Genomic DNA, 57,671 nt, shown 5'->3' on the forward strand with positions numbered 1-57,671 from the left:
GAACAATTATTTCTTCATTTACTTCGTGAACAACTTCGCTCAGAAGCAACTCTATTAATATATCATTTCGTTAACTTCGCGTCAACACTTTTTTAAATAAAGTTTTTAACACCTGCGTGTTGTTAACTCGTCATTAACGACTGCTAAAATATAATAACACCATTAGCAATCGACGTCAACAGTATATTGAAATTAATTTCACTTTACGTATTCAGCTTCTATATATAGAAGAAAGCCGACTCTGATACTCAGAGCCGGCTTCACCTTATTTCGTGATTTTAATAATTCCTGTTTGTTTCAGATCAACTTGACCTGGCTTTTCAATCACTACCTTTTCACCTTCAGCTAAGTTAGTGAAGACAACTGGCGTAATGATTGATGTAGCATGTTCTTTAATGAAATCCAAATCAACTTTTAGTAATGGCTGACCTTGGTCAACAATATCATTTTCAGATACTAAGGTTTCAAATCCTTGACCCTTTAAGTTCACCGTATCAATTCCAACATGGATTAGGATTTCGCGGCCTGTATCAGATAGGATTCCAATTGCATGTTTAGTTGGGAATAGGTTAACTATTTTCCCGCTTACAGGTGATACAATTGTACCTTCTACTGGGACAATCGCAAAGCCATCTCCCATCATTTTACCCGCAAACACTTGGTCAGGCACTTCTGTAATTGGTTTTAATTCGCCTTTTAAAGGAGCCATAAATCCTTCATCTTCATTACTACGCGCAGTTTGTAGTGCTTCTGGATTAATTTCCTCGATTTGCTGTTCTACACCTTTTTCAGGTGCTTTTACTGTTGTGCGAGGTTTTTTACCATCCATTATATCTTTCATTTGTCCCTTAATGGTTTCGGAGCGCGGTCCAAAGATTGCTTGAATATTGTTACCTACCTCTAGAACACCAGCTGCACCAAGTCTTTTTAATTGGTCCTTATCAACATCTTTAATGTCATTAACCGATACACGGAGACGGGTAATACATGCATCTAAATGAGCTATGTTTCCTTTACCGCCCATTGCATCCAAAATGTTAGAAGCCAAGTCCCCAGAACCTGCTTTACCAGTTGGCGCTTGATTTTCTTCTTCCTCTAACTCACGTCCAGGAGTCTTCAAATTAAAAGTACGGATCGCAAATCTGAAACCAAAGTAATATATAACTGCAAACACAAGACCTACCGGTATAACAATCCAGGCATTTGTTTGCGGGTTAATTAATCCAAACAAGATGTAGTCAATTAAACCACCGGAGAAAGTCATCCCGATTTTTACATCTAACATGTGCATAACCATAAATGATAAACCAGCAAAGACTGCGTGAATACCAAACAATATCGGTGCTACAAATAAAAACGAGAATTCAATTGGTTCTGTAATACCTGTTAAGAATGAAGTAAGGGCCGCAGATGCCATTAACCCTCCGACAAAAACTTTCTTTTCAGGCTTCGCTTCATGATAAATCGCTAATGCTGCTGCTGGAAGACCAAACATCATGAATGGGAATTTCCCTGTCATAAATGTTCCAGCTGTTAAATTTTTAACATTGTCTGTAATTTGTGCCATGAAGATACGTTGATCTCCACGAACCACTTCTCCTGCTTTCGTTGTATATTCTCCGAATTCATACCAAAATGGTGAATAGAAAATATGGTGTAAACCAAACGGAATTAATGATCGTTCAATTACTCCGAAAATAAAAGCAGAAATTGTTAAGTTTGCATGTACCATGTTTTGTGAGAATGCATTTAGTCCATTTTGAATTGGCGGCCAAATGAAAATCATCAATAAACCCAAGACAAGAGCAGACGCTGCTGTAATAATAGGTACAAAACGTTTCCCTGCAAAGAATCCTAAATAAGATGGTAATTCGATTTCATAAAACTTATTGTACATTGCAGAAGCTAGTATACCGACGATTATCCCACCAAACACTCCTGTTTGCAGTGTCGGAATTCCTAAAACATTTGCGTAGTTTAGACCATTTACATCTTCCGCTGTAATCCCAAGGATTGTACCCATCGTTACATTCATGATTAGGTAACCAATAATTGCCGCTAGGCCGGCTGTACCCTCTCCCCCAGCTAAACCAACTGCCACACCAACCGCAAATAGGAGCGGAAGGTTACCAAAGATGATATCCCCGGCTTTTTGCATAACAGCAGCAATCATATCAACTGTGCTATTGTCTAGGAAAGGAGCTAACTCTATAAGTGCTGGGTTTCTAAGTGCAGCCCCCAAAGCAAGTAAAATACCTGCAGCAGGTAATAGCGCAACAGGGAGCATTAGTGCTTTACCGACTTTTTGCAAGACACCAAAAGCTTGTTTAAACATAATATATACCTCCAATTTTTTATAAGCTCATTAAGCGTTTTCATTTACCGTGAAAACACAAAAAAAGGCATGAGTAAAAGTTCAATTGAAATGAGGCTACGGGTATAGATTACCCAAAAACCATGGTTTCAATCAATACTTTTCACTCATGCCTGATCGAATCAGTAACACGTAAAAAATATAACTATTTAAATTTTTTCTGTATTCTTTGCAAATGCATCGTTAAGTACACTGCTTCTGCATCGAATACTTTCATTTTTAATGTTTGTTGCATCACTTTAATGAGCTTCCATGAGAGATTATAGCACACAGGATATTCTTGTTTCAATAGGGAATTTATTTTTTCTGGTTCCTCTACTTTTTCCCCTTTCACTACCCTCTCAATGGTGAATCTCAGGTGACGCACCAACCTCATATAATCAATACTCTCTTTATCAATATCAATTTCAAATTGCTCTTCCACCATTTTTACCAGCCTGCTGACCAGCTGTGAATGTTGATTAACTTCAGATAAGTTTCTATTTGTCATGGCACTGTGAATATGGATAGCAATAAAACCTATCTCCCCTACAGGCAGAGAAATCCCTGCTTTTTCTTTGATAAATTCAACAACCTCCGCAGCAATTTCATATTCATGCCGATAGAGCGTTTTCGTTTCTACCAGGAACGGATTACTCATTTCCATACCTTTAGATACTCTATTGATTGCAAACATTAAGTGATCAGTTAATGCAACATGGATATGCTCATCTAACTGTGTATGGGTCCTTTGTTTGATTAGTCCAATAGCAGATATAATTACTTCTAGTAGATCATTATCAATAAAAGGAAGCAATTTAATATAATTTTGTTGTTCTTTTTCATTTTTAAGAACAAATAATTTTTCTACTGAATCTGTTTCAATAAAATCTCCCTGTTTCCGATTAAAGCCTATTCCTTTACCGATTAAGACAACTTCTTCATAGGAAGGATGTTCGGCAATCAAAACATTATTATTTAATACTTTATCAATTAATAGCTTTGGCATTGCCTTCCTCCCCATTTTTTCCGAATTACCTTAGTATTCTCATGTTATAAGAGTCAAATCAAGAAGTCAACGACAATATTCGACACAATTACTTATACGTGATTCCTCTTATCGCTATTAAAAAGAAACCAGCAGTAAATCCAAGCAAAGCAAGTGTGTCCTTTATTAGTGTACTGGTATGAAGGCTGCCACTGATGATTTCTTTAAATCCTGACATTGCCCAGCTTTGAGGAACGACTAAAGAAATTTTTCGCATAAATTCTGGAACTAGATCAATAGACCAATAAACACCCCCAAGCATACACGTGCTTACGATTAACACAGCGCCAATTGCACCTGCTTGTTGTTTTGTTTTTACAATTCCAGCAATCATAAGGCCAAAACCAACCACACATAAAATCACCAATGAAGCAAAAGGAATCAAATAGGCTAAGTTCCCCCAATTTGCGTCAAACATAATGTTCATTGCAGCCATTAATACAGCGAATTGAATCCAGCCCATTAAGAAGTAAGCAATTAGATAACCTAAACTTATCTGCAGCCTATGTGCCGGAGCTACCATTAGCCGTGACCATGTTCCCCCAGTTCGTTCATCCAAAATAGTAGACGCTGCACCAGATAGCCCAAACATCATAAACATGATCGAAAAACCTACAAACATTAAATTTATTTCCACTGCGTTGTTATTGTCCTTTTGTATCGTTTGTTTTTCAATGATAACACCTTTACCCCGTGCGACTGCTTCCAGTAAATCTGGCAGCGTGGATGAATCTGTTGTCTCCGCAATATTAAGGACGCGAATAATTAAATTCGCTGTCCCTTCCAAATGGGGCTCTAAAGCAAGATAATCTTCTGTTCTACTGCGCAAAAGGATATCAAACAACGATTGTTTATTTATGATTCTTTCTTGGATGTTTGAAGGGATGATAACCGCTGCTACTGTATCCTGCTCTTCTACATTTTCTTTTGCTTGCTTAGCTGTTGCTATGTTCCACTTAAAATGTTCATTCTTCTTCAATAGGTTGAATATTTCAGTGCTGTGTTCTTCTTTATTCAAAACAACATCTACAATTGGTTTTGTTTGCTCCGACTTGATGGCGATCCCACCAAAGATCCAGCTAAATAACCCAGGTAAAATAAACATCATAACTAAAGCACCCGGTGATTTAAAAAGCTCTTTTAAATGCAGCCAAGTTATTGCCCAAATCTTACGCATACTTCCTCCTCCTTTCGATTGAAAGGCGAAATAAGCCAATCGCAAAAAATAGTATACCTAAGCCAATCGAGCTCAGTACAGCAGGAATTACTTCAAAAAACGTGGCACCAGACATTAAATCCAGATAGGTTTGGAGCGCAAGTCCATTCGGCAATATTTTTGAAACGGAAACGAACCAATCTGGAAAAATATATAACGGGGCCATGCTTCCGCCTAAAGCAGCGAATATCTGCGTTCCTAACATTCCAGCAGCATTAAAAGCCTTCTCCGTTTTGATAAAGGAGCCGGCTAGCACACCCAAACCACAAGCACTAATGACATATGCAAAGGTCATCATCACTACTCCTGAAACTGAATCCCCCCAGTTAACGCCAAAAAGAAGCCTTGTACCAATGATAATGACAAAAGCCTGCGTGAAGGAAATGACAATTAAACCAATCATTTTTCCAGTTAAGTAGTTTATGTAGGTTAAATTGGATATCAACAAACGTTTAAAGACCTCTTGTTCTTTTTCGAGAATCATTGTTGAAACACCCTGAACAACGGTCATCAGTAAGAACATCACACCCATTGCCGCAGCATAGTACTGAAACGAACTCACTGGAGTTGTGTCCGCATCACTAGATGTTACATTGAGGAGATCTTGACTAGGCTCATCTAGTGACACATCACTTTTAACAGGCAGTGCCACATTTGCTGCCATTGCTTCGATTGGTATTGTTTGAGCAAATTGTTCAATTACACTTGATACGATTGTTGCCTTAATACCGGGATCAGGAACTGTAATTAGTTTTGTACTCGCCTGTACTCCTGTCATCAACGAAGCTGTAAAATCCTCATCGATAACGATTCCTACATCAAGTTTATGGTTCTTAATTTTTTCATACATTTCATCTTCTTGATAAAATTCAACATCAATCTGATCAGCTAATTCCTGCTTAAAGACCTTTTCTGACAAAACTCCACCTAACTGCCCTTGATCTAAATTAGCAATTCCCAATGTGAATTTCTTAATCGTTACATCTTTATCCCCATCCATCATATCGCCAAATGCCGCCCCTAAAATGGCAATTAGAAGAAGAGGCATCGCTATTAACGTTAATAACGCCTGCTTATCACGAACGACCAGCAGTAAATCTTTCCAAGCCAGCCACCAGGAAGTCATCATCTTCACCCCTAATCTCTCAGACTTCTTCCAGTCAAATGCAAAAAGACACTTTCCAGGTTGGGTTCAACAATTTCTACCGATGTAATCTTCGTCCCGGTTTTAGTTACCAACTGGATCAAATCACTTAAAACCAAATGTGGTTCTTTATGAAAAACGGTAAGCAAATTGTCTTTTATCAGGACATCCTTTTTCAAAACTAGATTTTTTATTAAACTGCCAATCTCAATATCCTTTGAAAATCCTTTATCCATAGAGATAATTATTCTTGACCGATCACCGATGGTCTCCCTCAACTCGCGAAGGGTGCCGCAGGCAATTAACTCCCCGTGATCCATAATCCCAATTCGTTCACAAAGGTATTCCACTTCTTCCATGTAATGACTTGTGTAGATAATCGTCATTCCATTTTGATTTAAGGATTTTACCGTATTTAGAATATGATTTCTTGACTGTGGATCAATTCCTACTGTTGGTTCATCCATGATCAATACTTCTGGTTTATGTAAAATTGCAGCACCAATATTTACTCTTCGCTTCATTCCACCTGAAAAGGTATTAATTTTGTCTTTTGCCCGATCTGTCAGCCCAATGATTTCAAGGACTTCATCAACAGCTTTATCAAGTGCTTTTCCAGATAAATCATACATCCTTCCCCAAAACTTTAAATTCTCTCTGGCTGATAAAGCACCATAGAGAGCAATTTCCTGAGGCACCACCCCAATCGATTTCTGTGCAAGTTTTGGATTATTGATGACATCTACACCTGTTACTTGAATACTTCCTGAAGTCGGAGGATATAACCCGGTAAGCATATTAATTGTTGTGGATTTTCCTGCACCATTTGGACCAAGCAAACTAAAGGACTCACCTTTCTCTACCGAAAAGGACACTCCCTTCACGGCATCAAACTTTCCAAAGCTTTTTCGCAGCTCCTGAACGTTTAGTATGTTCACCTTCAACACTTCCTTTCCATTCATTTCCTTACACCCTTAATCATACAGAAGTAAAATGGAAATTTTTATCTTTTTTTTGCAAAAAATAAAAATATTTTGTGAATTCATTCACAGTATTAAAAAAAAGAGCCTGTGATCATCACAGACTCTTCGACTCAGGTTATAAAAATATGAAGTATAGAATGAAAATAACAAAGAACAAGTACATGATTGGATGAATTTCTTTCGTACGCCCTTTAACAATCATTGTAATTGGGTAAAAAATAAACCCAATGGCAATACCTGTAGCAATGCTATATGTCAGAGGCATGGCAATCATCGTTAGGAAGGCTGGTACAGCCACTTCAAATTTCGTCCATTCAATTTTCCCTAATGAACCAACCATTAAGGCGCCAACAATAATTAATGCTGGTGCTGTAACTGCTGCTGTAACTACTGATAATAACGGGAAAAAGAACAATGATAAAATAAACAATGCTGCTGTAACGAGTGAAGCAAAACCTGTTCTTGCACCCGCTGCAACTCCAGCAGATGATTCAATATAAGATGTTGTCGTTGAAGTACCAAGTACCGCACCGACAGTTGTTGCTACTGAGTCAGCAAGTAACGCTCTTCCTGCACGAGGTAATTTATTGTCTTTGATCATTCCGGCTTGATTTGCCACCGCAACCAGTGTTCCAGCATTATCAAAGAAATCAACAAACAGTAAAGTCAGGATAATTCCAAGCATTCCCATTGTGTAAAATGAACTATCACCAAAAGAAGAAAATGCAGCTCCAAATGTAGGTGCTAAACTTGGAACAGTATCGACGATTTTATCGGGTGTATCAATTAAGTTAAAGATCATTCCTACGATAACAGTAATAATCATTCCGAAAAATACTGCTCCGTTAATTCCTCTAGTCATCAGAATTACCGTTACAACAATCCCGAAAATAGCTAGTAATGTTGGTCCGGCTGTTAAATCACCTAATCCAACCAGTGTTGCATCATTATTTACTACAATACCTGCACTCTGTAATCCAATAAACGTAATATATAAACCAATACCTGCACCAACGGCATGCTTTAACTCTATCGGAATCGCATTGATTAGTTTCTCACGTAAACCAGTTAGCGTTAATAAAAAGAAAAATACACCGGAAATGAATACTGCACCTAATGCATGCTGCCATGGAACGCCGCTTCCTAATACAACTGTATAAGCAAAGAATGCATTCAATCCCATACCAGGCGCTAATGCCAGTGGATACTTACCGAGTAATCCCATCACAATGGATCCGATTGCTGCAGCTAAGGCCGTTGCTACAAATACCGCTCCATAATCCATTCGAAGTGCATCTGGAAAGTCCGGTACACTTGATAGTGTCAATGTTAGCGGGTTAACCACTAATATATAGGCCATTGCCAAAAAGGTTGTTATGCCGCCTATAATCTCACGACGATAATTCGTCCCTAATTCTTTAAACATAAAATATTTTTGCATTTACTCTTCCCCCTATCAATATTCTTTTAAAAAAACAAAAACGCTCCGATATCTACCGGAACGCTTGACTTGGGGCAAGTGTAAATAACAGAGGAAAAACCTCGTTTTAAACACTGCCTCGTAGTCAAGCCATTTACGGTGGCTCGGTAGAAACTTTTGGGCCATATTCCCAATATTATACGAGTTAAATCGACAAATTATTTACTTCCCCATTATATTACCAAGGATCTTCCTACTTGTAAATATAAAAAGCGAACGTTTTTAAAAATATATTTAAAAACGTTCGCTTTTAGAAGTATTATTTTAAATTTATTCCCACTCAATGGTTGCAGGCGGCTTGCTGGTAATGTCATAGACCACTCTGTTAACATGTGCTACTTCATTAACAATCCGAGTCGAAATAACTTCGAGCACATCCCATGGAATACGTGCCCAATCAGACGTCATTCCGTCAATAGACGTAACAGCGCGGATACCAATTGTATAATCGTATGTGCGGGCATCTCCCATAACTCCTACACTACGAATGTCTGGAAGTACCGTAAAGTATTGCCATATTTCACGATCAAGTCCCGCCTTCTTAATTTCTTCACGGAGGATCCAGTCAGATTCACGGACAATTTCAAGTTTATCTTCAGAAATCGCTCCCAGGACACGAATTCCAAGACCTGGTCCAGGGAATGGCTGCCTCCAAACAATATCATCCGGAATTCCAAGCTCAGTACCAAGCGCACGGACCTCATCTTTAAAAAGGGTATTCAATGGTTCAATTAATTTAAATTGCATATCTTCAGGTAATCCGCCAACATTATGATGAGATTTAATTGTTTGAGCAGTAGCAGTTCCACTTTCGATAATATCAGTATATAGTGTTCCTTGAGCTAAAAACTCAATTCCTTCAAGCTTAGTTGCTTCATCATCGAAAACATAAATGAACTCGTTGCCAATAATTTTCCGCTTCTTCTCCGGATCTGATACACCTTCTAATTTAGATAAGAAACGTTCTTTCGCATCCACTTTAATAACATTCATATGGAAGCCTTCAGCAAAGGTCTTCATAACACTTTCTGCTTCATTCTTGCGAAGTAAACCATGATCAACAAAAATACAAGTTAGTTGATCACCAATCGCTTTATGAATAAGTACAGCAACTACAGAGGAATCTACTCCGCCGCTGAGTGCGCAAAGTACTTTCTTATCGCCAACCAGCTCACGGATTTTCGCCATTTCCACTTCAATGAAATTACCCATTGACCAATCGCCTTTACACTCACACACATTAAAAACAAAATTCTTAAGCAGCTCATTGCCATAAACGGAATGACGAACTTCCGGGTGGAATTGAACAGCGTATAATTTTCGGTCCTCATTACTCATCGCCGAAATTGGGCAAGATGGGTTTGTTCCGTCAACTGTAAATCCAGCTGGTGCTTCAACAACTAAATCTCCATGGCTCATCCAAACCACTTGCTCCTGTGGCATATCATTGAATAGCTTCGTTTGATTTTGAAGGTTCATCACTGCCTTCCCGTATTCACGGTTCTTCGCTTTTTCAACTTTCCCTTCAAAATGAACAGTCATTAATTGCATTCCATAACAAATCCCTAAGATAGGCAGACCCATTTCAAAAATTTCTTCATCACAGCGGAATGAGTTCTCATCATAAACACTATTCGGTCCGCCTGAAAAAATGATTCCCTTAGGATTCATTTTTCTAATTTCCTCAGCAGTAATGGTATGCGGATGTAGTTCACTATATACACCGAACTCACGAATCCTGCGTGTAATTAACTGGTTATACTGGCTTCCAAAGTCTAAAACCACAATCATATCTGTATTTGTCAACACGGCCACCTCTTCCAAAATAATAAGGTTAGTATTTACTTTAATAACAAAAAAAAACTAAAATTCCCCCTCCAAATAAACCAGGAAGGCAGAACTCTAGTTTTCTCACATTAGCTATAACCGAATTTTCTGCCTTCATAGTCAGGCCATTTACGGTGACCCGGTAGAAACTTTCGAACCCTATTTTCGAGGATATATGAAGGAAAAACAAACCTATTTAATTAAAAGTCAGAATTCATTGTAACAATAGGTTGTTTTATCGGTCAAGCAATTGTCTTTTTAATTAAATTTTCCCATAATTCCCGTGTATCCTTCCAGCTCCCCTCAGGAAGTTTTTGATGGTATAGATATTGCTCATACCTATCCGTCAGCTTTGACATCTCTCTAGACGCAAAGAAGGTATCAATGTACCGGGCGTAATTTCTCAATGTTTGATTCTCACTACGTTTTAAGCCGAAACGCTCTAATTGATCTAGAAGGATTAGATAGGCTTTACCTATATTTTCATCCTTTTTTCTTAATCGGAACTGAAGCAAATATAAACGCGGCAGCCACTTTCCTCGTAACCTATAGATTAGACCAACTGCACCAACAACTATCGCAGCTAAAATGAAAATCCATTTCCAATTTTTATTGAAGAATATGTTAATGCTAAGCCAGAGACCATTAAATGAAAAAGTTTGTTCAGTCTTCTCGGAACTGCCGCTATCTTCCTCCAGGTCCTGCTGCTGATTTGGTGCTGCCGGAGCAGTTGTTTCGACAGCAGGAGTTGTTCCATCATCATTTGTAAAATCGATCGAAACACTATTCGTGAAGCCCTTTGTTGGCTCAAACGGTACCCATCCTTGGTTAGGAAAATAAACTTCAACCCAGGAATGGGCATTATTATTGGTGATTTCATAAATTTGTTTCGAAGATTCGACTTCACTGTATTCTAGAAACTCCCCGCCAGTATAACCTTTAACCCACCGTGTAGGAATTCCTAGTGACCTAAGTAAAACCGCCATTGAGGTCGAAAAATTATCACAATACCCTATTTTTGTTTCAAATAAAAATTGATCGACGTAATCATCATTTTCTCCTGGAACAGCTACATCACTCTGACTATAAGTGAACCCAGACCCGCCGAAATGACGCTCCACAGCTTTTGCTTTATCAAACCAATTTGTTTCTTTTTCCGTAATACTCACAGCTAGCTCCCTAACTCTATCAGGCAAATTATCAGGCAATTGCGTATAGCGTGCGAGAAATTCTGCCTCTATCTGTTCAGGGTCTGCCCCAGTTGTTTCTCTTAGCTCAGTTGCTTGATATTTCGGAACTTTATACTCTATTGAATAAGAATCCGGCGCGATAGGGGTCGAGTTAATTCTGTTTAAGATTGAGATTTTTTCCTTTGTTGAATCGATTTCTAAAAGATAATTGCGTTGAAATTGCACCCTTTGGATACCAGCCGGATAAATGAGGTGGTCATAGTCCATGAACATAAATAAGGAGGCATTCTCATCCCGTGTTTCTACATCAGAAGGAATAGGGAAAACAGGAATTAAATCATCCCCGCTAATTGTCAAAGGAGTTGATTCAGATGGAATCCAGCCTTTTCCTGTGTAATGGTCCTTTGTTTCTACCTTCCAGTAATTCTTTTCGACTGCTTCTGTGCGGAACACGATACTGTCATCCCCAATAAAAGGACCACCTAAACGGGAATCATCTGTGCCGTAACCTACTTTAGCAATCCCTTTACCAACTCCATCCTCACCGCCTTTATTGCCGGCAGCCTTAAGATATGGAACAGGGTCTGGCCATATGGGTGCGAATTTTGGAGATATAATTCCAATTATAACGCTAAAAGCAATCATTATAATTAACGGTCTCAACCATTTTCGTGCCGCAACCGAATCACCATATACATTTTCCCTAGCAAGAATTCGGTAATAGGTTAACATTCCCATAACAGCAAAACCAACTACGACGGTTCGGACAATGGCTGTTGTTGCACTATAAAGTGTGAATGTATCTAATACAGTAATATAAATGAGCGTCATAAAGAAGAAAATAAAAATTCTTTTCCGATTCAAAAGCCAGTAGTGAACTAAGTACACCATTAACCAAAGAAGAATAAACAACAAAAATGTCCTGAATTCATTGGTCAACCCTAACCAATTGCGAGCAATAATCCTACTGAAATTTGTGGTCAAATCATCAGTAAAAAATGTAAACCAGCTGAATTGAAAGAACCCTTCATCATAATGAAACATATTTACTGAGAAGAAGATAAACCAAAATTTTATGATCGTCTGCCAAATCCACTTCATCCTCAAGAAAGCTAATGTAAAGGATAACAGGATAAAAATCACAAACATTTCAATATGATCTGTAGTTGTTAATTGCTCGATAGGACGAAGCCATTCCCACAAAAGCAAAAAACCAAACATGTATAAAAAAAATGACTGAAAATCTCTTTTCATCGCAAATTCACCTCCGAAAAGGCAGATGCAAAATGACCTTCATGAACCATTATTACTCGTATATTTCGTGCGTTTGCCAACGCAATCAATGATCTTTCGTCTTGTGTAGGAGTTTCCTTTTCCCCTTTTATGAGAAAAAGAGTAATCTTTCCTTTCCTTTGCCCTAGGTAGCCAGCCTTCTCTAGTAAAGGCTTTGTTAATTGGGCACTTACTAGTAAGAAGGATACTGTTTGTTGAACAAACATCCCCTCGGTCTCTAACACTTTTTCAAACGAGGAAGGACTCTTTGCTTCTATCTTTGCTAAATGATAGAAAAGCTGGTGCAGTTGATTTTCTCCGCCCCTTATAGGAAATGATGCCCTTTCTCGACTAATGGTCAAGAGCCCAATCTGTGCACCCTTTTTCAAAACGGCACGTAATAAAGATGCTGTAAAGGAAACGATTGCTTCAAACTGTTGATCAGGTGCGCAATCCATCACAACAAATACATCGTGGGATTGACGCTGTTCAAATTCCTTTGTCATGATTTCATTTCGTTTTGCAGAGGCCTTCCAGTTAATCCATGAAAACCGATCACCGGGCTGGTAATCCCGAACACCAATCGCCAATGTGGTATCACGCTGTACCCGTTCTCTTGACGCAGTCATTCCTTGATCATAATGGGTTTCAAAGGAGCGGTACAATAACTCTGTATATGCTGGGTAGACAATGATTTTACTTTCATTTGTCTGCGATTTTACTTTCTCGACTAAGCCTAAAATATCACCTGTTCGCACAATAAAACCTTTGAATTTATGCTCGCCCCGCGGAAGTTCTTCGATGACATATTCATAGGAAAATTCCCTTTTAAAACCCGGCAATACTAGTGTCTTTGCCTTCTTTTTCTGCTGGGAATGCTTTAGGCTGTCATCTACATCATCTTCAATCAGCAGATAAAATATAGGAAAAAATGATTTTCTCTTTACGGTTACAATTACCTTCAACGGTTCACCAGCGTTGTAATCATTTTTAGGTATTTGTCGAGTTATTTTCAGTTCATTCAAAGAATAAAAGGATAAGCCGATACAATAAAGGGCAAAAGGTAAGAAGCTATAAAATAAAAACCAGCTTACAAAACCGCCTTGAAACATTGCATATGAAAAGGTAAGCAGAATCAAAAATAATAAGACGACAAACTTCCATACTTTTTTGAATGGAATCCATAATTTCTTCATTTACTTCACAAGCCTTTGGACAGGAACAGGAATTCTTGCAATCACTCGATTTACAATTTCTTCCGCTGTCAACCCCTCAAACTTTGCTTCTGATTTTAAAATAATCCGATGAGATAAAACAAATGGTGCTAAATATTGGATATCATCAGGGATAACATAGTCACGACCATACATAAAAGCATAGGCTTGTGCAGCTTTCATTAACGAAATGGAGCCCCTTGGACTGGCGCCGAGGTAGACAGAGTGGAATTTCCGCGTCAGGTTAACGATTTCTACAATATAGCGCTTAATCGTTTGATCGACATAAACCTCTTTTATTTCTTTTTGCAGTGATTGTAGACCTTCGAGATCAACCACAGGATAAAGGTCTTCAATCGGCGGGACTTTCTGAGCTCTATTTAGAACTTCTATCTCTTCATCGACTTCGGGGTAACCCATCTTCATTTTTAATAAAAAGCGGTCCAGCTGTGCTTCTGGCAGCGGATAAGTCCCTTCGTACTCAATCGGATTTTGTGTCGCCATGACAAAGAATGGCTTCTGCAGTCGATGGGTGACACCATCAATGGTTACACTGGCCTCTTCCATTCCTTCAAGCAAAGCTGACTGAGTCTTTGGTGAAGTCCGGTTAATCTCATCGGCAAGAATAATATTCCCCATCAATGGTCCTGGCCGGAATTGAAATTCCATTTCCTTTGGGTTATAAATCGAAATTCCCGTTACATCTGATGGTAATAAGTCAGGAGTAAACTGAATCCTGCGGAAGTTAGCATTTACAGACTTGGCAAGAGCTCGGACCATCATCGTCTTCCCAACACCAGGTACATCCTCTAGCAGTACATGCCCTTCTGCTAATAAAGCAATAAGGCTGAGCTCAGCTACATTCCTTTTTCCAATCATCACCTTTTCAATGTTTAATAGAATTTTTTCTATAATTGGGTTCATATGTTCAAGGGCCACGTAATATCCTCCTCAATTCTAGCTTTATACAACACTATATCTCTTGTATTCTATTTTTCTTTGGGAAATTCCTGTAAAAAGAAATGCAATATTCAAAAACTAAATAAAATCCCACACTGATAATCTTTGAGCTGCATAATCTATTATTGCTGAATAACATCATGACTAGTGTTGGGGGCAAAAAGATGGACAAAAAACTATTTCCTAGCAATCAAAGACCAACCATTGCGGTTACGAGGAGTGCTGGGAAAACGACGACAAAATCGATGATCGCTTCGATTTTAAGACAACGATGGAACATATACGAATCCAGAGATGTAAATAACGCATTTATCAATACGGAAAAAAGCGCAAAGAGGCTCAGAGATTCACATCAGGCAGTGGTGGTTGAATTTGGTATTGTTTACTTCGGGCACATTATAAAACATTGCGGGTTTATTAAACCTAATATTGGCGTGATTACGAATATCGGCACCGCTCATATAGGCAATTTTGGCGGCGACGTAACAAAATTGGCGGCGGCCAAATCGGAAATTATTCAACATATGGACCAATCTGGTATTTTCTTATTCAACGCAGATGACGAAAATTCTATGCACTTGCTCATTGATTCCTTTCCTGGAACCCTAATAAGAGTCGGAATCAATAAACAAGCAGACTACCGTGCTGAAAGAATGGAGTATTCAGAAGGCGGGATGAATTTTCGTGTAAAACTAAAGGGAGCACATTTCCCCTTTCATATTCCAATATATGGTGTTCACAACATATATAACGCTCTGTTTGCGATTGCTATTGGTGACCTGCTAGGCTTTACGCCAGAGGAAATCTCTCGAGGTTTGGAACAGTACAACAAGCCTGTAATGCGGATGGCTACTAAAAAACTTAAAAATAATATCACCATAATCGATGATACCTTCAGTGCAAATGTAGATGCAATGAAAGCAGCAATTGACGTCCTGACCAATGTAGGCATGAATGGAACAAAAATCGCTGTCCTGGGAGACATGAAAGGACTAGGAGTCATCACACAGGAAGCACATTTGGAAGTAGGCTCATATGCAGCCATGAAAAAAGTAGATTACCTTTATACTACTGGTGAGCTTGCTATGTTCATTTCACAAGCAGCACAGGAACAAGGAATGTCTCCAGACAAAGTTATTCATTTTGAACAAAAAGAAATGCTATTTCAAGCCCTTACTAATTTATCCCCAGGAACTACTATTTTGGTGAAAGGTGCCCGCAAGGCCAGGTTGGAAGATGTAGTAAATTATTTAATAGCCAGATATGGCGAGACATAATATATTCACTAATGCGAAGAAAGGCCATCCACCAGTTTGACGAACTGATGAATGGCCTTTTTTCGTAAAATTAGCGATGTACCACTCTCTGAATATGGATAGCCAAATATAATTTTTCATTATTCGTGAGACTATGTTCAAATTGATTTACGATGTAATCATTGATTTTTTCCGTACATTCAATAGCCTCTTTATGCTTTTGCTTAAAGGACTCATAAAGAAAAGGGTCATCGTCCTCTATATAGTTTTTACTATAAAGCCTTTGGGCAAAAAATTTCAAATGCGTCACAAATCGAAAATAATTTAATGATTCCTCATCAAAATTTATTTTATAATGATATTTTACAATGTTTAAGATGTCTTGCATTACCCTAGTAATATTAGCGACATTTGGCATTTCCTCATTCAATCCTGAGTTAACGATGTGCATCGCAATAAAACCAGCTTCATCCTCCGGTAAGAGTACACCTATCTTTTCATTAACCAATTTTATTGCCTCTAAACCGATTGAAAACTCTTCCTTATAAAACCTTTTGATTTCCCACAATAAAGCATTTTTTATGTCATAGCCTTTTTGGTTTCTATCAACGGCAAAGTGAATATGGTCCGTTAAAGAGATATAAATACTATCGTTAAGAATTCTCCCGAGCCTGCTTTTTGCAATTTTAATAATTTCCTCTGTGATTTCCATATATTCTGCAGGTACTTCATATAAAAGGGTCTTAAATTTCTCAGAGATATCTTCATTTTTCAAAGCAAAAATCTTTTCAATCTTTTCTTTGTCCACAAGATCTCCAGGTTTTTTTTGAAAAGCAAGACCTTTCCCCATGACAACTAACTCTTCATTTTTTTCATTAAACGTACTTATGACGTTATTATTGTATACTTTGGCTATTTTCATTTGACCACCTATATATGTTAAATATGGTTTTAATAACTTGAATAGTGATCGTTAATAATCTGGATATTCAAAAGAAAGGAAAGCCATAACAGCTTTCCTACATTATACTATAGATTCTCTCCATTTGTTGCAATGACATCCTTATACCATTCAAAACTCTTTTTCTTTGAACGCTTGAGTGTCCCATTTCCTTCATTATCCTTGTCCACAAAAATGTAGCCATAACGCTTTTTCATCTCACCAGTTGATGCACTTACGAGATCAATTGGACCCCAGCTTGTATACCCGAGAATTTCAACGCCGTCTTCAATCGCTTCAGACATTTCTGCCACGTGCTTTCTTAAGTATTCAATACGGTAATCGTCGTTAACAGTTCCATCTTCTGTTGGAACATCGACTGCACCTAAGCCATTTTCAACAACGAACAGAGGCTTTTGGTAGCGGTCATACAATTGGTTCGCGGTAATACGGAAGCCCCTCGGGTCAATCGTCCAACCCCACTCGGACTTTTCCAGGTACGGATTTTCAATTGAACCGAAAACATTACCTGCAGTGGTCTTATTGATTTCTGGATCTGTACTTGTTGTGCGGCTTGCATAATAGCTAAAACCAATATAATCCACCGTGTGATTCTTTAGTAACTCTTCATCCTGCTCTTCCATTTCAATGGTTAGGTTGTTGTCCTTGAAAAATCTCTTTGCATAGCCTGGGTATTGGCCACGAGATTGCACATCGATAAAGAAGAAGGAATCACGGTCCTTTTCCATTGCATCGAAAACATCATCAGGGTTACATGAATACGGATAAGTTTGACCCGCAGCCAGCATACAGCCAATTTTCACGTCAGGAATGATTTCATGGCCAGCTTTCACCGCTAATGCACTTGCCACCAATTGGTGATGTGCTGCTTGATACTTCACTTGTTTTTTATCTTCTCCCTCTTCAAAAACAAGGCCCGCTCCAACAAACGGCAAGTGGAGAAGCATATTGATTTCGTTAAACGTCATCCAGTACTTAACTTTGTCCTTATATCTCTTGAAAAGAGTGGTAGCATATGTTTCAAAAAAGCTAACCAATTTGCGATTTTTCCAGCTGCCATAATTCTTTACTAAGTTAACCGGAACATCAAAGTGAGCAATCGTTACCACGGGCTCGATACCATATTTTAAGAGTTCATCAAAAACATTATCGTAAAATTGAAGTCCAGCTTCGTTCGGCTCTGCGTCATCTCCATTCGGGAAAATTCTTGCCCAAGAGATCGATAAACGCAATGCTTTGAAGCCCATTTCAGCGAAAAGAGCAATATCTTCTTTGTATGTGTGGTAAAAGTCGATTGCTTCATGTGAAGGATAAAATTCACCTTCTAGTGGTTCATACGAAGGCAGATTCCCAAACATAATCTCCCAGCGTTTGTTCCCTGTTGGTAACAAATCAACCGTTGTTAATCCCTTTCCATCTGCTAAATAAGCACCTTCTGCCTGGTTTGCCGCAATCGCGCCGCCCCATAAAAATCCTTTTGGAAAAGCCATATGATCCTTCCTTTCTTAAACGACAGGAAGAAAGGAAAGATAACCTTTCCTTTCTTCAATAAAAATGATTAATTCGTCACTAGGTTAATTAATTGATTACCTGTTTTGACTTGCTTCTGATTTGTTAACACTAAACTGTAATCCTTGTGGTTAGTCACAACAACAGGAGTCGTTAACGGCTTACCTGCTTTTTTAATTTGCTCGATATCGAACTCAATTAATAATTGACCTTTTTTCACATATTCACCTTGAGTAGTATGGGCCTTGAAATACTTTCCTTCTAATTGAACTGTGTCCATTCCAATATGCATGAGAATTTCTGCACCTGAGTCAGTTGTAATTCCGATCGCATGATTGGTTGGGAATAATGCGGATACCGTTCCAGATACAGGAGCAAGTAACTTCCCTTCACTTGGTTCAATCGCTACACCGTGTCCTAGTGCACCAGATGAAAATGCTGCATCTTCAATTTCTGATAAAGCTAATACTTTCCCGTTTAATGGGCTTACCAATTCTTCGTCTTGAACCTTAGTTGCTGCAACTTCTTTTGAAGCAGTTGTTGTTTCTTTTGTAGCTTTTGAAGATTTCTCTTGCTTAATTCCGCCAAATAAGAATGTTAAGATAAATGCAACTGCGAAACCTGCTACTAATGCAATAACTGATCCATAGAAACTCATATCAAGTCCTGCACCTGGTTTGATGAAGGCTGGGAAAACGAACACACCCATTCCACCGAACATCCATAATTTTCCCGCCGTAGCACCGATGATACCGCCACCGACTGCACCACCGATACAGCTCATGATAAATGGTTTCTTAAGCGGTAATGTAACACCGTAAATAGCTGGTTCTGTAACACCGAAAATACCTGAAATGAAAGATGAAAAGCTAAGTGATTTTAATTTTTGGTCTTTCGTTTTTAGCATAACGGCTAATACTGCACCGATTTGTGCAAAACATACCATAACGGTTGTTGCTAATACTGGGTCGTTACCGATAGTAGCCAAGTTGTTAAATGCGATTGGAACAAGACCCCAATGAAGACCGAAAAGAACAAACACTTGCCAGAATCCGCCTAGAATTAAACCTGCTACAAGAGGGCTTAACTCATAAATCCATACAGTCGCTGCACCTAACAAACTACCTGCCCATGTTGAGATCGGTCCGATTGCTAGGAATGTTAATGGTACCATGATAAGGATTGTAAAGAATGGAACTACGAAAGTTTTTACAACATCTGGAATGATTTTCTTTAACCCTTTTTCTACTCTTGAAGCCACAAACGTAGAAAGAATGATTGGAATAACACTTGATGCATAACTCATCATTATTACAGGAATTCCAAAGAATGTAATGTGTATTGGTGATTCAAAGAGTGTACCTTTGAAAAGAACTGTTGAAGCTTCCCCTGTTGTTAATGTTGCTAATGTTGGGTGTACTAAAGCTGCGGCGATCGCCATCCCAATAAACGGTGATCCGCCAAATTTCTTCATCGCTGTATAGCCTAAGAAAATTGGTAAGAAGTTAAATAAACCATCACCAGCAAGATTCATTAGTTGATACGTGCCTGAAGTTGCTTCAACCCATCCTAAAGCTAGGATTAATGCCGCGAAACCTTTAATCATACCTGTTGCTGCTAAAACACCTAAGATTGGTTGGAAAACACCCGAAATCATGTCAATGAAAGCTGCACCCAAACCAACTTTTTCACCACTGCTTGAATCACTGCTTTCACTAACAGTACCAAGACCACCTACAGTTAATACATCGGCATACACATCAGGAACATGGTTACCAATAACAACCTGATATTGTCCTCCGCTTTTCATAACGGTAACAACACCATCCATATTTTTTAACACTTCTGTATTTGCTTTCTTTTCATCCTTTAACTTAAAGCGAAGACGTGTAACACAGTGAACCACACTGTTAACGTTTTCTTTTCCACCGACATTTGCAAGTATATCTTTTGCTAACTGTTCGTATTTCATATTTTTATACCTTCCTTCTTTTATTTGATATATATTTTTCAAATAAAAAACCTGATCCGATTAGAAACAACACACGAGATTCTTGTGCGTGTTTTCTAATCAGATCAGGTTATGCCCACTTAAGGTAACATTCCTGCAAAGGAATTTTATTAAGTTTTATTTGATACGTGTAATTTATCACGGGTATTTGGTATGTGTCAACGCTTTCTTTTAAAAAAATTAATAATTTTATAGATATCCGATAAGCCTCTTATTTATATATATAAGGGCAAAAAATAACCGTTTACAAAATACTTGCTTGACCAAAAAAATCATGTTATAGTAAACGCAATTAAACAAAACAACCTTTTTAGGATTGTTACTGGTTATGCAGGCAAAACCTAAACCTCGTAAACTATGAGACTTTTATGTCTTCATTACGTGGTTTAGGTTTTTTTATTTGCCTTTTAGTCATTAGAAGCGTAACCACCAAAAAATGGAGGGATACTAGTATGAATAAATCAACTTATCAATTTCCAGAAGGATTTTTATGGGGCGGCGCGACAGCTGCTAACCAATTAGAAGGTGCTTATCTTGAAGGCGGCAAAGGGATGAACCTTGCCGATGTTATGCCTGGTGGAAAAGTAAGATTAAAGGTTATTGGAGAAACCGGTTTTGATTTTAAAATCGATAATGAAAAATATGTTTATCCAAACCATGATGGCATTGATTTTTATCACCGCTATAAAGAAGATATCGCTCTTTTTGCTGAAATGGGTTTTAAAACTTACCGAATGAGTATTGCGTGGAGCCGAATCTTCCCTAAGGGTAACGAGTTAGAAGCAAATGAAGAAGGTTTAGCGTTCTATGATCGTGTATTTGATGAATTAGCAAAGTATAATATTGAACCGGTTGTTACGATTTCTCACTATGAGATTCCGCTTCATTTGATCACTGAATATGGCGGCTGGCGTAACCGTGAAGTGATCGGCTTCTTTGAGCGTTATGCAACAACATTGTTCAACCGCTATAAAAACAAAGTAAAATACTGGTTAACATTTAATGAAATCAACGGCGCTACACACATGCCACTTCTTGGACTTGGTTTCTCACCAGAGACGGAAGAAACAAAGTTACAAGATAGCTTCCAAGGACTACATCACCAATTTGTAGCAAGTGCCCTTGCAGTAAAAGCAGGACATGAGATCATTCCTGGAAGTCAAATCGGCTGTATGCTTATTTATGCACCAACCTATTCTTATGATTGCAATCCTGAAAACGTGTTACATGCACTACAAGAAGAACGTTTATTTAACAATTATTGTGGTGATGTACAGGTTAGAGGAGCATATCCAACGTTTGCAAATCGTTTCTTTAAAGAAAACGGCATCAACCTTGAAATTAAAGAGGGTGACTTAGAAATCATTAAGGAAGGTACTGTTGATTTCATTTCATTCAGCTACTATATGTCACGCACAGACAAAAAGAATAAAACACCTGAGGAAATTGGACAAGGTAACCTAATTGGCGGCGTTAAGAACCCATTCTTAAGCGCAAGTGATTGGGGCTGGGAAATCGATCCTACTGGACTTCGCATCGCTCTTAACCAATTATATGATCGTTATCAAGTGCCACTTTTCATCGTAGAAAATGGACTTGGTGCTTATGATAAGGTTGAAGAAGATGGCTCAATCAATGATGATTATCGTATTGATTATCTAAGTAGCCATATCGATGCTATGGGTGAAGCCATTGAAGATGGTGTAGAATTAATGGGGTACACTCCATGGGGCTGTATCGACCTAGTAAGTGCGTCAACAGGCGAAATGTCCAAGCGTTATGGCTTTATCTATGTTGATAAGCATGATGATGGAAGTGGTACGTTTGACCGTAGTAAGAAGAAATCATTCTTCTGGTACAAAAACGTTATTTCTACAAACGGGCAAGAATTATAAGAAACAAAAAGCAGAGACCAAGGAATCTTGATCTCTGCTTTTTTGTGCCTTTAAATTGTTTATTACTATTTATAACTTTATGCCATGTCGTTCAAAAGCTGCTGCTTCTAGAACGGACATACCTTGCGCCTCGGCAGCCTTAGCCACTTTTTCCGAAACTTGCGGCGTGAGCTTGGCAGGAGCAGCGTAGGACATTTCTCTTGCGCGCGCGGAGTTTCTGCGTTGGAACGGTCCCCAGATCGCAAAGGTTTGACCTGGACTTTGAATATTAACAAAAAGCGTGTTTCCATCAGGGGAGAAGGTTGGTCCTGCCAATTCAGAATCACTTAAACGGTTGGCGGCAAAAGGATAGACTTTGCCTTCTGGGGTGATTCCCATAAGTCGATCTTGACCTGAACCATCTTCTGCATACCACAGATCGCCCCATGGAGTCATACAGATATTATCTGGATATTCCATTTCTCGTGCATCATTTCCCTCATAGAAAAGCTCCAATGTATTAGTGTGAGGAATATAACGGTAAACACGGCCAAGTTTTTTGTCGCCGGCAGAGGTATCATCAAACCAGAAAACACCCTCTTGGAAGAACGCTCCCTCAAGTCTTGAGAATTTAATGCAGTTTTGTGCAGCTGCTTCCTCACGGCACATATGAGGATCTACTTTCTTCCAAACAATTTTAAATGATTGGCCAGTTTTAAAAGTGCTTGCTGCTGGATCAGTTACCGCTTCAATCGCAGCTGCATACAGTGTACCGCCTTCTTGTAACGCGCCAGTCTTTTGGCTCGTGTTATTTGGGATAAAACGGTAAAGGTAGCTTGGGCTCGCATCTTCAGTTAAGTATACATATCCTGTAGATGGGTCGATTGCACAGGCTTCGTGTGCAAAACGGCCCATCTCCTTGATTGGAGTTTTGGACAGATCGTTTTCCGGCTGCTGTGGATCTACTTCGAATACATATCCGTGTCCCGTGGAACGGTTTTCTTCACAAGTCAGCCAAGTGCCCCAAGGTGTTGCACCACCAGCACAATTTCGGATTGTTCCTGAAGACGTTACATATTCTTTAATAACTTCGCGATTAGCTCCTACAACTAGAGCCGTTGTACCGCCTTGAGCATTTGCATCATACGGATTTCTTCCAAATGCTGGCCCTGCCCCTAATTCATGATTACGAACAAGGATGGTCGTATTGTTTGGACCTTCAAAAGCTGCCATTCCATCAAATGCGCCTGGAATTTTTGTCCCGTTAGACATTATCTCTCCCTCTTCAGAGATAATTTTGTAATGAAAACCTTTTGGAAGGTCGAGAATTCCATTCGGATCCGGTACCAAAGGACCGTAACCACCAAAACCGCTGGTTGGATTATTCGCCGTATCCGCAAATGCTTTTGAACCAAGTGCTAGTACCCCTGTTGACCCCAGTGTAAGGGCAAGTGTACCCATTCCTCCCGCTTTTAAAAAGTCTCTTCTGTTCAAGCTATTTTTAGAAGTTTCATTATTCACTGACTATCTCTCCTCAACTATTAATTATGAATCTAGTAATAGATTAAATTAATAGTTTTAAGGATAAATAGGATTTTCGTAAAAATTCAGTAAATTAATGATAAGGAATTGTAAATAGGCTTAGTTTCATTTGATCCTATAAAAAACAGCCTATCCCTATTGACTATAGGAACAGGCAGTTTAAAATGATAATCTCTTATAATAGTTTTCCAAACGATACCACTTCTGCAGAAAAGATGTTGATTAATTTTTCGGCCTCGTTGCCTAATAAATTCGAGGCTTTATTTAATAGATCTTCGAATTCGAGTGGGTTAGCTGGCGAACCAGTCGGAGCGTCCACCCTTGAAACAAACTTTTGACCATTTTTCAGAATAATTTCAGCTATACAATATCTACCCTTAGGATAACTATCCTCTCTTATAGGAATGTTTCCATCGTAGTTTCGTTTTATCCTTTGCATAACATCTTGAACTTCTTCAGAAATACTGTCCACAGTAAAGTTTTCGATAGATAATTCTCGCTCTAACAACAACAGTGCTGTGCAATATTCAGCACTAAAGCGACCCTGTTCCCCATTTTCAGGGCTTGTATGAACCAAAGCAGCGTCCCCCTTAGGAGGAAAGAATAAATCAACAGAGGCAACTTCATCCGCGGCAAAACTGTGTTTCCTTTTAATATCCTTCACCGCATCTATCACATGCGCATTTGCCGAACAGCAAGGATATAATTTAAACCACAATCCAGGGGTATCAATCGCCCATGATTCTCCCCATTTTTCAAAAAGCAGCCATGGATCTTTCTTATTTTCCTCGTACATAGAAAGCAATCCATTTTCTGAAAGAATGGTATTTTCACTTCCGGTGACATTATTTTTAACAAAATGGAGAACTTGCCATGCATTCTGCGCGGCTAATCCAGCATGCAATGGTTTAATCATTGTCCCAAATTGACTTCGGGAGCCGCTGATTTTAGATACACATAAGTTAAGAGCTTGAGCCATTTTATCGGCAGAAAACTTCAAATAATGTGCCCCGGCAGCAACCGCTCCATAAACTCCCGCTGTTGCTGTTGTATGAAACCCTTTTTCATAATGCTCCGTGCCCAATAGCTTAGCGCAACGGGTCATGAATTCAACCCCTATCAAATAAGCTTGATAGAAAGAATTCATATCTTTCTTTTCTTCAAATAACGACAATAATAAGCTTAAAATAACAGCAGAGGGATGTCCGCGTATCTCGGAATGAACATCATCTAAATCTAAGGCATGTGCCGAGTATCCGTTGATTAGGCACGCATCAAAAGGATGGACCTTCCATTCCGTACCAACAACAGCAGCCTTATCAAGGCTGCTGTAAATTGCGGTATTCAATACATTTTGAAAGTTTGGGTCATATTTTACACTTGCATAACAAGAAATAAAATAGTCAAAAACTCCATCTCTTAAATTCCTTTTGGTTTCTATCCGCAGGTTTTCATAATCAGGAGTGGCTTGAATCAACCCAACAATATATTTAGTAAAATCACTCATTTTTTAAAACTTTAACCGCTAAATTTGCGAAAAACTCGGAAGCAACTTTTATAGCGTCTTCTTTCAAATCATACTCAGGATGGTGCCATTCCTCCGGCCCATCAACCCCCATCCAAACAAAAAAGCCTGGAATGTAAGTTTGATAAAAGGCAAAATCTTCTCCGCCCGCGCTCGGTACTGCCTCTGCAACCTGATAACCACTTTCAACTACAGTCGCGCGAATGATTTCTTCAAATTTCGAATCATTATTTACAACTGGCAAATAATCTTCCCAGGTAAATTCAACTGAACCTCCATTTCCTTCAGCAATGGATTCAGCCAACTTCTTCATTAAACCAGGAATCGCTTCACGTGCTTTAGGCTGGAATGTACGGACTGTACCTTCAAGCGTCACCACATCAGGAATAACGTTCCATGTGTTGCCGCCATGAATGCTTGTGATACTAACGACAGCATTATCAAACAGATCCATTCTTCTAGAAACAATCGATTGTACAGCAGTTACATATTGGCTGGCAATAACGATAGGATCAATCGAATTATGCGGAATTCCTGCATGACCGCCGACACCGATAAATTTTATTTCAAATTTATCCACACTTGCCATAAGACCACCTGACTTCACACCAATGGTTCCTACAGGCAAATCTGGTTTATTGTGCATACCAAAAATGGCAGAGACTCCTTCTAATGCACCTTTTTCAACAAATTTCTTTGCACCCTGGGCAACTTCTTCTGCAGCTTGAAATATAAATCTGACTGTACCATGCAACTCTTCCTTTTTAAGATTTAAAAGAATTGCTGCCCCTAAAATTGAAGCAGTATGGAAGTCATGACCACACGCGTGCATTTTGCCTTCGAATTTAGACTTGAAAGGTACATTCGTTTTTTCGTTGATTGGCAAAGCATCAATATCAGAACGGATTGCAATCGTCGGACCATCAAATGCCCCTTTTACCTCAGCAACGATTCCTGTTTCCAAATCAAGGTGCAGGATAGAAATACCATGCTCCATTAACCACTTTTTTATATGTTCAGTCGTATTAAACTCTTCAAACGCAAGTTCTGGATTCTCATGCAAATATCTTCGTTTTTCTATCAAATCACTTAATAGTTCATGAGACATATTCATGGTTGTTACTCATCTCTTTTCAATGTTTTTAAGAACTGTTTCGTTCTTTCATTTTTCGGATTATGGAAAATTTCTTTCGGTTCATTTTCCTCTATTATGTTTCCATCTGCCATAAAGATTACGCGATTAGCCACTTCTTCAGCAAATTTCATTTCGTGCGTTACGATAATCATCGTAGTATTTTGCTGTGCAATATTCTTTATTACTTGAAGTACTTCAGAGACCCATTCTGGGTCAAGTGCTGAAGTCGGTTCGTCAAATAAAATCGCATGCGGGTTCACAGCCAGCGCACGGGCTATCCCGACACGCTGCTGCTGCCCTCCTGATAAGGTAGCAGGATACTGATGGAACTTATCCTCAAGACCAACCTTGATTAAAAGTTCTTTTCCTATTTTTTCAGCTTCCTGCTTATCCATTTTCTTCGCGACAATTAATGACTCCGTGACATTTTGTAAAGCTGTTTTATTTTTAAAAAGATTATAGTTTTGGAAAACCATTGCGGTTTCCTGTCTAAGCAGATGAGTTTCCCTTCTGCTCATTTTCGTTACATCCACTTTTGTATCGCCAATTTCAATAGTTCCTTCGTCCGGCATTTCTAATAAATTCAGGCAGCGTAGTAACGTCGATTTTCCCGATCCAGATGGTCCGATAATCGCTAATACATCGCCTCGATTAACATGCAAATCGACACCATTTAAAACGATATTTTCTCCGAACCTCTTTTTCAGATTTGTAACAGTTATCATGGTAAAACTCCTTTACGATATATAAGGTTTTTCCATTCGTTTTTCAAGCGCCTGCTGGATCATTGTAAATATAATTATCAAGAACCAATATAGTAACGCCAAAGCTAAGTAAGTTTCAAAGAAGTTAAGAGACGATGCCGCTATAATTTTCCCTTGTGCGAATAATTCAACTACCCCTAATGTAAACGCTAGGGAAGTTTCTTTAATTAAGCCGATAAAAATGTTGCTGGTCGCTGGGATCGCATTTCGCGTTGCTTGAGGCAAGACAATCCGGCGAAAAGCCTGTGCTTTTGTCATTCCTACGGACAGGCATGCCTCCACTTGTCCTTTATCGACGGAATTAAGAGCTGCTCGGAATATTTCCGCTAAAAAGGCTGCCTGTTTTAAGCTAAGCCCTAAAATGGCCGCCGTAATGGCAGTCATTGCAGTTAACGCAGGAAAAATCTGCGGTAACCCATAATAGATTAAAAACAATTGTACCAATGTTGGAATGGCACGGAAAAACGATATATATACCGTTGCTAACTGTTTTAGGACTGGAATATTAGATCTTATTATTAAGGCTAAAACCAAACCGCCGATAATAGCAAAGATCATCGATATGACAGCAAGAAACAGCGTAAGAGGTATGAATGATAAAAGCTCTGGGATAATTTCGACTAGATAGCCGAAATCTAGTTTAAATTCCATGTTATACCTCCAGATTATTGCTTAACTGTGATGTCTTCACCAGAGAAATATTTCTTTGATAATTCTGTTAACGTTCCATCTTCACGTAATTTTTGAATTTCAGCATTAAACTCTTTGCTTAATTTCTCGCCTTCTTCCGTTTTAACAAAAGGAAAAGCGATATCTTCATACACAAATGGGTCCCCAACAAATTTCAACGGCAGGTCGCCTTTTGCAATTTCCGCAATTAAAGAAGATTTTGAGTTTACGTATCCATCTACACGTTTATTGATTGCATCATTCATAGCTCCGTCACGTGTTTCATATGTTTTTGGGATAATTTCAGGATCATAATTTTCTAAGTTTTTAACATTGTTAGATCCAAGTACACCAGAAACTGTTTTTCCTTTTAAATCTTCTAAGCTGTCATAATCATTGTCTTTATGTGTAACAATCGTAGCCCCTGCATATGCGTATGCTTCAGAGAAGTTATATTTGTCTTTTCTTTCAGCTGTTACTGCAACAAAGTTCGCAACTGTATTAATTTTACCTGTTTCCAATTGGCCCATTAAACCAGCAAAATCAGATTTAACCCATTCCACTTCATAGCCAAGGTTTGCTGCAACTTTTTCGAACACTTCCACGTCAAATCCAATCAACTTACCATTTTCCTCATATCCGTTTGGATAGCTTTGTGCTGTCGAGCCGGCACGAATTACTTTTTTCTCTTCACTTTGTTCACTTTTTCCACTATCTTTTGATTGTTCATTTGTACCACCGCAAGCGGCTAAAAATAATAAAAGTGCCATACTAATAATTAAAGCGATTTTTCTTTTCATGATGTTCCCTACCTTTTCTTATATGTTTTAGTTAATAACAATTTCTCTAAATAAACAGTTGTGTGACCTTTTCCTAAATCAGTCTCGCCAACCTCTTTGTACCCGCGGCTTAAATACATTTCAGCAAGCCACGGATGTTCCTTTGCAGTACCAAGGGATACCGATGGACAATGAAGCTTGTCTCTTAAAAAATCATACTCAATAAAATCTAATAGTTTTGTTGCGTAGCCTTTTCGTTTATATTCAGGAGCCACAGCTACCCACCAGATATGCGGAATTTCGTATGGTCCATGATGGCTGCTCCATGGCATGCGGATAGAAGCAGTGGCGACAATTTCTTCTCCGTCTTTCATATAAAAACAAATATTTTCATTAATGTTTTTTCTGACTAATTCTTCATCTGCAGTTGCGGCAGCAAAATGAATTCCTAATTCACGGATAGAAGCATAGCCTCGTAAGGATAAATCGAGTAGTGCTGGGATATCCTCATTTGTCGCTTGATGGAAGGTCACATTACTCACTTAAATTTCCTCCATTTTTGATTGACGCAATGACTTCATCTACTTTTTGGCTTGCCAGCCCAATATACTGACTTGGGTCTAAAAGTTGATTAATTTGATCCTCAGATAGGACTGCACTTACCTTTTCATTTTGAATAAGAAGCGTTTTAAACGGAATTTTTTGTTCAGTCGATTCCATTGCTATTTCATAAATGAGGTGATGTGCCGATTGTTTGCCTACTTTTTCAGATAATGCAAACATGACACGTTCAGAAAGGACAAGTCCACCTTGGAGTTCCAGGTTTCTCATCATATTTTCTGGCTTTACCACAAGCCCTTGTAAAACAGTGATGGTACTTTTTAGCTGTGCGGATAAGTATAAACAAATCTCAGGTAAAGCGATCCATTCACTTCTCCAGCTCATCGCATCTCTTTCATGTTCCATCATTAATGATTCATGCAGCAATGCCACACTATGGAGGATTGGTCTGGTTAAACTTGCAATCCCTTCAAAAATAGCAGGATTTCGTTTATGCGGCATTGTGGTCGAGCCAACATTCCCTGCTGCAAATGGTTCTTCTACTTCATCAATTTCTGTACGCATTAAATTATAGAATTCATTCCCTAGTTTACCGAGTGAACCACTGATTAACCCAAGCACAGAACCGTACTCTGAAATTCGGTCTCGAGAAGAATGCCAACAGATATTAGGGGTATTCAGCTCTAAAAGTTCCAACGCTCGCGCTTCAACTTCTGGACCGATACTTCCTAGAGCAGCATACGTACCAACACCGCCAGCAAGGACTCCGGTTAATACGCGCTCCTGTGCAGCCTTTAATCTTTCTAAATGACGTTCACACTCACTTAATACAACAGCAAGCTTAAAGCCAAACGTTGTCGGTAATCCTTGCATTCCGTGTGTTCTTCCAGGCATTGGTGTTTCCTTATACTTGGAAGCCAAACCAATTAAGAGCTCTGCTACTTTCTTAATATCGCGCTTAAGAATCTCATTTGCTTCTTTCAGTTGGAGAATAGTACCCGTATCGGTCACATCTTGTGTGGTTACGCCATAATGAACATATTCGCCGTATTCTCCTGACAGTGATTGCAGATGATTGACCGTCGCCATTAAAGAATGTTTTAATTTAGCCGCCTCAGTTGCAATTTTCTCAATATCAAAGTTTTCTATTTTAGCAGCGTCCTTAATAGCCTTTCCAGCTTTCTCTGGAATAACTCCAAGTTCACTTTCTGCCAATGCTAATGCTGCTTCAACATCAAGAATCTTTTGCAATCTATTTTCATCATTCCAAACAGAACGCATTTCTTCTGTACTAAAATTATTTTGCAGCATTCTTAAATCCAAAACATGAGAACCCATTTATGCCCACCCCTTCGAAGAAAATATGAATCTTTTGAATTAACCTTAAAAATATAATTCCTATTAATTTACTATGAATAACGAGTATTTTATCATAGTTTTTTAATCTATTAAACAAATTAGTATATTAAAAACGTATATTTTTTTAGGGTAATATTTACCATCTATTTTTATAGGATTTGTTTTTTGTAAATCTGGGTATGTAATCATATATCTATTGATTGGTGATCAAGGAGGAGGATAAGAATATGGAAAGAAACAACACAATCATGCAATTTTTCGAGTGGCATCTAGAGCCAGATGGCAGCCATTGGAGACGTCTGAAGGAAATGGCAACAGAATTACAAGAAAAAGGGATTAGCTCCATCTGGATACCACCAGTGACAAAAGCATCTTCACCTGAGAATAATGGATATGCTCCATATGATTTATACGATCTAGGTGAATTTAATCAAAAAGGATCCACCCGGACAAAGTACGGTACTAAACAAGAACTAATCGAAGCAATAGCAGCACTTCAAGATGTCGGAATCAAAGTCTACATAGACGTAGTTATGAACCATAAAGCAGGTGCTGACGAGACGGAATTAATTAAAGTTATTGAAGTGGATCAGGAGGACCGGAACGAGGAAATATCTGAACCCTTTGACATAGAAGCTTGGACAAAATTTACATTTCCAGGGCGTAAGGGAAAATATTCTTCTTTTGAATGGGGATATGAGCATTTTAACGGAACTGATTATGATGAAAAGACAGAGAAATCTGGAATATATAAAATCCTTGGAGATAACAAGGGTTGGAGTAAACATGTAGATGATGAAAACGGAAATTATGACTATCTAATGCTGGCAGATATTGACTATGAAAATCCTGAAGTAAAAAAAGAAATGATAGCATGGGGAAAATGGCTTATCGATACCCTTAACTGCGATGGTTACCGCCTTGATGCAATCAAGCATATTAATCACCATTTCATCAGAGAATTTGCAGAGGAGATGCGTAAACACCGAGGCGATGATTTTTATTTTGTTGGAGAAGTCTGGAAAACTCATCTACATGCCTGCCAGAAATACCTTGACCATGTCGATTATCAGATAGATTTGTTTGATGTCCCCTTGCATTATAAACTGTATGAAGCCTCTAAAAAAGGCAGTGATTTTGATTTAACCAGCATTTTCGATAATACCCTTGTAAACGCCCACCCAAAAAATGCTGTTACCTTCGTTGATAATCATGACACTCAGCCCCAAGAATCCCTTGAATCTTGGGTGGAGGACTGGTTTAAGCCAAGTGCCTATGCCCTGATTCTCCTTAGAAAAGATGGAAATCCATGTCTCTTCTATGGGGATTATTACGGAATCTCCGGCCCGGAACCGGAAGAAGGAAAACAAGAAATCCTCGATCGCCTCCTCTATGCTAGGTACGATAAAGCATACGGAGAGCAGCATGATTACTTTGACGATCCTAACACCATTGGCTGGGTTCGGCTAGGTGTTAAAGAAAATAAACACTCAGGATGTGCAGTCGTCATCTCCAATGGAGAAGGTGGCGAGAAAAGAATGTATGTAGGTGAAAGAAAGGCTGGACAAACTTGGGCAGACCTAACAAACTCAAGGGATGACCAAATTACTATTGAAGAAAATGGATATGCCACCTTCCCAGTTAACGGCGGCAGCGTATCAGTTTGGGCCTGCCATCATTCTAAAGAGTAAGATAACCTAATTATAGGCATAGGCAGACTATCAAATTTAATAACACACAAAAAATGTCCACTGGAGGTAGACATTTTTTGTGTATTGTCTTTTTGCGGTGACAGGCACCTATAAGAGGGATTCCGCTCCGTCAATGTAGATTTCGCTTCCGGTAATGTGGTTTGATTGGCTGGAAGCAAGAAATAGTACTAAGTCGGCGACTTGTTTGGCTGTTCCTGATTTGTGTTCTAATGGTTGGTTTCCATTTGGGTATTCAATGGGGATTTCCACTTTTTTTAGTTTTTCGTTTTCTTTCCATGTGTTTTCATTGATATTTGTTTCAATTGCTCCTGGACAGATTATGTTAACTCTAATACCATAGTTGGCAAGCTCAAGAGCTGCCATTTTCCCAAAGCCCATCTGGCCAATTTTGGATGTACTATAGGCAGACATTCCAATATTCTTATAAGTCCTGTTCCCATTTATGGAACTAGTAATAATGATACTTCCCCCATTTTCCTTCAAATGCGGGATTGCATATTTTACCGTTAGAAAGGTACTCGTTAAGTTATTGGAAATTGTTAAGTCCCATTCCTCGGGCTTCAAGTCTTCTATGGGTGTAACTTCCCCATTAATCCCTGCGTTAGCAAAGACAACATCTAGTCTTCCCCACTGATCAATCGTTCTCTTGTAACAATCCTCTACTTCCTTTGGATGAGAAACGTTTGCTTCCAATACAAGCGCTTCACTTCCCATTTCTACGATTTGGTTTTTCACTTCTTCCACGTTTTCTTTATGCAAATCTACTAATGCGATCTTTCCCCCATTACGAGCAAGCTTTAGAGCAGCAGCCCTACCTATCCCTGAGCCAGCCCCTGTTACAAATGCAACTTGATTTTGAAGTAAATTCTCCACGTAAAAAAACCTCCTTTAATGATGATGTAGATTAATATATCCACCATAGAGATTTTGAAACATAAAGAATATATATTAGTAGGTTCTACCTAGTGGTTTTGTGGAAATGTCATACTATCATGTACCATTATTGTTTCTCCATTGCTTTTAATGCTTTTGTTATAAATCCACATTGCTCCATAGCTTCCGCAAGCTCTGCTCTTAATTGAATTTCATCATAATCCACTAATTTTTTCCCCGCAACCACTTGCTTCCCAGCGATAAATACGTCTCTAACATTACCAGCATTAGCCGAGTACACTAAAGCGGAATAGGGATCAAAAATAGGAAACATATTGACTGAAATGGTTTCAACTAGGATGAAATCTGCTTGTTTCCCTGCCTCAATAGAGCCAATTTGCTTCTCCATACCTAACACGTTCGCCCCTCCGATAGTTGCTAACTTTACAATTTCCTCAGCTGGAAAGGCGCTGCGGTCCTTTAAAAACGTTTTATGAAAATTGGCAAACAATCGCATTTGACTGAATAAGTCCAAGGTATTCCCGCTGCTTGGTCCATCTGTTCCCAGCCCAACTGTTACACCGGCAGCTAATAAATCCCGAACACGGGCTACACCTTTAGCAGATTTAGTATTAGCACCGATACAATGAGCCACTTTAACATCATACTTCTTCAATAACTCAATATCATGATCTGACAAATGAATACAGTGTGCAGCTACAAGTCTTGGACTTAATACGCCAATCTCCTCTAAAAATTCAATCGGAGTTTGATTGTGCTCTTTACGATACTTTTCCATTTCAAAGTCCATTTCACTAACATGCATCATCCATGGCACATCGTACTTTCGAGACAAAGCGTCGGCCTGCTGGAGGACTTCAATTGTATTGGAGTAGGGGGCATGCGGTGCTACTGATGCTTGAATCCTCCTATTCCCTTGCCATTTCGGTAGAAAACCTTGAGCATACAGTAAACCACCCATTGGCTCTGGTACATCAACCGTAACTGTATCTATGACTGTTTCTGCTAAAATACCACGGCTATGCATTTCTTCTGCGGCTTCTGCCAATTGCTGTTCAAAATAATACATATCAAAGAATGTTGTCACACCAGCAAGCTGCATTTCAGCAATGGCATATTTTGCGCTCGTGTATGCCAGCCGTTCATTCATACATTCATTTTCTAACGGAAATAAAAAGCGGCGTAAACGGTCTGGATAATCATCTCCTAATGAACGAAACGGAATCATACCGATATGAGTATGAGTATTCACCATACCAGGCAGCAAAATAGCCCCTTTGGCATCGATGCATTTGTCATAGGCGATGTCACTTGGCAGTGAATCCATTGCGCCAACATCTACTACCTTCTCATCATTTGTTATGATAAAGCCCTTTGGGAACTGTTCCATCTTTTCATTCATGGTTAAAATCCAAGCATTTTTAATCACTGTCTTCAAATTTGTTCACCCTCAACCAGCGGGATAATCATTTGAGATCGCACATTCATCATCCCTTTGTCGGTAATTTTGATAACGGGTGAAACCGGCAAAGATAAAGTAGAGAAGGACATAATTTCATTGCTGTTGCGGTAGCCTAGCTTACTCATCGCTTGACGAACACCCATCAATTGCGCACCTAGTTCTTGTATCGGCGCGTCACTAATAATACCGCCAACCGGCAATGGGCAAACTGCTTGAACCTCCCCGCCTTGTGCCACAACATAACCGCCTTGCATTTCCAATAATTGTTTTTGCGCGGCTATTATATCTTCGGAGCTCGTTCCCATTACCATCAAATTATGATGATCATGAGCCCAGGTAGTGGCGACAGCTCCTTTTTCATATAGAGCTTTATCAACAAATCCGTAGGCGATGTTACCTGTTTTTCCATATCGCTCCATCACAACGGTTAAGGCTAACCCGCTATTCTCCCAATCTAAACATCCATCTGTGACCCTAACTTCTTGCTGTACGTGTTCAGTAAATGTACCTATTTCCGAAATTTTAATCACGTTGACTACTGCCTTTTCCGATGCCGTCACCTTGAAACGTAAATCCTCTGGCGTTAATGCCCTGCAATTCAATGATTTATAGAAGTGTTCTGGAAAATTAGGTTTCACAGCTGGATACTTGATGTCATCTCCATGTGTATATACCAATTTTCCATCCTTATAGACAGCCCCAATTTCAAAGCATTCAATATCATTCAGCAATAGAAAATCAGCTTTAAAGCCTGAAACAATCGCACCCCGGTCCTGAAATCCCATTCTTCTTGCAGGTGTATAAGTAGCGCAATATATGGCCTGTTCAGCTGGCATCCCAGATGAAATGGCTAATCGCACATTAGCATCCAAATGTCCTTCCAACAAGTCGTCCGCCATCACATCATCCGTTATGATTGCTATATATTCATAGAAGTCATTTTCGACAATCACTTGCATATTTTCTGGAGTAATTGATTTCTTTTGAAATTCTAAAAACATTCCATTGGTGATTTTCTCATAAATGGATTCTTGCGATTGATGGGTATGATCTGCCGTTATACCTGCATATAAGAACTTAGATAATTCTAATCCCGAAACCCGCGGAACATGCCCTTCTAAAGGCATAAACGGCCTTTCTGTTTGAACTGCACGTAAAATCTGCCGAATCAAAGAATTGGGCTCATTAACAATGCCATTAAAGTTCATCGCTTCCCCTAGTGCCATTACTTTTGGATGCTTCAAGAGCTGTTTTACTTCTTCAACACCAATAAAACCGCCAGTTGTTTCTAATTCTGGTGTCGTCGAAGGAACAGAGGAAGGGATCGCATAGAAAATATCCATGGCACTTGGCTGGGAAAAGAACGCCTTCAGCCCTTCCATACCAAACACATTCGCAATTTCATGGGCATCAGCGATAACCGTTGTTACTCCATGGGTTAACACTGCTTCTGAAAAAATAGAAGGGGAAGTCATCGAACTTTCAATATGCATGTGAATATCCATTAAGCCAGGAATTAAATACTGATTCTTCGCGTCAACTACTTCAGCTGCCTGACAATCGTCTATTTCATCAGCCGTTATATAGTAAAATTTACCCTTAACAATAAATACATTTTTCTTTTCAAACCTTTTGGAAAATGTATTAAAAACTTGAGCATTTACAATTGCTAAATCGACTTTCATTTATGTTCCCCCACCCTGATTCCTTTATAAAAGAGAAAAAGGCCAAGAATTATCCTTAGCCCTTCTACTTACTAGCGTTTCTATTTATTCAAAATTCGATTCCATTGATTAATCCAAGATTCAAGGTTTTTATTTACGAATAATGAATCCACTTTGTTTGTACGTTCTGCCACATCACCATACGTTTTATTTTTAGCCGTTTCTTCGTCTAGTACTACATTTTTATTTGTTGGAGCTTCATTTAGAGACACAGCTGTTTTTTCTTGAACTTCCTGGCTTAATCTCCAATCGATATACTTATAGGCCAAGTCCTTGTTTTTAGAGTTTTTGTTGATGTTGATCGTGTTAAAGTTTGCATAGGTTCCAGATTCCGGAACAACATAGGCTACATCTGGATTAGATTCTGTAATAATCGGAACTGCAAAGTCACCGACAACAGCAGCTGCAATTTCTCCTGATTGGAACATATTGGCTAAATCAGAAGATTTGCTATACGTTTTTACAACGTTTGGAGCTAAATCAGTGATACCTTGAAATGCAGCTTTTCCATCATCAGTTGTAATGTCAACATTCTCGTGACCGCTTGCTGCATATAGCATTGCTGGACCAAATGTTGTAGTAATGTCAGGAATCGAGATTTTCCCTTTTAAAGAAGAATCCCAAAGATCATCCCATTCCTTAATTTCTTTACCTGCAGTCTGTTTATTATAAACAATCCCGATACTGTTCAGCGTGTAGGCTGGGCCAGAACCATCTGCAGCTAAATCTTTTGCACTATCGATTAAGTTGTCCATATTTGGAGCTTTAGAGCTGTCGATTTTTTCAAATAAATCTGCTGATACACCGTCAGCCGCATTTGATTGCGACAATTCTATTACATCAACAGTTGAGTTTGGATTGCTTTTCAATTTTGTTAATCGCTCAGAGCTTGTACCCGTTTCTAACACAATGTCCACATTGTATTTTTCTTCAAATGGTTTAAAGACATCTTCTTGCATTTTATCTTCTTCCAAACCAAAAGTTGAGATGACCAATGTTTTTGGTTCCTTACTTGCAGATTTGTCATCACCGCCGCCGCATGCAGCAAGGATACTAGCTGTCACTAAAGTTAAACTTACTAAACCTAATTTCTTATTCATTTTGTTCTCCCCTTTTCTTGGATGTTTTAAACTATGATTAGTTTGTGGGATGGCATGGATAATGTAACTTCGTCTCCAACTTGATAGACCACATCATCTGTTTTATTTGCAAGTAATTTGCCAATAGGTGTTTCGACTTCATATTGGTATGACTTACCAAGAAACGTACGGACTTTTATAATCCCTGACACCGTATTATTTGTATTCTCGTTAGTTTTTACCAATATCTCAATATCATCCGGACGGATGGTTCCCGTATGCTTTCCCGGCTCCCAATCGCGAGTACTATGAAAAACTGTTCCATCAATAGCTTTATAGTTCCATTCTTCTGTTGGTGTTAATTCAAAGAAGTTCTCAAACCCGATAAAACGGGCCACGAACTCCGTTTTTGGATTATTATAAATTTCTTCAGGTGTGTCGAACTGTTCGATTACCCCTTTATTCATAACAGCAACTCTGTCTGAAATCGAGAAACACTCCTCTTGATCATGTGTTACAAACACAGATGTAATGCCTAATTGCCTTTGAATCCGTTTAATTTCGATACGCATTGCCAAGCGTAATTTAGCATCTAAGTTGCTTAATGGTTCATCTAATAATAGTAACTTTGGTTCGATGACTAAGGCGCGCGCTAAAGCTACACGTTGTCTCTGCCCGCCTGAAAGTTGTTTAGGATAACGGTCGCCCAGCTCTTCTAATCCTGTAATCGCTAAAATATCTTTTACCTTTTTATCGATGGAATTCTTTTTTTCCTTACGTAATTTCAAGCCGAACGCAACATTTTCCTTAATCGTTAGATGGGGAAACAATGCATAGCTTTGAAATACCATTCCAAATTCACGTTTATGAACGGGCACCTTCGTTAAGTTTTGAGTGTCAACAAGAAACTCACCATCATTCGGCTCAATTAAGCCGGCAATAACACGTAAAGTGGTTGTTTTCCCGCAGCCTGATGGTCCTAACAAGGAAACCAATTCGCCCTTTTCAATCGATAAATTTAAATCTTTTAAAATATTGGCTTTGTTGTCATAGCTCACACGAATATCTTTTAGTTCTACATAGGACATAATGCTGTTTTACCCCCTTCGATGTTAACATCTGGTTGTTCCTATGAAATACTTGCTAACCCTAGCGTCTTCTCAATAACATACATAAGGACAATCGTACCAAGCATTAAAATAACTGATAAAGCAGATACAGATGGATCATAGTTGTATTCGATATAATTCATTAAGCTAGTTGGCAGCATGGTTACACCTGGGCCTGATAAAAACTGAGATACAGGTATATTGTTGAAAGAATTAATGAATGCCAACATAAATGAAGCAAAAATACCAGAGGTAATGTTCGGTAATACCACTTTTATAAAAGCCTGTAATTTTGTGCACCCTAACGTCCACGAAACTTCTTCAATTGAAAAATCAAGCTGTTCAATTGTTGAACCAACCACCCGGATAACGTAAGGCAGGCAAATTAAGAAGTGACCTAAAAACAATCCTTGGATGATAGGAAATTGAAACTTAATGACTATAAATTGATACATAGCATAGCCAACAACCAAGCCAGGTACAATTGTTGGAGAAAGGAAAAAACTCTTAATCCAATTTCGTCCAAACACCCTGTGACGTGCCAAAGAATAAGCAGCTGGAACTCCAATAATTAATGCCAAGAGAGTCGCAAAAAATGCTACTTGCAGACTAAGAAAGAAGCTGTCCATAAATGCTTCATTGTCAAATACCTTACTATACCAATCAAGGGTAAAACCTTTAATCGGAAATTGAATAGTTGAGTTTGTTCCAAAAGAGGTCACTATGATAATGAACAAAGGAACTAACAAAAATGCAAAAACCAGGCCAGCAAAGATTTTTAAACCGATATTTTTACGCACTCGCCTCACCTCTTTTATCCATGCGTCCCGCAATCCAGCTGAATAACTTCATCACAATTAAAGTCGCCACAATCATAATCAAAGCAATGACACTTGCACCTTGCCAGTTTCCTAGTGCAGTTGCATTTTGATATAAAAAGGTAGCTAACATGATGTTTCGATTCCCACCTAATAATTGCGGGGTTGTATAAGCTGTCAAGCTTCCTGTGAAAACTAAAATACTGCCAACAATAATCCCCGGCACACTTAATGGCAGGATTACCTTTACAAAAGCAATCAATCGATTGGCGCCTAACGTTTCTGCTGCCTCCATAATTTCAGAATCAATGTTCTCTAAAATTCCCACTAACGTAATGACCATTAATGGCAGGAAGAGATACACAGAGCCAATGACAATGGCGAATTCTGTATAAAGCATCGTAAGCGGCTTAGAAAGTAAGCCAATATTCATCAAAGCATTATTTAAAATACCGTCTTGTCCCAAGATTGTGATCCATGCAAAACTCCGCACAACCGAATTCGTTAACAACGGAAACAATGTGATCGACATTAATAGACCGCGCCATTTTTTTGGACTTTGGGAAATGTAGTAGGCAGTCGGAACTCCTAACACTACACAAATCAGTGTTGCAATCAGTGAAATCTTTATCGTCCGCCAAAAAATACCAAAATTATACTCGTCCAAGAAGAATGAAGTGTAATTTGAAAAGGTAAACCCTCCATTAAAGAATGTTGGGAAAATGGTTGAGATAAGAGGTAACACCAAAAATAAAATCAAGAGAATCAATCCTGGAGCCAAGATGAGATAAGGTACTCTTCGCTGCGTCATATCTGGCCTCGCTTTCCAATTCAAAAAAGTATTATTGAATGGTGTTTAACACCATTCTGGATTCTGTTTTATTTATCTCTTACACTTTTACGATTATAAAGAATAAAAGACTATTTGGCAACCCAAAAGGCGAATATTATTTTTTGTTTATAATTTAATGTTCGTGTATTGACAGATTAATATCATACAAGGTCAATGATAGACTACAATTAATTCGTTTTCCCGAATGTTGGATAAAAAAAAGGCTGTGAATGATAGTCTTATCATTCACAGCCCTCCGCTGATTTTATTCATCAACTGCTACTGTTTTCTTTCTTCTAACCAAAGCAGTAATCCCAATGCCCACTATTCCGAAGAGCCCAATTAACGAGCCTGCAAACAATGGTTTATTTTCATAAAACTTCACTAAAGCAGTCTTCTCGGCAATTTCAAACGGAATGACTATAGTCGTTTTATTTCCAGCATAATCTTCCGCATTCACTTCCACTTCATACGAATTAATTTCTGAGAAAGTAGACGTAAAGACGGCAACACCATTCTCATCCGCTGTTTTATCAAAGTGATGCAACTTGCCATTTACCAGAATGGATTTAATTGTATCGCTCGGATTATCAAGGCGAATCGCTGCTTTAACAGCCTCGTAGTATTGCTCATTCTGCTTAATTCCATCGTAAATTACCTTTGGAGCTTTTTTATCAATAATAAACTCGACACTTAATTGCTTAATATTACCTGCCTTATCCTTTACTTCAAAGAACAAAACATGTTTACCTTCAGAAGTAATCGGATCGCCAAGTTTATATTCCTTGCCGTCCAAGGTTAGGGCAATGATGTCATATTCGTTCAAATCCTCAATCAACAGATCAGGTATTAAATTCTTATTAAAATACTTGTTCGAAACAGGTTCTTTGAACTTGATGACTGGTGATGTTTTATCAATCGTAAAGACGATTGTTCTCGTACTTACATTGTTTGCTAAATCTGTTACAGTTGCTTTGAAAACATAGTCTCTTTCCAACTCAAGTTTCGTTCCGTTTTTGTAAGGAGCACCATTTAACGTTACAGATGTTCTACTTGCATCTAAGTGAATATCAGAATACGTAACAATTGGCTCTAGGTTCTCATTAAAGAATCCATCAAGTATGCCGGAAATGGATAATGCCGGTTTTGTCGTATCTACAGTAAACTTGATTTCCAATGTTGTTTCATTTCCCGCTTTATCACGTGCCAAAACAGTAAAGTGATACGCCATTTCCTTCGATGCAGTCGGGGCCGTTCTGCCGGCATTCTCACCGTTTAATGTAACGGAAACGATTGAATCATCTTTCTGATCTAAGGCAAATTCCGGTGTGAAAATTTCGTTTATATATTCACCGTCTTTAATGACTCTACTTTGCCCTTTAAATTTAGGGGTGATGACTGGTTTCGTCTTATCAATCGTGAAGCTCACTTGCTGCGTGAAGCTATTTCCCGCTTTGTCTGTAGCTTCTACCAAGACATGATAGTCTCCCTCTTCACTAAAATTGTAGCTAAGCGCCGCCGTGTTATTGCTGACAGAGAAGCCGCCGGCATTATAACGGGCACCATCTCTTGTAACGGTTATTTTGTTAATGTCTAAGTTTTCGTCACGAATGGTGACATTAACCCGCTTATCCTCATTGTAATACGCGTCTTGATTGACGCCGGTAATTTCAATAGTCGGTTTTGTTTTATCAATCGTGAATGTCCTGTTAACAGTGACAGGACCATTGCCAGCCTTATCTGTCGATTTTAAAAAGATTGCATACAACCCATCCTCGGAAAAATTATGACCAAGGGCGGAAAGCTGTTTTTGATTTGTAATAAACGAACCAAAATTATATGGCTTGTTATCTTTTGTTACCGCTAGTTCAACTTTATTTGTTGAAAAATTCTTCTCATTAACGGATATTGTTACGTTTTTGTTCTCCGGGTTAAAGGAGTGATCATCCACGCCCTCCACTTTTACAACAGGCTTTGTTGAATCAATAATAAAACTAATCGGTCCATGGACGCTTTTTCGCTTTGCTTTATCAGTTGATTCCAACGTCACAGAATAATTTCCTTCTTCTTTAAACGTATAGCTTAGTGCACCTTCTGTTATATAGCTTAAGGCAATATCACCAATGCTATAAGGCTCTCCATCCTTTAACACGTTTAATTTTGTATTGGATATGTCGATATTCGTATCTTTTACCCAAAATGCTGCGGTCGTACTTTGGTAATTCTGATCATTCTCAATACCATCAGTTGCTAATAGCGGATTGATCATATCAATGGTAAAAGTTACGGATTTTTCATCTGCGGTGTTTCCGGCAGCATCTTCCGCAATCACTTTGATGAAATACTCAAAGTTGTCTTTAAAATTGTAGCTAATGCTGGATATTTCAGCAAAGTTTCTCCACTCACCGATCCAAACACTTTTGCTTTCATTAGTAACTGGATTTTTTTCGATTACCTCATACTGGACCTTGTTGTTCGCAAAATTATGTTCATTCACTTCGATTAGTACATTTTTGCTCTCAGCGTCGTATGAATGGTTCTCCACCGCTTCGTTGGTTTCCATATCGATAATATCGATTACCGGTTTTATCGTATCGACCGTAAATGATAACTTCGTGTCAGAGGCTATGTTTCCAGCCTTGTCTTCTGCACTTACTGTAATCTGATAATCTCCATCTTCAGTAAATTTCAATGGTAGCTCGGATTTTTCAGCTGTATTCACAAACGTTTCTTCTTTTTGACTATCATCTTTCTGAACCGTAACGGTTACATTGTTTGTTTCATAGTAGTATTCGTTAACCCCGATGACAACGTCACCGCCTTTAACAAAAGCACCTTCGTTAATTCCAGTGATATCAATGTTTGGTGTAGTTCTGTCGATGGTAAACTCTATCGTTTTAGAACTTACTTTTCCAAATCTGTCTTCTGCGGTTACTTTAAGTTGATAAATACCTTCCTCTTCGAAAGAAAGGTTCATTTCACCTTTATAAAGCCACTTTAAGTAATCATAGATGTCCCAGTTGCCAGGTTTGAGTTCGGTGACCTGACTGCCATTTGTTCTTGTCATTTCAAGGGTTGTCTTGTTTTTATCAAATGTGAAATCATTAACGGTTACAGTAACATCCACATTTTCACTATTGTAATGTGCCTGATGTTTAACACCTTTAAATTGAATATCTGGTTTACCCGTATCAATCGTAATTGTTTTCGTTAATACATTTTTATTTTTAGCTTTATCTGTAGAATCTACTGTTATTTCATAGACTCCATCTTCTTTAAATAAATGTTCCGTTGTAACATTTTCACCGTCTCGAACAAATGGATTAATCTTAAATTCCTCTCCATTTTTCTTTACCGAAACATTGTAAAACTCATGATGCTTATCTGTTACCGATATTTTTACTGTTTTCTCGCCATCAACCACTAATTCATCTTCTGCCATCACCGTACCATCAAGGGTAACCACCGCTTTTGGATTGGTATTATCAATTGTAAAAGAAACTGATTTTGCTGGTGCAGCCTGTCCTTGTTTATCGGTTGATGTGAGGGTAATCTTATATTTTCCTTCAGCGGTAAAGGTATGTTTTGCCTCAGCTTTTGATTCTGTTACGCTATTTAACTGAATTGATTCTGAATATTCTGCTCCGTCTTTCTCCACTTTTAAACTAGTTTGAGTCAAATCAAGGGTTAAATCCTCAACTGATAGTGTTACTTCCTTTTTACTTTTATCGGAGTTGAAAAATTCCCCTTCATTTAAACCAGTGATATCAAGTGCGGGCGCAGACTTATCAATAACAAATTTCACTTTTTTAGCTGCGGTATTCCCGGCTTTATCGGTGGCGCTCAATTCAAGTATATAAACACCTTCCTCGGTGAAAGAAATTTTTTTGTAGGCCTCTTCCCCCGAATAGGTTGTTACTTGGTTTCCTGCCGTTACTTTAAGCTGTGTTAGACTTTCATCGACATTCTCATCCGTCACACTTATTTCAGCTTCTTTAGAATCACTGTATTCACCATGATCATTAACACCGTTAATGGCAAGTGCCGGTGCTGTTTGATCAATTGTAAAACTTGTGACTCCTAACTGATGTCCTGGATCGATATTTTGCCGATCTTTTACGGTAACACTTACCTTGTAATCTCCATCCTCCGTGAGGGAAAGGACAGCATTTTTACCCTTTCTCTCGAAATTTTTCACTTCTGTTGTCTTTTCGCCATTAATACTTTTCTCAATTGTCGCACTTGCATCATAAATAAGAATGTCGCTTTCAACTTTTAGCTCAACTTGTTTATAAAAACCACTGTCATTTTTATCTTTTATCGTTAATCGTGGACCTTGTTTCACGATACCAAAATTCACTTTTGCTGGTTCACTTTTATTTCCTGCTTTATCAGCGGCAACAATCGTCACTTCATAGAACCCAGTATTATCAAGGGTTAAGAACGTTTCATTTTCATTCCAGACAGGTGCTTGTGCAGGTTCGTAGGCAATACCATCTTTTAAAATTGAAATCGTATCCTTTCCAGAAATGAAATTGCTGTCGGTTACTTTTATACTCATCGAGACTGGCTTGTTCGTAAACTCTCCGTCTTTAAATTTTCCATCTTCGAACCAAGATGTAACATTCACTACAGGTTTAACGGCATCTCGATTTATGGAAAATGTATTTGTTGAAGCAGGGATATTCCATGAATTCTCTTCAGCAAATTCCACATTTACATGTAAGCTGCCCTCTGGACTATCAGGCTGTAATGGAATCGTAACCAAATACTCCCCTAAAAAACCTAACTCGGGATCCTTTATTCCCTCAATTTTTGCTGTTGTGATTTCAATGCCTTGGTAAGCAGCTTTAACAGCAAACGGTGCTTCAAATTCCGTAACACCTTCACCCTGACTGTTATTTTCAAAGTCTTCCTTTAAATCTACCTTAAAGGTGATACTATCTTTATTCGTCATCCAGTCGGGCTGGTCCATTGACTCCATATCCCATTTGTCTTCATTAAACACGATATATCTCTTTGCCCCATCCAGCGAAAATGCATTTGTACTAAATACGAACACTGAAATAAGCAAAAGGCTAATCGTTAATGTCCAGATGACCTTCTTTCTATTTTTAAAGCCTCTAGCTATACTATCTGCCATTCTACTAAACTCCCCTTAGATGATCGTCGTGGAATGAACAACGATCACATCTACTTCTTTTTTGAAAAAGTCTTCTTCTAGTAATAATGAAGTTTCCTCTACATCCTCAGATAAAAGTGTTGTTTCATCCAAGTCGACTGTTAACAAAGAGGTTTCTTCGATATATCCAGCAGCAAGTAAGGCTGTTTCCTCAATCTCACTGCTCATTAGTTCCGTCTCTTGACTAGCTGCAGCCTCCCCGGCATACTGCTTTTTTAACATAATTTCTTTTGTCTGCCGCTTTTCATTTGATTCATCCATGACCTTTTTCTTTTTATGTAATCTTTTCCGAAGGCTTATACCTGTTAAGTCCTCAACTACTTGCGCTATACCCATTTTGACGTAGAGAATAATCGAGATGATCAAGGTAATGATCGTACAGGCCATTCCTCCATAAAGCATAATCTGGTACTCCATTTTCCTTCCCCTTCCTAATTAATACTAAGGTTATCAAACCTCCTTACTAGCTTTTTAAAAGCTTCATCCTCTCCTGCTCCATCCAGCGTATTTGCTTGTTCAAAAATGAGTTGCGCAGCTTGATAATTTCGGCTGCCATCGTCTTTACTTTGTTCGATATCTAACAATAAATTACCGAGTTTAACATATGCATCGATACTTTCGGGATAGTTTTTTATCGCATTTTGAAATTGCTCAACTGCTCGGGTTGGTTCACCCATTTCTTGATATATCACACCTATTTTCACTACAATTTCTTCTTCATTTCTCGCATTTAAATCCAAAAGGTTTTGATAATGCTGTATGGCCTGCTCATAATCTTCTTTTGCACTTACTTTGTCTTTTGAATTAACACCTCTGCTATAGAAGGCTTGCGCTAATTTTTGTTCAAAATCCAATTCATACTTGATCAATAAGTTCTCATTTTCGACTAAACGGAGAACTTCATAGGCTTTTTCAACGATTTCAATTGCTTTTGTATTGGCATCGGAAATTTGTCCCTTATACGAGATATAGATATTCGCTAAAGAATTATAGTTATCAACTTTCTTTCGTTCATTGGGCAGCTGATCATTGAATTTTTCAAATTCAAGCAGACTTTCAGAGAACTTTTTATAGTCAATATTCATCGAAATCATCGTTGTCGCTAATGCCTCATAATACTGTGCGTCTGGAATTACTTCGGGATCGACTTGATTAAAATGCTTTAAGGCCTCCGAATAGTTACGTTTGACATCAAAATAGGTCATCCCCATTTTAAAGCGGACCTCATTATTCTCATGGATGTCTCCATACTCATCATCAATATAGGCTTCAATCTTTGCTAAACCCGTATCTGTCTCATTTCGATTGATATATAAATCTAGTAAATTGGTATATGCTTCTGCTCGGGATTTGTCGACCGTCGTAATCGCTTTTTCTAACATTTCAATAGCTTTCTTGTCCTCGCCGTCCATTAAATAAACCGAGCTATCATTGACCAAGCTCATATAATCCTGGAACTGCGTATTTTTCACGCCTTTATAGCCAAACACTGTTGTTGTCATAAAAGCAAGACACAAGACGACTGGTACAAGAAAGATTGAGAGCTTCTTCTTCAGCTTATTTTTATACCCTGCTGTCAGCTTGTTAATATTTTCAAGGTCATAGGATAGCTCACTGCAGCTTTGATAGCGGTTGGCTGGTTCCGACTGTGTCGCCTTACTAATAATATGTTCAAGGCCTTCAGGCAGGGTTGCGTCCCAATGACGGATTGGCTTAAGCTCAAAAGGCGGTTCATTTAGACTCTTACCGGTGGCAAGATGATACATGGTAACCCCTAAGCTATAGATATCCGTGCGCGCGTCCGTCTGTTTGCCTGACATCTGCTCGGGTGCGGCATAGGATTTCGTTCCTAGGTTGGTTGTATCCGTAGAACTCTCGGTCTTGAATTCTCTTGCGATTCCAAAGTCAATCAGCTTAATTTTCCCTTCAGGGGTAAGCATAATATTATCTGGCTTCATATCCCGATAAATAATCGGGTAGGGCTTCCTAGTATGTAAGTACTCTAAAACCTCACTCAGCTGCCTAGCCCAATCAATTACCTGTTTCGCTGAAATGGTCTTTTCTCGTTTCAGTTTCTCTTTTAAAGACTCGCCCTCAATATAGTCCATGACCACATAGATATCGCCTTCCGATTCGATAATATCGTAGATTTTTGGCAATGCTCCATGATCAAGAACTTTGAGCATATTGGCTTCGACAATCAGGCTGTTGATGAGAAGTTCGTTATTACTAGTCGCTCGTTTCCGAATATCCTTTACGACTAATGATTTGTTCAGTCTGTTATCCATCGCTAAATAAACGATACTCATGCCACCGCGGCCAATTTCCTTTAATATTTCATATCTTTCATCGATTACCGATCCAATTTCTATCAAGTAAAACGCCCCCGCTGCTTACAAAACTTTTGCTGCTACAACTGAAATATTATCTACTTCTTTCCTTGCCTTTACTAACTCAACTAACTGAACAACTTTACCCTTTAATTGCTGATCGTTCTTTATCGTTTCTGGATTAAGATTCAGCGCTAACTCGTCCTCCGAGATTTGATGGTAAAATCCATCCGAACATAACATAAACACCGTGTCCGGATGAACATCACCCTTTGAAAAATCAACTTCAATCTCCGTTGTAGCACCGACACATTGCAGCAGCACATTTCGGCGTGGATCTATTTTCGCCTGCTCTTCCGTAATATTCCCACGTGCCACTTCCCTCGCTACTAATGTTTGATCCTTTGTTAGTTGGTTTAAGGAGTTAGAAATGCTGTAGGCACGGCTATCCCCGATATGTGCAATATAATATTTATGGCGGAAGATTAACAAGGCTGTCATGGTTGTCCCTAACTTCACTTTTCTTGTCTCGCCGTAGTTAAGTATTTTCTCGTTCAAATATTTAATGCACTTTTCTAAATCTGAAAAGATTTCTTCCTCGATGTTCTCTGAGCGCGAGAGTCTTGGCATTTCCGTATCGAACCACTCTGCCATTCCTCTAATAACCGTCGCACTTGCCAATTCCCCGTGCGACAAACCGCCCATCCCATCACAAACGATGAAGAGGCCGACTGGACCTTTCGGAGTGTTAGCTGTCTTTAGCAATAGGGCATCTTGATTTGTCTCCTTTTTGATACCGACATCCGTATGATGCGCTGTTAAAAATAACATTGGCTAACCTCCTTTTTTAAAATAACTTGAAGACAAATTCCTGATTAGCAAGTTTAATAAGGTCGTCGTGTTTAATTTTGATCTTTTCATTTGGAGAAAGTTTAACTCCGTTAAGATAGCTGCCGTTTCTTGAATGTTTATCAATTAGAAAATATTCGCCATCAGAGGTAACCAACTCTGCGTGAATCCGACCTACCACTTTATTTCTTGAAGCATAATCGGCTTGTTCTGGGTCTCTTCCTATTTTAAAAACTTCTTTGGTTACATCAATTTTTTCACCTGTTTCCATCTCTAAAAGGAATGGTTTTGACAAAATTCTATTGTCTACCCCTAATGCCGTGGTACCTTCTTCATACTCGTCCGGTTCAGAAAATGCCCCTAAAACTGTCGTCCCTTCATCATCAATTGCCAATGCACGTGTGATGAAACCTGGACTGTAAAATTTAGATTTCGTTTCGGGTGCAGCCTCTTTTCTCTGTTTCCGTCCGGTGGAAAACTCAAACAGTTTTTCTTTAAACTCCTGCAGCTGAAATGCCGGTGTACCCGCTAGATAATTATGAAGCTTGATAAAAAACTGTAAGTCGTCATTTTCATCATAGGTAGTAGAGGCAATCAATTCTTTTAAAAATTCACTCATTGATACCTTTTCAAAGACATTATCTTTTATGGGAAGATGCATAAATACTAATCTATTTGAAAAGTGATCAAGAAAAATATGTTTCTTGTCTAGCAGAATATTTTCAAAATCTACACCTGTTTTCTCTAGTTCAGCTAAACTGTCAAAGATGTTGACCAAATGAGTCATCAATTGTTTTTTCGTAAGTGTCCCTGAAAAAAGCTTATCCAAATCGGTTTTCATTCTATCGTCTCCATCTTTAGGGTTTCAACACTACCCGTTATTATTTGCTCCGAAATGGTGTTGTTCCTAACTCTCCTCTAAAAAGAGAGTTAGGAACAATACAACCTGCAGGCTTATTTAAATGCACTCGCGTTGCTGTTGATTGCGGATTCTGTAGAGTTATAGGCATTTACAGTTTGATCTAAAAACTTTGCATAACTGTCAACAATTTCACGGAAGTTATCAAACTTTGGTGTAAGTGCATTGAAGTTATTACGAATCGTATTCGATGCATCACTATTCCATGAATTCGCCAATGCATTCATTTCTCGCTTCATCTCATCCAATCTGCCTGTTAATTGTTGGTTTAAATTACGGATTTGATTGGCTGTACTGCTAACCTCATTCAGAGATATTTTGATTCCTTCTACTGCCATGGTTACCACCTCACATTCATTATGACTCTATTAGTTTGTTAAACGTTTTGCTCCATTAATGACTTCATTTTGAGTGTCACGATAAGTACGGGCACTTACTTTCAAGAATTCAGAGTATTGTTTCATTAAGCTCGTCATCTGATTGAAATCATCCATAAATCCTTTAATCTGGTTTACGTAAGCTAAGTTATCAGTACCTTGCCAAGCAGCCTGCATCCCTTCAACCTCGTTGAAAAGAGCTTTATAAACTCGCTCATAATCAGCGGATTGCTGGTCAATCTTTGCAGCAGCAGTGTCTAGCTTTGCTGGATCAACTGTGATTGTTCTTGCCATTCTTCTCACCTCCTTTAAAGTGCCCATCACCTGGATGGGCTAGATTTTCCTTAACTCATGCGTCACATTACGGTACTTATTCGCAGCTTGCTGCAGGCTTGAGGCACTCTTCATCGCCCCAATTCCTTTAAACTCTCTACCAAGACCCTGTGAAATATCCTCTAGCTCTCTAGCAATCTCATTTATTTCTACAATAATGCTATTAACCTTGTTTTGAACATTTTTATCCATTGCTTTCCCCCGAACCATCACTTTATAGACCGCGCTTTCGTACCCAAAATGGATTCAGTTCGTTCCAGTAGATTTTTCACAGTATTCAGATAGGTAATATTTTGATTGATCGTGCCGTTAAACGTCGTTAACATATCTGCTTTTAACACGTTGTCCAAACCAAAGAGTCCGGCTTCAAAATACAAATCATCGATCCTGCTATTTAAACTGTTTGTTTTTCGTTTTATTACTTGCAGCCGCTCTGCGTAATAAGCTAACCGTTGCAGATTCACCTGAAGATTAGGCTCGACAGGGAAACTGCCGCCGCTCGCAGCACCACCCCTTCTATTTAGCAAAAATCTCGTATGCTTACGAACGGAATCAAAAAAATTCCTCAAATCGATAATTGCCTTAACACTTACATTCTCTAATCCTCTGACCAACGCAACACAACTATCAATCACTAGGTTCGCTGCATCCTGCATCCCTTTCCAGGTTGCATGAATAACCATTAATGCTGAATTTGTAATGGCTAACGCTGCCTTATAGGCTTCTCTTACTCCATTTACCGCATTAACAATCGCAAACTTAATTGCCTCTGTATTAATATCATTAGGTGAAAAAATTGATCCTTGTCGAGACTTTTCAAATGAGCCATTAACAAAATTTACACTCGTTTCATAATGCGGATAAAATGGATCATCATAGTCCTCTTTATTAATCGAAACTGTCTTATCCACATAAGGTGCAAACCCTAGATCATGTACAAAGTCACCTTCATAAGCAATAAAAATAAATTTATTACCTTTTAATGCCTTTTGTTGTTCCTCAGTTAAACTTGGCCAAAATAATGGAGCCCCGTTGACCACATAGCCACAAGGGTTATCAGATAAGTTGTTTACAAAAACATATGAAGCTAAATTGCCACCCTTAGAATGACCAACTATTAATTTTTCTCCTTCTGCATCCTTTACAAATTCCTCATAGAAGTGATTGGCTTCCCTTTGCTGTTCGATTACATTTCCAATTCCCGCAGATCCATTTGATACCCAATCTGTTTTAAAATGGTCCCAATTTTTAAAATCTTCACTGCCTCGATAAACCGCAGCTGCATTACCTGTTTTGTCACCCCATGCGTAGCCAACAAAGCCTGATTCCGACTCGCCACCCATAGTTGGATTGTTGTTCTGATACCCCTGGAGCTTAACCCCAGCCAACTTGGTGTTTTCGTATCTATCGGAAGAAAAATACTCCTCAAGCTTGATTCTTCTGGCCTCACCACCGTTGTTAGGAGTTCGCATTGCTTCTTCCCATATTTCCTTAACAGTCAAGCCTGTTAAATCCCCTGGTAAGTCAAAATAAGATAACTGGAGAAGAACATTTTTCTCTTCATCATTTAAGTTAGAAAGTGACAATGGAATCACTCCTTAAACTCTTTATAATATTCTTCTATTTGGCTTGGATCAGATATCGCAAATCGTTTATCAACCATGATGGTTGCATAAACCTTCGCATCCAAATTTGACCAAGGTGTATTGTTAACACTTGAGGTTCTAATATAATCAGAAATATCCGCTGCGCTGTCAACAAATCCCACTGAAACACGGCTTGATTTCACATCCATTTGTTTAACCACCTGTAACAGCCGATAAATCGGTTCATTATAGTCGGTTACATCTGGTTTCCCTGCACTTTTAATGGCTGCCTTTAACTCAATACTTACAACATTATTTACATTTGCTAAATAATCATCGACTGACATATCCTTCATGGAGCTATCATATTTTCCATCCTCGACAAATAACAAAACTCTATATTCAGCGTCCTCTGGCAGAAGATTGCTAATTTCAGGTTTTAACCTTTTTGTCAGTTCATCTGACCATTTAGACAACACATAGTTATCGTAATATTCCCCTTCATGGTCTCTATCTTCACCTGCTAAAAAGACATGCTCAGGCTTACCCTTGGGATGCACGATCACTTTATCGGCACCGTACATATTTTTAAAAATGGTACTTCCTTCATGAAAGGTTTCCACTTCAAAGGTTTCATTATAGGTCTCTTCTAAATATGTCAGTATCGCGTTCTCTGAAGATTTCTCATTCATACAACCTGTCACTCCTATTAATAGAACGAATGGAAGAAGGATGAATCGCACCTTCTTAGTTATATTCATTGTGCACCTTCCTTTAGCGGCAATTTGGATTCACTTGCAAATAAGGCTTGACAGGGAAGTTGATGCCGCTGACTGCATCGACTTTCTATTAAGTATAATTTTCATATTCCTTCGAACTGAATTAAAGAAATCCCTTAAATCGTTGATTGCCATAACACTCACATTCTTCGGCACCGTTGCTTTTATAACGCCCTTTTAGCAGATTAAAGTATGACAATTGCAGAAGTGTATTTTTTCTTCATCATTTAAATGCTAAAGTGCCATCAGCTTACTCCTCGAACATTTCATAATACTGTTCAATTTGCTTCGAATCGGTAATATTCGCAAAACTATCAACCATAATCGTTCCGTACACCTTGGACTTCAAATTCGACCATTGCAAATTGTTGACCTGTGAAGTCCGGATATAGTCGGCCATATCTGCATCCTGTTCGACAAATCCTACTGTCACGCCATAGGATTGCACATTTAAGGTTTTAAGCTCTTGTAACATTTGATAAACAGCCTCATTATACTCACTAACGGTTGGCGGAGTTGCTGTTTTTATCGCCATCGTGACAATAACATCTGCATCACGGTTGACCTTTGCAAAATAATCATAAACGGACATATCCTTCATGGACGGGTCGTATTTTCCATCCTCTACATACATCAATGCACGATAGTCAGCAACCCCAGGGAAAAGTGTGTTGATTTTAGGCTCAAGCTTTTTCGTCAGTTCATATGCCCATTTTGATAACACATAGGTGTCAAAATATTTTCCTTCATGGTCTCTATCTTCACCGGCTAAAAAGACATGCTCTGGTTTACCCTTCGGATGAACAATCATGTCATCTCCTCCGTACATATTCTTAAGCATGGTGCTGCCTTCATTAAAGACTTCCACTTCAAAGCTTTCTTTATAGGTTTCTTCTAAGTACGATAGTATTTTGTCTTCTGAAGATTTTCCATTCATACAGCCCGTCACTCCTATTAATAAAACAAAGGGTAGAAGGATTGATTGTACCTTCTTAGTTATTTTCATTGTGCACCTTCCTATAGGAGGACTTTAAGTAGAACAATCTCGCGCCGTACCATTGCTCTCGATACTCACAAATCACAGTAACATCAGCTTGGAACCATTTTTTAAACCAAGTTCTTCGATGGTCCTGTTGATATCAAATACATTTCCGGTCATTTGATCACATAAAACACTTTGCTCTGTGACCTTGTAATGCCCTTGTGAAAGATCGGAGATTGTATGTGTCAGCAGATGGACAACTTCAAATACAGGACTTTTCAGCGGGATAAATACGTCATAAGTATTGTTTGAAGCCGGGTTATATATCTCGACTAAAATCTTATGCATATTGCACCGCCTCCTCTGAACGAATTGCAGTGGTCAGGAGTTTTACTAGCTTTACTTTTCCTTTGTTCACTACATAGCCGAAATCCTCTGGTAGTTCACCATACATATCATTGGTAATTTTATTGATTTTTAGCGTGTATTGTTCTGTGATACCGTTTCCGGCCCATATACCTTCACTCAGTGAAACTTGTTTTTGGAACCACGATTCATAGGTGTATGAGGTTAATTTTTCGACTGTATCTGAGAAGATAACCGTTACGTTGAGTCCATTTACTCTTTCTAAAAAGACCTTCAATTTATCTTTTCCATCATCGGAGAGCTGTGCATTCAACTCTGTGAATGAATGAATGATACACGTAATGTTTTCAAACACCGGGACTGGCTTGCCTTCGTCAATGGCATCCTTTGAAGTGTTGTTGCGGTATACCAATGTCGTAAATAAATTGACTATCATCTCTTCTAATGGTTTTAGCCCAGTCACATATTGATACATGCGGCGGCTGTCAGATACAAAGCTGCCATCAGCGTCCAGGACAATTACCTCTCTGTTGTCCTTCATTGTGATGACTTCCGCAAGTCCCTGCATGAAGGCTGAGCATTCATCCCCTGCATGCGAAGTTACAAGGCTGACCTCTGAAGCAGTAAAGTCATAAGAATAGATACTTAATGAGTCCTTCTCGACCCCAATTGGAATTATGTTTGTTGGATTAAAACGGATTGCATCCTTTAAATACTTGATATCTACTTTATCTGGAAGAATCGGAATTCGTTTTGCTGAACTCCTGTTCCATTTCTGCTGGTACTTACGGCAATAACCTGTTACAAAGCCGTACAAGTCACTAGCTTCTTTCGAAATTTGAGCAACTTGGAATTCATAAACATTCTCTGTTTTGAAAATTCCTCTTCCCTTATTTTTCGATGGATAAACACCATCAACATTGCCTAACACACCAGAATATTCAGTGGTGTCATTTAGCTGCAATACATACATTTGCTTGAAGTTTTGCAGAAGCCGGTATCGAATTGCACCTGTGTTTAACGCTGTTACTAGAAAAAAGATCCCATACTTCGTTCCTTCTCGAGTCAAAAATGAAATGGCTTCCTCATGGTGTTCATACATCTCTGAAAAAGCAGAGTAATTGTGAATCATCAGCACAATCGATGGCACTTTTTCGTTCGACTGCTGATTGAAGGTTTTAAAGTCCCCTCCATAATTTGCGAATTGTTTCTTTCTTGCTGCGATTTCATTCGCCATCATTTTAAAGAGATTGTCGATTTTTTCGCCTTCATGTGACAGCATTACATCGCCGACATGCGGGGACTCACGGTACCAGCTTAAGGTTTCTGACCCAAAGTCTAGTAAATAGAGATTTACTTCTTCAGGCGTGTGTTCTTCCATCAAGGAATAGATAAGCGAAGTCAAGAAGGTTGTTTTCCCGCTTCCAGCTACCCCATATACAACGGTATTGCCTTCTTGAGAGATTGGCAGCCTCAACAAAGCCTGGCGTTGATTTGCTGGGTCATCATATTCTCCAATCACAGGATTTAGTTCAAACCCCTGCGATTTTGTCTCACGGTACTTCTCTTTTAATTCATCCAGATAGATGTTAGCTGGAATTGGGTCCAGCCATAGTTGTTTTACCCTAATATTTTCTTGGTTTGCAAGATTTGCCAGATAATTGGTGACCTCATCAATTTGACTCACTGGTTTTGTGACTGTATTTTTCCGCTTATCAATTCTTGCTGATTTCAGTACGCGTCCTAAATTATCAATTACAGTAATCCCGTCATCTTTTGTTTTTTCCATCTTATCTGCGGGGTAATACGGCGCCCCCGCCCATGCCGATTGACCAAGTTCAAACAGTTCATTGTACCCGACCTGCAAGTAGAAACGTCCGGTTTGTGAAAGTTCAGCTGCGTCCGGTCGTTTGATGACTTCCATACTATCCGCCTTTTCTTGCACCTTTAAGCTGATACGGAATTTACTGTTACTCCAAATTTGGTCATCGACCACCCCGGAAGGCTTTTGCGTCGCTAAAATCAAATGGACACCCAGGCTTCTTCCAATTCGTGCGGCACTGACCAGCTGGTCCATAAATTCAGGCTGCTGTGTTTTTAATTCGGCGAACTCATCGGAAATCATGAATAAATGCTGTAATGGCTCTGAAACAGCACCTTCACGGTATAATTTTTGATACTTGTAAATATCAATATTGCTCTCATTTAGCCTTCTGCTTGTTTCGCTAAAAATAGCTTGACGTCGCTTAAGCTCACTTTGAATACTAATGAGTGACCGTTTGACGGCTGCACCATCAAGGTTGGTAATCGTCCCTGCTAAATGCGGCAGGTTACGGAAGGCATTGGCCATCCCGCCGCCTTTATAATCGATTAAAATAAAGGCGACTTCATCCGGATGGTAGTTTACCGCTAACGATAAAATGAACGTCATAATAAACTCACTCTTACCAGATCCGGTCATCCCCGCAATCAATCCATGTGGTCCATGATATTTTTCATGAAGATCAAGTTTAAACGGCTCTCCCGCTTGATTGACACCAATCTGTGTTTCAATCGTCTGTGTCGGATTATTTTCCTTCCATCTCGTTGGCGCATTTAAATGTTCGACTTTTCCAACGCCAAACATTTCTAAAAAGGTGATCATATCAGGAAGTGTGTAGGCTTTCACAGAAGACGCCAGCTGGATATTGGCCAACTCTACAGCGATTGGTTCCGCATCCTGCTGTAAAAAAATATCGGCAACAAAATTTTGAACCTTCCCTGAGATATCGTCTTTATCAAATATTTTGCTAGTGTTATCATTAAGCAGAGCGACGTTGGTGCATTCTTTCGGCAGCATTTCCAAACTGTCATATAAAGTAATTAAGCTGAAGCCGATCTCTTTCTTTTCTTTTAAAAGTAAATTCACCATTTCAGCTTTTCCTGCTAACTCTTTGCTCGTTGAAAAAACAACATAATGCTGCTTAATAGCTGCTTCTTTACTATCAGCCATGGCTGCTCGATGGGTGATCTCTTTTTCAAAATAAGCAGAAAGCTCTTTTATTTCATTGGCGTCAGTGGCAATAAAGCGAACACTCCTTGCATCATCCCAGACATGCGGCAGCCACTTAACGAACTTCCAACACTCTTGTTCTTCTTTATCGTAAAGAAACACTAATTTTAATTCGTCGTAACTATGTAATGCCGCTAATTGAAAAATAATCCCTTTAGCAAACTCAACAACAGTATCCCTTTTCCCAATAATCCCGGTAACGGGCTCATCCATAAGTGATATGGTGACAGGCACCTGTCTTACGATTTGAGGAGATTCTACCCATTGATATAATTCATCCTGGAGATTGTCATCTAGAAGCGTAAATTTCTTTTCAGGATATTTGATTTCCGCTTCTAACGGCAAATCACCTAGACCGACTCTTATTTTAAGAAAGTCATTTTGTCCTATTGTGCGTTCCCATAAATTACGTTCACGGTTGCGAATCCTTTTTAAGCACAGGTAAAGGGGAATATGGTTTTCATGCAAGATCTCACTCTGATACTTGCATTCGTCCGCCACCACCTGTTTCATCTCTTCTATGTAGTTACTATATTTTTCCTGCCGGATTTTCTCCTGTTCAATCCGCCTTTTCTTCTCATGCCTTTTTGTTAAAATCGGCCAAAGAATCATCCCGATCATCATACTAAATGACATCACAAGTGTAGGCATCGC

44 protein-coding genes and 2 riboswitches (1 of these 46 running past the window's edge) are annotated in these 57,671 nt (G+C 38.8%); of the genes, 3 read left to right on the top strand and 41 right to left on the bottom strand.

All coding sequences use genetic code 11. The annotated features are described in order from the left end of the window. Positions 1-265: 265 nt before the first annotated feature. The 10 genes from ptsG to ABC255_RS28325 all read right to left on the bottom strand — a co-directional run bounded on the left by ptsG (position 266) and on the right by ABC255_RS28325 (position 14,651). A complete protein-coding gene (ptsG, locus tag ABC255_RS28280; protein WP_412998653.1) occupies positions 266-2,335 on the bottom strand; it encodes a glucose-specific PTS transporter subunit IIBC in 2,070 nt (689 codons plus the stop codon). A 184-nt stretch (positions 2,336-2,519) separates the two neighbouring features. Next, entirely contained in the window at positions 2,520-3,362 is an 843-nt protein-coding gene (glcT, locus tag ABC255_RS28285) for a glucose PTS transporter transcription antiterminator GlcT (RefSeq protein ID WP_412998654.1), read from the bottom strand. Positions 3,363-3,450: 88 nt separating this feature from the next. After that, positions 3,451-4,578 (bottom strand): ABC transporter permease, encoded by a 1,128-nt coding sequence (locus tag ABC255_RS28290; RefSeq protein ID WP_412998655.1) that lies wholly within the window; start codon positions 4,576-4,578, stop codon positions 3,451-3,453. Continuing rightward, positions 4,571-5,746 carry an ABC transporter permease gene (locus tag ABC255_RS28295; protein WP_412998656.1) on the bottom strand — a complete coding sequence of 392 codons (1,176 nt, stop codon included), beginning with the start codon at positions 5,744-5,746 and terminating at the stop codon, positions 4,571-4,573. Before ABC255_RS28295 ends, ABC255_RS28290 begins: the two co-directional genes overlap by 8 nt. An 8-nt stretch (positions 5,747-5,754) precedes the next feature. Beyond that, a complete protein-coding gene (locus ABC255_RS28300; RefSeq protein ID WP_412998657.1) occupies positions 5,755-6,723 on the bottom strand; it encodes an ABC transporter ATP-binding protein in 969 nt (322 codons plus the stop codon). 136 nt (positions 6,724-6,859) lie between these two features. After that, complete coding sequence (locus ABC255_RS28305; RefSeq protein WP_335531408.1) at positions 6,860-8,185, bottom strand: NCS2 family permease; 1,326 nt, start codon at positions 8,183-8,185, stop codon at positions 6,860-6,862. A 101-nt stretch (positions 8,186-8,286) separates the two neighbouring features. Next, positions 8,287-8,388: riboswitch (purine riboswitch) on the bottom strand. Between the two features lie 106 nt (positions 8,389-8,494). After that, on the bottom strand, positions 8,495-10,015 hold the full coding sequence (guaA, locus tag ABC255_RS28310; protein ID WP_412998826.1) for a glutamine-hydrolyzing GMP synthase: 1,521 nt from the start codon (positions 10,013-10,015) through the stop codon (positions 8,495-8,497). A gap of 133 nt (positions 10,016-10,148) precedes the next feature. Next, positions 10,149-10,250: riboswitch (purine riboswitch) on the bottom strand. 43 nt (positions 10,251-10,293) lie between these two features. Continuing rightward, positions 10,294-12,495, bottom strand: a complete 2,202-nt coding sequence (locus tag ABC255_RS28315) for a transglutaminase TgpA family protein (protein ID WP_412998658.1) — start codon at positions 12,493-12,495, stop codon at positions 10,294-10,296. Beyond that, a complete protein-coding gene (locus ABC255_RS28320; protein ID WP_412998659.1) occupies positions 12,492-13,709 on the bottom strand; it encodes a DUF58 domain-containing protein in 1,218 nt (405 codons plus the stop codon). Before ABC255_RS28320 ends, ABC255_RS28315 begins: the two co-directional genes overlap by 4 nt. Continuing rightward, positions 13,710-14,651 (bottom strand): AAA family ATPase, encoded by a 942-nt coding sequence (locus ABC255_RS28325; RefSeq protein WP_412998827.1) that lies wholly within the window; start codon positions 14,649-14,651, stop codon positions 13,710-13,712. A 200-nt stretch (positions 14,652-14,851) separates the two neighbouring features. Between ABC255_RS28325 and ABC255_RS28330 the strand changes: the two genes are divergently transcribed. Further along, positions 14,852-15,964: a UDP-N-acetylmuramoyl-tripeptide--D-alanyl-D-alanine ligase gene (locus ABC255_RS28330; RefSeq protein ID WP_412998660.1), complete on the top strand. Its 1,113-nt coding sequence runs from the start codon at positions 14,852-14,854 to the stop codon at positions 15,962-15,964. Between the two features lie 70 nt (positions 15,965-16,034). Here ABC255_RS28330 and licT read toward each other — a convergent pair whose 3' ends face one another. The 3 genes from licT to ABC255_RS28345 all read right to left on the bottom strand — a co-directional run bounded on the left by licT (position 16,035) and on the right by ABC255_RS28345 (position 20,385). Then, complete coding sequence (gene licT, locus ABC255_RS28335) at positions 16,035-16,865, bottom strand: BglG family transcription antiterminator LicT (RefSeq protein WP_412998661.1); 831 nt, start codon at positions 16,863-16,865, stop codon at positions 16,035-16,037. A gap of 107 nt (positions 16,866-16,972) precedes the next feature. Then, a complete protein-coding gene (locus ABC255_RS28340) occupies positions 16,973-18,394 on the bottom strand; it encodes a 6-phospho-beta-glucosidase (protein WP_412998662.1) in 1,422 nt (473 codons plus the stop codon). Positions 18,395-18,462: 68 nt separating this feature from the next. Continuing rightward, entirely contained in the window at positions 18,463-20,385 is a 1,923-nt protein-coding gene (locus ABC255_RS28345) for a beta-glucoside-specific PTS transporter subunit IIABC (protein WP_412998663.1), read from the bottom strand. Positions 20,386-20,876: 491 nt separating this feature from the next. Here ABC255_RS28345 and ABC255_RS28350 point away from each other — a divergent pair, with 491 nt between their 5' ends. After that, complete coding sequence (locus ABC255_RS28350) at positions 20,877-22,319, top strand: glycoside hydrolase family 1 protein (protein WP_412998664.1); 1,443 nt, start codon at positions 20,877-20,879, stop codon at positions 22,317-22,319. A gap of 69 nt (positions 22,320-22,388) precedes the next feature. Here ABC255_RS28350 and ABC255_RS28355 read toward each other — a convergent pair whose 3' ends face one another. The 8 genes from ABC255_RS28355 to purB all read right to left on the bottom strand — a co-directional run bounded on the left by ABC255_RS28355 (position 22,389) and on the right by purB (position 30,611). Beyond that, positions 22,389-23,819 carry an alkaline phosphatase PhoX gene (locus ABC255_RS28355; protein WP_412998665.1) on the bottom strand — a complete coding sequence of 477 codons (1,431 nt, stop codon included), beginning with the start codon at positions 23,817-23,819 and terminating at the stop codon, positions 22,389-22,391. A gap of 196 nt (positions 23,820-24,015) precedes the next feature. After that, entirely contained in the window at positions 24,016-25,347 is a 1,332-nt protein-coding gene (locus tag ABC255_RS28360) for an MmgE/PrpD family protein (RefSeq protein WP_412998666.1), read from the bottom strand. Next, positions 25,340-26,473 carry an amidohydrolase gene (locus ABC255_RS28365; RefSeq protein ID WP_412998667.1) on the bottom strand — a complete coding sequence of 378 codons (1,134 nt, stop codon included), beginning with the start codon at positions 26,471-26,473 and terminating at the stop codon, positions 25,340-25,342. Before ABC255_RS28365 ends, ABC255_RS28360 begins: the two co-directional genes overlap by 8 nt. Before the next feature lie 11 nt (positions 26,474-26,484). Continuing rightward, a complete protein-coding gene (locus ABC255_RS28370) occupies positions 26,485-27,225 on the bottom strand; it encodes an amino acid ABC transporter ATP-binding protein (protein WP_412998668.1) in 741 nt (246 codons plus the stop codon). A 12-nt stretch (positions 27,226-27,237) separates the two neighbouring features. Continuing rightward, positions 27,238-27,915, bottom strand: a complete 678-nt coding sequence (locus ABC255_RS28375; RefSeq protein ID WP_412998669.1) for an amino acid ABC transporter permease — start codon at positions 27,913-27,915, stop codon at positions 27,238-27,240. A gap of 14 nt (positions 27,916-27,929) precedes the next feature. After that, a complete protein-coding gene (locus ABC255_RS28380) occupies positions 27,930-28,736 on the bottom strand; it encodes a transporter substrate-binding domain-containing protein (RefSeq protein ID WP_412998828.1) in 807 nt (268 codons plus the stop codon). 5 nt (positions 28,737-28,741) lie between these two features. Continuing rightward, the gene (locus tag ABC255_RS28385; protein WP_412998670.1) at positions 28,742-29,254 is read right to left on the bottom strand and encodes a GNAT family N-acetyltransferase; all 513 of its coding nucleotides are present in this window, start codon (positions 29,252-29,254) and stop codon (positions 28,742-28,744) included. Continuing rightward, positions 29,247-30,611 carry an adenylosuccinate lyase gene (gene purB, locus ABC255_RS28390; RefSeq protein WP_412998671.1) on the bottom strand — a complete coding sequence of 455 codons (1,365 nt, stop codon included), beginning with the start codon at positions 30,609-30,611 and terminating at the stop codon, positions 29,247-29,249. Before purB ends, ABC255_RS28385 begins: the two co-directional genes overlap by 8 nt. A gap of 248 nt (positions 30,612-30,859) precedes the next feature. Between purB and ABC255_RS28395 the strand changes: the two genes are divergently transcribed. Beyond that, positions 30,860-32,323, top strand: a complete 1,464-nt coding sequence (locus ABC255_RS28395; RefSeq protein ID WP_412998672.1) for an alpha-amylase — start codon at positions 30,860-30,862, stop codon at positions 32,321-32,323. Between the two features lie 108 nt (positions 32,324-32,431). Here ABC255_RS28395 and ABC255_RS28400 read toward each other — a convergent pair whose 3' ends face one another. The 20 genes from ABC255_RS28400 to essC all read right to left on the bottom strand — a co-directional run. After that, complete coding sequence (locus tag ABC255_RS28400; protein ID WP_412998673.1) at positions 32,432-33,217, bottom strand: SDR family oxidoreductase; 786 nt, start codon at positions 33,215-33,217, stop codon at positions 32,432-32,434. Positions 33,218-33,344: 127 nt separating this feature from the next. After that, the gene (locus ABC255_RS28405; RefSeq protein ID WP_412998829.1) at positions 33,345-34,667 is read right to left on the bottom strand and encodes an amidohydrolase; all 1,323 of its coding nucleotides are present in this window, start codon (positions 34,665-34,667) and stop codon (positions 33,345-33,347) included. A 5-nt stretch (positions 34,668-34,672) separates the two neighbouring features. Beyond that, a complete protein-coding gene (locus ABC255_RS28410) occupies positions 34,673-36,385 on the bottom strand; it encodes an adenine deaminase C-terminal domain-containing protein (protein ID WP_412998674.1) in 1,713 nt (570 codons plus the stop codon). Positions 36,386-36,465: 80 nt separating this feature from the next. Beyond that, positions 36,466-37,524 carry an ABC transporter substrate-binding protein gene (locus ABC255_RS28415; protein WP_412998675.1) on the bottom strand — a complete coding sequence of 353 codons (1,059 nt, stop codon included), beginning with the start codon at positions 37,522-37,524 and terminating at the stop codon, positions 36,466-36,468. A gap of 26 nt (positions 37,525-37,550) precedes the next feature. After that, entirely contained in the window at positions 37,551-38,591 is a 1,041-nt protein-coding gene (locus tag ABC255_RS28420; RefSeq protein WP_412998676.1) for an ABC transporter ATP-binding protein, read from the bottom strand. Between the two features lie 41 nt (positions 38,592-38,632). Beyond that, positions 38,633-39,412, bottom strand: a complete 780-nt coding sequence (locus tag ABC255_RS28425; protein ID WP_307312574.1) for an ABC transporter permease — start codon at positions 39,410-39,412, stop codon at positions 38,633-38,635. Continuing rightward, a complete protein-coding gene (locus ABC255_RS28430; protein WP_306077381.1) occupies positions 39,405-40,241 on the bottom strand; it encodes an ABC transporter permease in 837 nt (278 codons plus the stop codon). Before ABC255_RS28430 ends, ABC255_RS28425 begins: the two co-directional genes overlap by 8 nt. A 286-nt stretch (positions 40,242-40,527) precedes the next feature. Beyond that, on the bottom strand, positions 40,528-45,405 hold the full coding sequence (locus ABC255_RS28435; RefSeq protein WP_412998677.1) for an Ig-like domain-containing protein: 4,878 nt from the start codon (positions 45,403-45,405) through the stop codon (positions 40,528-40,530). Positions 45,406-45,420: 15 nt separating this feature from the next. Next, a complete protein-coding gene (locus tag ABC255_RS28440; protein WP_412998678.1) occupies positions 45,421-45,861 on the bottom strand; it encodes a hypothetical protein in 441 nt (146 codons plus the stop codon). Positions 45,862-45,875: 14 nt separating this feature from the next. After that, positions 45,876-47,819, bottom strand: a complete 1,944-nt coding sequence (locus ABC255_RS28445; RefSeq protein WP_412998679.1) for a protein kinase domain-containing protein — start codon at positions 47,817-47,819, stop codon at positions 45,876-45,878. 18 nt (positions 47,820-47,837) lie between these two features. Next, entirely contained in the window at positions 47,838-48,605 is a 768-nt protein-coding gene (locus ABC255_RS28450) for a PP2C family protein-serine/threonine phosphatase (protein ID WP_412998680.1), read from the bottom strand. A 16-nt stretch (positions 48,606-48,621) separates the two neighbouring features. After that, on the bottom strand, positions 48,622-49,464 hold the full coding sequence (locus ABC255_RS28455; protein WP_412998681.1) for a DUF6382 and FHA domain-containing protein: 843 nt from the start codon (positions 49,462-49,464) through the stop codon (positions 48,622-48,624). Between the two features lie 113 nt (positions 49,465-49,577). Beyond that, positions 49,578-49,880 (bottom strand): pore-forming ESAT-6 family protein, encoded by a 303-nt coding sequence (locus ABC255_RS28460; protein ID WP_179160617.1) that lies wholly within the window; start codon positions 49,878-49,880, stop codon positions 49,578-49,580. Positions 49,881-49,910: 30 nt separating this feature from the next. After that, positions 49,911-50,213 (bottom strand): WXG100 family type VII secretion target, encoded by a 303-nt coding sequence (locus ABC255_RS28465; RefSeq protein ID WP_335530402.1) that lies wholly within the window; start codon positions 50,211-50,213, stop codon positions 49,911-49,913. 39 nt (positions 50,214-50,252) lie between these two features. After that, the gene (locus ABC255_RS28470) at positions 50,253-50,444 is read right to left on the bottom strand and encodes a hypothetical protein (RefSeq protein WP_412998682.1); all 192 of its coding nucleotides are present in this window, start codon (positions 50,442-50,444) and stop codon (positions 50,253-50,255) included. Between the two features lie 17 nt (positions 50,445-50,461). Next, a complete protein-coding gene (locus tag ABC255_RS28475) occupies positions 50,462-51,838 on the bottom strand; it encodes an Mbeg1-like protein (protein ID WP_412998683.1) in 1,377 nt (458 codons plus the stop codon). Positions 51,839-51,843: 5 nt separating this feature from the next. Continuing rightward, entirely contained in the window at positions 51,844-52,599 is a 756-nt protein-coding gene (locus ABC255_RS28480; protein ID WP_412998684.1) for a hypothetical protein, read from the bottom strand. A 268-nt stretch (positions 52,600-52,867) separates the two neighbouring features. Beyond that, the gene (locus ABC255_RS28485; protein ID WP_412998685.1) at positions 52,868-53,623 is read right to left on the bottom strand and encodes a hypothetical protein; all 756 of its coding nucleotides are present in this window, start codon (positions 53,621-53,623) and stop codon (positions 52,868-52,870) included. Between the two features lie 72 nt (positions 53,624-53,695). Next, positions 53,696-53,947 (bottom strand): ubiquitin family protein, encoded by a 252-nt coding sequence (locus tag ABC255_RS28490; protein WP_412998686.1) that lies wholly within the window; start codon positions 53,945-53,947, stop codon positions 53,696-53,698. Then, a protein-coding gene (essC, locus tag ABC255_RS28495; RefSeq protein ID WP_412998687.1) for a type VII secretion protein EssC crosses the window boundary here: on the bottom strand, positions 53,940-57,671 show its 3' portion. Its footprint extends 888 nt past the window's final position; only the last 3,732 of its 4,620 coding nucleotides appear in the window; the start codon falls outside the window, past its right edge; it ends in the stop codon at positions 53,940-53,942. The genes ABC255_RS28490 and essC overlap by 8 nt, the downstream gene beginning before the upstream one ends.

Source organism: Neobacillus canaveralius (assembly GCF_047237705.1).
GTDB classification, from domain to species: Bacteria; Bacillota; Bacilli; order Bacillales; family Cytobacillaceae; genus Neobacillus; species Neobacillus niacini_K.

Coding starts and splice junctions, on each gene's coding strand:
- ABC255_RS28375 (WP_412998669.1), bottom strand. CDS start 27,915: ATGGAATTTAAACTAGATTTCGGCTATCTAGTCGAAATTATCCCAGAG.
- ABC255_RS28480 (WP_412998684.1), bottom strand. CDS start 52,599: ATGAATATAACTAAGAAGGTGCGATTCATCCTTCTTCCATTCGTTCTA.
- ABC255_RS28360 (WP_412998666.1), bottom strand. CDS start 25,347: ATGAGTGATTTTACTAAATATATTGTTGGGTTGATTCAAGCCACTCCT.
- ABC255_RS28330 (WP_412998660.1), top strand. CDS start 14,852: ATGGACAAAAAACTATTTCCTAGCAATCAAAGACCAACCATTGCGGTT.
- ABC255_RS28410 (WP_412998674.1), bottom strand. CDS start 36,385: ATGAAAGTCGATTTAGCAATTGTAAATGCTCAAGTTTTTAATACATTT.
- ABC255_RS28440 (WP_412998678.1), bottom strand. CDS start 45,861: ATGGAGTACCAGATTATGCTTTATGGAGGAATGGCCTGTACGATCATT.
- ptsG (WP_412998653.1), bottom strand. CDS start 2,335: ATGTTTAAACAAGCTTTTGGTGTCTTGCAAAAAGTCGGTAAAGCACTA.
- ABC255_RS28470 (WP_412998682.1), bottom strand. CDS start 50,444: ATGGATAAAAATGTTCAAAACAAGGTTAATAGCATTATTGTAGAAATA.
- ABC255_RS28395 (WP_412998672.1), top strand. CDS start 30,860: ATGGAAAGAAACAACACAATCATGCAATTTTTCGAGTGGCATCTAGAG.
- ABC255_RS28420 (WP_412998676.1), bottom strand. CDS start 38,591: ATGTCCTATGTAGAACTAAAAGATATTCGTGTGAGCTATGACAACAAA.
- ABC255_RS28340 (WP_412998662.1), bottom strand. CDS start 18,394: ATGGCTTTTCCAAAAGGATTTTTATGGGGCGGCGCGATTGCGGCAAAC.
- ABC255_RS28345 (WP_412998663.1), bottom strand. CDS start 20,385: ATGAAATACGAACAGTTAGCAAAAGATATACTTGCAAATGTCGGTGGA.
- ABC255_RS28350 (WP_412998664.1), top strand. CDS start 20,877: ATGAATAAATCAACTTATCAATTTCCAGAAGGATTTTTATGGGGCGGC.
- ABC255_RS28450 (WP_412998680.1), bottom strand. CDS start 48,605: ATGTTATTTTTAACAGCGCATCATACGGATGTCGGTATCAAAAAGGAG.
- ABC255_RS28290 (WP_412998655.1), bottom strand. CDS start 4,578: ATGCGTAAGATTTGGGCAATAACTTGGCTGCATTTAAAAGAGCTTTTT.
- ABC255_RS28485 (WP_412998685.1), bottom strand. CDS start 53,623: ATGAAAATAACTAAGAAGGTACAATCAATCCTTCTACCCTTTGTTTTA.
- ABC255_RS28465 (WP_335530402.1), bottom strand. CDS start 50,213: ATGGCAAGAACAATCACAGTTGATCCAGCAAAGCTAGACACTGCTGCT.
- ABC255_RS28430 (WP_306077381.1), bottom strand. CDS start 40,241: ATGACGCAGCGAAGAGTACCTTATCTCATCTTGGCTCCAGGATTGATT.
- ABC255_RS28460 (WP_179160617.1), bottom strand. CDS start 49,880: ATGGCAGTAGAAGGAATCAAAATATCTCTGAATGAGGTTAGCAGTACA.
- ABC255_RS28315 (WP_412998658.1), bottom strand. CDS start 12,495: ATGAAAAGAGATTTTCAGTCATTTTTTTTATACATGTTTGGTTTTTTG.
- purB (WP_412998671.1), bottom strand. CDS start 30,611: ATGGGTTCTCATGTTTTGGATTTAAGAATGCTGCAAAATAATTTTAGT.
- ABC255_RS28295 (WP_412998656.1), bottom strand. CDS start 5,746: ATGATGACTTCCTGGTGGCTGGCTTGGAAAGATTTACTGCTGGTCGTT.
- glcT (WP_412998654.1), bottom strand. CDS start 3,362: ATGCCAAAGCTATTAATTGATAAAGTATTAAATAATAATGTTTTGATT.
- ABC255_RS28320 (WP_412998659.1), bottom strand. CDS start 13,709: ATGAAGAAATTATGGATTCCATTCAAAAAAGTATGGAAGTTTGTCGTC.
- ABC255_RS28415 (WP_412998675.1), bottom strand. CDS start 37,524: ATGAATAAGAAATTAGGTTTAGTAAGTTTAACTTTAGTGACAGCTAGT.
- ABC255_RS28435 (WP_412998677.1), bottom strand. CDS start 45,405: ATGGCAGATAGTATAGCTAGAGGCTTTAAAAATAGAAAGAAGGTCATC.
- ABC255_RS28490 (WP_412998686.1), bottom strand. CDS start 53,947: ATGCATAAGATTTTAGTCGAGATATATAACCCGGCTTCAAACAATACT.
- ABC255_RS28455 (WP_412998681.1), bottom strand. CDS start 49,464: ATGAAAACCGATTTGGATAAGCTTTTTTCAGGGACACTTACGAAAAAA.
- ABC255_RS28370 (WP_412998668.1), bottom strand. CDS start 27,225: ATGATAACTGTTACAAATCTGAAAAAGAGGTTCGGAGAAAATATCGTT.
- ABC255_RS28305 (WP_335531408.1), bottom strand. CDS start 8,185: ATGCAAAAATATTTTATGTTTAAAGAATTAGGGACGAATTATCGTCGT.
- ABC255_RS28325 (WP_412998827.1), bottom strand. CDS start 14,651: ATGAACCCAATTATAGAAAAAATTCTATTAAACATTGAAAAGGTGATG.
- ABC255_RS28300 (WP_412998657.1), bottom strand. CDS start 6,723: ATGAATGGAAAGGAAGTGTTGAAGGTGAACATACTAAACGTTCAGGAG.
- licT (WP_412998661.1), bottom strand. CDS start 16,865: ATGAAAATAGCCAAAGTATACAATAATAACGTCATAAGTACGTTTAAT.
- ABC255_RS28365 (WP_412998667.1), bottom strand. CDS start 26,473: ATGTCTCATGAACTATTAAGTGATTTGATAGAAAAACGAAGATATTTG.
- guaA (WP_412998826.1), bottom strand. CDS start 10,015: ATGATTGTGGTTTTAGACTTTGGAAGCCAGTATAACCAGTTAATTACA.